Raw genomic sequence first — 57671 nt, 5'->3', positions numbered from 1 at the left:
TTGACCACCATCGCCCCGAGGAACTCGCCGTTGTCGCCGAGCACCGCGCTGGACAGGAAGTAGCCGGGAATCCCGCTGGTCACGCCGACTGCGTAGAAACGCCCGGTGCCCTGGGTGCGGGTCTGACTGAAATAGGGGCGAAAGCCATAGTTGTGGCCGACGTAACTGCTGGGCAGACGCCAGTTGCTGGCCGCCACCGCCAGGCCGGTGTGATCGAGCAGTTCAAGCGTCGAGGACTGCGCGGCGCCGTTGATCTTTTCCAGCTTCAGATTCAGCGCAGCCTGCTGTTCGGCATCCACGGGACCTGCCAGCGCCGCACGCAATTGCGGGTCCAGCGCCAGCACGGCGGGCAGGGCGCGGTAACGGTCGATCAGGGTGTGCAGCGAATTGGCGTACAGCGCCAGTTGCTGGTTGGCTCGGGCGGCATCTTCCACCAGTGCCTGGCGTTCGGCGTGACGGATCGCAAGCGTTGCGGCGAGGGCAGCGCCGGCGAGGATCAGCAGGGTGTACAACGACAGACGCAGGGTACGGGAAGTCGGCAGCATGCTGGGCGCATAGAGATAGGAAGTCGGGCCGGCACCATAGCATGGTGTCGGCCCGAACTGACAAGAGGGGCAGAAGTTCTGCCCGGATCGCCCGATCAGAGGTGCGTGTTGGATTTGCGCACAGGGATGCGAGTTATTTTGGCTCTATGAAATACACTCCGGGCAGAACTTTGCGAGGACCCTGAACTGCGACGTGACGATAGGTTGCTTTCACTCTGGTCTGACGGCCGCAGCCCCGTGATTTTTTCGAGCATTGTCATGCTTTGCCAGGAAATTCCGACCAACTCTTCGGCGTCCAGTACTTGCTGACGCAGCGCTTGCTGGGCTTTCACTGACACCTCTTCCTTAAGGCTCTGTTCGGCGATGAGCCTGTCAGCCGTGTCCAGCCATTTTGCCGCCTGAGCCTTCTTGTCCGCCTTGGCCTTGGTGCCTCTCAACTCGTCGACGTAGCCCCCTACGATCGGACCCAATATCATGCCCGCCACGGTTGCTGCCGTGGTAACACCCAGTGTGCTCATGGTGAAGAACCGGTTGGCATCTTGCGTGACATCGGCGGGTGGTACGGCGCCGTTCCCACCGGGGTTCCAGGTGTTGGGCGGTGACCAGCCCGGGGTGAACAGCGTTGCGTGCAAAACGAACTGGGCGGTGGCGGTGAGTAATGTGGAAACTACAGCTGCGTTGGCCGGAGACGAAGTCCCGACGGGCAGCAATGCCAATCCGACTTTCGAATTGACCGCCGCCAGCGCGGCTTGCGTGCCCCATTCGCCCCAGGATTGTTCGGGTTTGGGCGGCAGCTTGCCGGGAGGATTGTTTGCCGGGTCATCCACCAGCGCGGGTGTACCGGTGGATGGCTCGCTGCCGGCGATCGAGTTGGGACGTGACGACGACGTCGATCCGCCTATGTGGACGGAGGTCTGGTCAGGCGTGGCCGGCGTCGGTCTCGTCATCATCCCTTGCTCGTCAATGAAATTGATCGGGTTGTTCGCCGTCATCCGGTACAGATTCAATCCGTCCACGGTTCCTGCCTTGTCCGGCTGGGTCCAGCGTTGCAGCCATGGGGCGTAATAGCGTTGTCCGTAATAGATCAGGCCGCTTTCATCGGTTTCCTTGCCGCTGTAGCGGATGAACTTGTAGTTCACCTCAATCCGTGACCGGGCTCCCAGTGTCGAGGTACTGCCAAACGGGTAGTAGGTCTCCTCACTGATCAATCGCGCCAGTTGATCCACTTCTTTCAGGGACGACCCCAGGTGATCCTTGAGGATATAGCGCATTTGACTCTGATCGATGCCCGTGGGTTTTCCCTTCACCCAGTGGAGACATGTCACGTGGCCTGCGCCAGTGTCCAGCTTGATCACGTGCAGCTCTTCGCCGTTGTCTCTGGTGCGGATCTCTAGATCGGGCAAGTAGCGCACGTCCCGGAAATGGCTGACTGAGGGAGTGTGGGTCTCCAGTCTTTTGTGCACGCGCAGATCCTGACTGTAGCGATACTGCTCCGTATCGTGTGGTCCGGTGGGATGTCTGGCCAGGGTCACGGAGTCCAGTTGATTGCGACTGTTCCACTGCAGTGGGCCGAACGGAAGCGCCAGCTGGTTGCCCGCAGCATCGAACTCGATGGGAAAAACCGGTATCGGATCACCCGTTTTCCAGCGCACCCCCCGGTTGCTGTCCGGATCGATATACACCTGGAAAGTATGGTTGGCCCCATCGCGGACGCGGGTGGTTTTTACGAGGTTGTCGCCATTGTCGTACTCGTATGTTTCCGTGTAATTGCGCCGATCATTGGGGTCGGTCGGCTGTGGCAGACCCGGGTTATCCGTAGGTGGCATCTCGTCGTATCCGCTGGCGTAAATCAGGCGGTACGTTGAGTCATAGCTGAACGCACGGTGGCCATCGACGCGCTGGTTGTGAAAATACGTCGGTGCGTAGCCGCCATCGAGGATGCGAGTGATGTTGCCCATCCGGTCATATTCATACCCGAAATCCTGAATCGATTCCCCTGTCGCCTTTTGTGCGTATTGTCGAAGCAGGCGACCGTCAGCGGCCCGATAGTGCCAGTGACTGCTCACATGATTGCCTGTCCGTTGCAGGGTCGTCTGCCCGGTGGCGTTGTATTGTGCATCCCGCAACACCGGTTGCCAGGCGAGTAGGTCATTAACCTTGAGTTGCACCTGTGTGAGCTGCCCGGCTACGTCGTAAGCCAGACGCCGCTGGTGGCCGCCGGCATCGGTCTGCTTCAGTAGTGCGCCAAGGGGGCTGAGATTCTGCTGACTGGAAAAGGACAATCCATCGTGAAAAGTTCGGCTTTCCTGCAGCGCAGCGCCTGTAAGGGCAAAAGAGTGCAGTTTGACGCTGCCCGATGGATCATTGATTTCGACCCTTTGCCCGCGCCGGTTGTAGCCCGCGTCGGCCGAGGCATCGGCATAGACGTAGGCCTCTTTATCCAGTCCGGTGTCCTGCGCGACGGACACCAGGCGCAGTTGATTGTCGAATGTGTGCTGCCAATGGTGGTTGCGTGCGTCCCAGCGTTGCAAGGTTTCGCCTGTCACTCCAGGCAGGCGCCGGCTTTTTCCGGCGTCCACACTGTCTGTTTCAAGCAGCTCTGCGATCAGATTGAAAACGCTGGTGATGGTGGGGCTGGCCAGACGCGGGTCCCACTGTTTCACCACGTGCCCGAGCGCATCGCGTTGCTGGCGTGTGATCAGTGCCTCGGCGGTTGCGCCGGCAACCGAGCGCAGATAGGCCACCTGACGAACCATCAGGCCCCGGCTGTCATAAGCTGACAGCGAAGGTGTGCGCTCATGGAGAGAGGGGAGCATCGTCTTTGTCCTCTGCTGTGTTCATCAAATTCAAAGACCCGACATTACAAGCCTGCGCCGAGCGAGTTGAGGCTTGTTTACCATCGATTCAGGTGTTGGTTTTTCTTGTGGAGGGTCGCTGACCTCCGGCGTCTGCCGGGGCGAAGAGGACGGATCGTTGGCAGCCTTCAGCACTTGGCTCAATGCCTCGAAGTACGGGGCGCCTTCGCCTGGGACCAATTTGCCAATTTCCGCCTGCTGCAGAGGAGTGAGTGTCTTCATTTGCTCAAAGAACAATTCCTGCATCTTTGCCTCATAGGTAGCGGGAGCGGCCTCGGGCTTCATTTCCGTTTCCGGGCCTTCATCCGCTACTGGATTCAGTTGATCGGGTAGTCCAGCAACGGCGCCCAGGATTTCTTCAGCGAGGTCGATGGTGTCGTTCACGGCTTCGGCTTTGCGCAACATGTCCGCCCTGTTCAGGCCTTTCCTCAAGTGGCGGTAACCTAATATCGGTACGAGGGCCATGCCGATAGCCGGCGCGACACTCACGATGGCGGGGGCGGCGGCGGCGGCGGGGGGAAAAATGAGGGCAGCAACGCCGCCGACAACGCCGGCGATAGCCCCTCCCGCAGTACCGCCGACACCTAAGCCTTTTCGTATGGCAGCCCTGCCGTACCGGGACCTGATGTATTTTCCAAACGTGAGGTCTTGGCGAACCTGCTCGATATCGGCGTCTTCAGGAACCAGTTTCTCAAAATCGGATGCGATGTTTTTCATCTGTCCTGCGGCTGTTTGCGCTTTTTTAACGGCGCCAACCCATCTATTCAGCTTATAACCAATGGTTTTTTTGCCGTCACCGGTGTTGCCGGAGGCGCCGGCTTCGTCTTTCGTGTTGCCGGTGTCGTCCACATAGAAAATCGGATTGTTGCCGACAAACGCATACCGATTCATTCCATCCGCATCGCCGCTGGGGTCGGCGCTGATCCAGCGCCCCAGCCATGGCGCGTAATACCGCGCTCCGTAGTAATAAAGCCCGGTGACATCCATTTCCTTGCCCGAATAGCGGGTGAACTTGTAGTCCGCTTCGATCTGCGAGCGGGCCGCCATCGACGAGGTAGCGCCGAAGGCGTAGTAGCTTTCGCGGCTGATCACCTGCGCCCGTTGATCAATCTCCGTAACGCTCGATCCCAAATGGTCGGAATGGGAATAACACAACCGATCAGCATCGATACCAGGTGGTTTGCCGGTGATCCAGTGCAGGCACGTCACCTCGCCGATGCCGGTGGCGACAGTGACCCTGTGCAATTCTTCTCCGCTGCTTCGGGTGCGGATTTCCAGACTCCCCACGTAATGCACCTCAGCAACATGGTTGACTGTGCCTGTGTGGGTTTCGTGGCGCTTATAGACCCTTGCACCCTGGCTGTAGTGATACAACTCCTGATCGGGCGGGCCGCTGGCGTGCTCCAGGAGGATCAGCGATTTCAGCTGATGGCGGCTGTTCCAGTCCATCGGCTGCCCGGGTTGCAGGGCCAGTTGATTACCGGCGCGGTCGAACAGGGCGTTGAAGTCAGGTGCCGGGTCTCCCGCTTTCCAGCGCACACCGCGATTGCTGGACGGGTCGATGAACATCTCGCGGGTGTAGGTGTTGCCCTCGCGCACGTGGGTCAGTTTTTTCAGGTTGTTGCCGTCGTCGTATTCGAAAGACTCGACATAGTTGCGTCGGTCATCGGGATCGGTGGGTTGCGGCCGTCCGGGGTTGTCCGCAGGCGGGGCGTCGCTGTAACCGGTGGCGCGGATCAGGCGGTACACCGAGTCATAGCCAAATGTGCGTTCACCGTCGACCCGTTGGTTGCGGAAAAACGTCGGTGTGTAGGTGTGATCGATGATGCGAGTGATGATCCCTGCTGCGTCATATGCATACTCGAAATCCTGAACCGGCGGTTCCGAAGCCTTTTGCGCGGACTGTCGAAGCAGACGTCCGTCGGCCTCGCGGTAATGCCAGTGGCTGTTTACACCGTTGCCGTGCCGTTGTTCGGTGATCTGGCCGGCGGCGTTGTAATCCGCGCCATTCAAGATCGGCTGAACATTTTGTCCGCTGAGTTGCAGTTGCACTTGAGCAAGCTGCCCGGCGATGTCGAAGGTGGAAAGTTGAACATGCCCGCCGGCGTCGGTGGTTTGCAGCAGTGCACCCATGGCGCTGAAACGCTGGCGGCCGGTGCAGATCTTGCCGTCCTTGAAGGTGCGGATTTCTTCCGTTGACTGGCCACGCATGTTGAAGCTGTTGAATTGCACCGTACCCGATGGATCGCTCAGCGCTGTCATTTGTCCGCGCAGGTTGTGCGTGGGGTCGGCCGAAACGCTGCCGTAGCTGAAGCTTTCGAATCCGGTTATCCCGTTTTCTGTGACGCTGCTCAGACGAAGTTGCGGGTCGTAGCTCATCTCCCGGTGATTGCCGTTGGCATCCCAATGCTGCAAAAGCTCGTCGTCGAGTCCGGGCAGAAGCGTGTCCGCGCCACCGTCGACGTTCCGGGCCTTGACCGCTATGCCATCTAACTTGAACACGGTCGTTGTATTGGGCTTTGGTAAGCGCGGATCCTGCTGTTCAACCAGATGGCCAACAACGTCATATTGCAGTCGGTTGATGAGCGCTCGCACTTCCTCGCCGGCTACTTTGCGCAGGTAGTCGACTTGTCTGACAGCCTCGCCACGAGGGCCGGATACCGACATCGTTGGTGTGAGGTAGTGCACGCTGGCGTTCATGACTTGATCCGTTTTATGGGCTTTACAGGATGAAACGGCGTCAGACGAATGTTTCGGAATACTGGCGCTGAAGCCTGACGGTTCTCAGGTTTCCTGGTTTTGGCGTTGGCCTTTGCGCGCGGTGCGTATCGCTCACCTCTATCGTTCGAGGGGCGCCACCTCTTGAAATGGCCTGCACCAATGCCCGGTGATTCACCACTGCTGCAAACGCCACCTGTTGTTCTGTAGGGAGTTGCCCGACTTGCCCAAGCAGGCGGCCCATTTCGATGTCCGAAAAGAAATTGCCCGTATTACCTCTGGAGTCATCAGGTAGTTCGGAAGGCAGATCCTGCGGATCAGGGAGGTTTTCACTTATCACGTTGACGATGTCGATATGGTCGGCCAGATTATTCATGGACTCCAGAATGTCTTCCCTGGCTTTTCCCTCGTTTACGTTCTTCTTCATGTACCTGAGCATGATGACGGGCATCGCCACATAGCCGATCACCCCACCCAGGATTGCGAAAATCGCGCCTCCGAGCACGGCACCCAGGACGGCGCCCAGCGGGCCACCGATTATCAAGCCCGCAATTCCACCGATAAAAGTACCCAGCGCCGAGCCTGTTGTGGAGCCAATCTTCACACCGGCCTTCATGGCGGCCCGACCGGACGAAGAACGCAGATACTCGCCGAGCGTAAGATTTTCAATCTGTGCCTTGAAAGCAAGATATCGGCTAAAACCTTTTGGCACCGGCCTGTCGGGAGGGGCGTCATCTACATCCGCTCGACCACGTGGCTCCGGCTTTAGAGGTGGGCCACCGCCACCGCCACCACCTTCATCTTGCGGTGAAGGTTCAGGCACCATATCTCTGAAAGCTGCTGCCATTCCCTTGAGCTGTCCCGACGCTTTTTTCGATATGTTCACGAACGAAAAGAAGCCCGTGAGCACGTTAAACCACGTACTTTCGTGACCTGTGACATCGACATGGATCAGCGGGTTGTTGCCGACAAACGCGTAAAGATTCAGTCCGTCCACATCTCCCGCCGGATCGGCGGCGATCCAGCGGCCCAGCCAGGGGGCGTAGTAACGCGCACCGTAGTAGTACAGCCCGCCGATATCCATTTCCTTGCCCGAGTAGCGGATAAAGCGGTAGTCCACCTCGATCTGTGATCGCGCCACCATCCAGGCGGTGGTGCCGAAGGGCAAGTAACCTTCATGACTGATCACCTGCGCCTGTTGATCGAGTTCCATGGATACGGACTGCAGGTGATCATTGAGGGTGTAGCGCATTTGATCGGCCGGCATGTTCGGCGGTTTACCGCTGACCCAGTGCAGGCAAACCACGTTTTCGATGCCGCTGACGAGGGAGATCAGATGTAATTCTTCGCCATTGTCTCGGGTGCGAATCTCCAGCCCCGGCAGATAGCGCGCCTCATGGAAGTGATCGATGGCCGCTGTGTGGCTGTCGTGGCGTTTGTAGACTCGCTTGCCCTGACTGTAGCGGTAATGCTCTTCGTCATTCGGGCCACTGCCGTTGCGGTCTACCAGGATGACCGACGCCAGATGATTGCGATTGTTCCATTGCATCGGCTGGCCAGACTGCAGGGCCAGCAGGTTGCCGGCGCTGTCGAACCGAGTGCTGAAGTCTGGTGGCGGATCTCCGGGCCTCCAGCGCAAACCCCGGTTGTTGAGTGGATCTATGAACACCTCGCTGGTGTAACTGGCGCCGTCGCGTGCATGAGTGGTTTTGATGAGGTTGTTGCCCTTGTCGTACTCATAGGTTTGCGTGTAATTGCGCCGATCAGCAGGGTCGGACGGTTGGGGCCGGCCCGGGTTGTCTGTCAGGGGCCTGTCGCTGTATCCGGTCGCGCTGTGCAGTCGGTAGAGTGAGTCATAGGCGAACAGGCGACGACCGTCGAGCCGCTGGTTGGCGAAAAAACGCGGCGTGAAGGTGTTATCGATGAGGGTCGTGATATTGCCCATCGGATCGTATTCATATTCGAAATCCTGAAGCGCCGGCCCTGACCCCTTTTGTGCGTAGCGACGCAGCAGGAAACCGTCGGCGGCGCGATAGTGCGAATGGCTGATCACGCCGTTGCCGGCCTGGTGTTCGATGACCCGCCCGGCGGCATCGTACTGTGCACCTTGCAGTACCGTTTGCCAGTCGGGTTGGCCATGCAGCCCGAGCAGCACTTGTACCAGCTGACCTGCCACATCGAACTTCGACTGCTGCCGGTGCCCGGCGGCATCGGTATGTTCGACAAGCATGCCCAGCGGGCTGAACCACTTGTGGCTGGTCAGCGCCAGGCCATCGTGAAAGGTGCGGGTTTCCTGTCGAGCGGGGCCTGTGAGAGCGAAGCTGTGAAATTCGACACTGCCGGACGGGTCGGTCAGCTTGATCATCTGCCCGCGCAGGTTGTGACCAGGGTCGGCTGACAGGGTGGCATACAGCCGGGTTTCGACTTCCGGCACACCGTTCTCTTCGAGCGTCAAAAGGCGCAGTTGAAGGTCGTGATGCCTGCGTCGGTGGTTGCCGTTCGCGTCCCAGGATTGCAGGGTTTCACCGGCCAGCCCCGGCAACGTGACGTTCACGCCGGCATCGACGCTGGCAAGCTTCACGACCTGACCATCCAGCGTAAAAAGGCTGGTTGTATTCACCGTGGACAGGCGCGGATCCTGTTGCCCCACGGCCCGGCCAGCGACGTCATGGAGCCTGCGGGTGACGAGCGCCTGAACAGCCTCACCCGCCACATTGCGCAGATAGGCCACCTGCCGAATCCCGAGTGCGCGCGGATCATGAGCCTGCAGGGCGGGTGTGTTCCCGTGCACATTGGCACTTGTCATTTAGCCTTTTTCAACCTTCTGACAGGTTGTTTAAAAGGGACCTTCGCGGGTTTCGACGGCGGTGTGTCATCAGTGTCATTGAAGTCATAACTGAGCTTGAACCATGGATGCAGGATGTCGAACGCCAGATAATCAAGAGCGTTGATCGTCTGGATTGGCCGGCCCAGGGCGTCGTAGAACATCTGGTCGTGGTAGCCGTGCTTGCGCATCGCACTGTCATTGATGCAGCGATGGGTGTTGAGAAAGTAGGGGCGGTAAACCCGGATGGTCTCGCCCTTGTGGTTGTATTCCACACGCCCCTGGACCCGCCAGCGCTGAATGGCCGGCATTTCGACCGGCTTGCCGTCGGCGCCGGTCACCAGATCGTCTTCGGGCGTGGCGACAAGGGCATCGCCCGGCGGGACGAGCTGTTTGCTTTGCAGCTCGCGGCCAAAACCGTCGGTATAGCTGATCGTCATCTGAATCTGTTGCAGCGGGTCGGTGTGATAGCGGTCGGCAACCAGACTCAGGCTGTGCACCGGCTGCCTGGGAGCGGTGTGAATAATACCGAGCAGGGCCTGTTCGCTGGCCGTGCGTTTTTTGCGCTGGTTCAGCCAGCGCAATGCCGAGGCACGGATGTGGCCATCGGGCAGAATCAGGCCGTTGGAGACCCATTCCTTTCTTTTCTGCGACAGGGTCTGGCGCGAGAGAACGGGCATCCAGCTGAACAGCTCGGTGCGCACTGCACTGGCGGCGGATGCCACTACGGTTTTCGGATGGGCGAGGGCGTATTCGACACTCAGATCAGACTGCGGCGGGTAAGCGGCCAGCGGCTGAAAACCGGCCGGCAGCCCCTCTTCGGTGCCATGAAAACTATGGGCAACCGGTTGGCCGCCCGGTTCGTACAGCACTTCCTGAATGTTCTCGTTGGGATCCGTGATGCTCTGCGGCAACAGGGTGTGCATGTCGTATTTCACTGAAGTCGCACAGCCGTCCGGCAGGGTGATGGCAATGGTCAGCAGATGGTCTGCATCCCATGTTATGTGCGTCACACCATGGCTGGCGGTCTGTTGCACCTCGGTGACGTGGTAGAAACCGCTGGCGCTGGCGTAGGTGAAAAAGCCGCTTTGCGCTGACCACAGGTTTTGCAGCAGATCCTCTTCAGGGTCCTCCGGGAGGAACAGCTTCATGGGCGTGTAGCCGATCTTTGTCAGTTCGTCCCGGATGACTATCGGGACGCCGTCGTAGGCCACCAGGGCCTTTTTGTCGAACACGGCCTGCTCGGTCGGGCCGGCCAGCGGCGGGTAGAGCATCTTGCCCCCTGACTCCAGATACGTGTGTTGCAAGAGTGAGGTCAGTTCCCGCGCGGTTGTCCATTCGGCACTGTCTTTATACCGTTCGAAGTTTTCGAAACTGATGTCCGCCGCTTGCAGTCCGCCCGGGAGTGCGCCTTTGGGCAGCTTCATCGCGTTGCTGCGCTGGCGCCAGGGCAAGCCGAGCAGCCAGTGGCCGTCAGTGGTCAGTTGTAGGTACGCGGCGAGTGTTTCGCTCAGATAAAAAAACTGTTGCTGCTCGTCGTGGCTGTCCACCCAGGCTCGAAGCTGGTCCTCTCGATCGAAGGGCGGTTTGTCCAGTTCGGTGCGACGGCGAGCACAGGCGACCGTGACACTTCGAGTCAACTGACCGTACTCGTTCAGCTCCTGATTGATGGTGTGCTGACAATTGGGGTCGTCCATGAAGCGTTCGTATTGATGGGTACGGGTTTCCAGTTCGAGCACCAGCAGACTGGACGGGTTGTCGTTGACCACCCGCACCCGATAACGGAATTCGCTCAGTGAGAACAGCCGCGCCGGGGCGGGGTCGTCTGCCTGACAGACCTCGCTGCGCAGTGGACTACCGGCCAGGGCGTAGGCGATTTCGCGATGGTCGTCGGCTGTGTGCTGCGTCCGAACACGCTCCTTTCTGTTCTTGGCATCGAACGTTGAAATAACCGTGGACCCCAGTGGCGTGTTTTCGTCGTCGAGTTCGCAGATGCCGCTCAAGACCAGATCGATGCTTCTACCGGTATGAAACCAATGTGTCACCCGCATCGGCGCCGTGTGGCCACTTTCGGCCTTGCCCGGCTCCAGGTCACTGTCGGTCTGACAGACTTTGCCGAAACCGCGGAATTCACGTTCGTAGCCGTCGTAATAGCCCTCGAAATATTCGTGGAACTGCATCAGATAATTGCCGGTGATTTCATCGTCCTGGCGCAACCAGTGAAGCACCATTTGGGGAAAGGGCAGAAGGCAGACCGGACGTCGGCGCGCCATCAGTTCCAGACGTTTTTCATCCAGCCAGAATTGCGCACTGCTGCGATGTTTCAGGGTTGCGCCGTAGCCCATGTTGTTGTTGCAGCCGGTAAGCAGATAGGGCCGTTCACTGACGAAGTGATAAACCCAGTGCTGCGGCGTCATGTGCGGTTTGGTCAACAGCAGGCTGGCGCAGCCCAGGCCTCGCAGGTCGGCGAAGGTTACCTGGCAGAGGTTGTCGTAGCGAATGCCGGTGGGCCAGTCGACGATGAGCGGGACTTGCTCAAAGGCATTGCCCCCGTAATTCCAGTAGATCTCGAAATGATCGGAGCACAGACGGATCAGCGCCGGTGCACCGGAGCCGTCGAGGTCGGCGAAGCGAATGTGATCGGCGTTGAAATGCTGATACTCAAAAGGCAGCGCGCTGATCGCAATACCTTTGCCGAATCGGCCATGCCCCAGATTCGCCCAGGTTTCGATACTGTCGTGGCGGACTCTGCACAGTCCCGAGAGGTCACTGGCGTGCAGGTTGCCAAACATCACCAGTTCGGTGCGGGCGTTGCCGAACAGCGGCAAGCGATCCGGTGTATGCGGTATCTCCTTGCCGGGCATGAATCCTTTCTCCCGCACATTGGCATACACCCTTACGCTGTTCGGGCCGATCAGAGCGAGGTCGTCCAGACCGGCGCCGCTCCAGTCGCCCATCTGGGCCAGATGGTGGAAAAACTCCACGGGGAACTGGCTGAAAGGTTTGAACAACGACCAGGTGCCATCCGGATTGAGCGTGTAATACCCGCTGCCTCCGGGTTGCGCGACGACCCAGTCCAGACGCCCGTCACCGGTGAGGTCGGTGAGAATCTGCACCACCTGCTTGTTGCTGTCGGCGTTCGGAATCAGCGGTAGCAGTGTCCAGGAACCGTAGACGATTTCGTCCGTACCAGGCGCGCCCCGCAAGGGCTCGCGGTAGTACCAGGCGCCGTCGTACTGGCAGAGAAAACCGGGCACGCCTTCGCCGTAAAGATCGACGCAATGGTAGGGCTGGCCGTCGTTGAGGCCGGGCATGTGATCGAGTTGCAGGAAGGGTTTGGGGGTGGTGTCGAGTATCAGTGCTTCATAGAAATATTCGAGGGGCGGCATGTGCTTGACGCGACCTGTAGCGTCGAAACTCATGTAGTGCGCGGCTTTCAGATGGTTGTACAGCAGTGGTGTGGATTCGTGTTCCAGCAGCAGGCGATTGACCAGCACCGGAGCGGGACCTGTGTGGTTGAACAACAGAAACTGCCTGCACAGGCGCCGGGTGCCCACCTCGAACCCGAAGCGATGCATGCGAAAAGGGTCGCTGCGTGCTGGCCACACACGAACGGGTTCAAATGTCGGTAGCTCCTCCAGCCCGGTGGCACGTTCGCCGTAGCAGACGATTAATCTGAACAACCATTCCAGATCCTGCGGGTTCGGGTGTTCGAGACATAGCAGCCCGGTGCTGGGAGCCTTGTTGCAGTAGCAGACCTGACGCAGGTAGCGCTGGGCCCGATAGTCAAAGCGTGGGTCGGCCTCGGTGTCGTCGGATTTGTATTCGAAGCAGATGTTTTCCCCGACGGCGTTCCTGATTTCCACCAGCAGCCACACGGCAATGCGGGTTGGATCTTCAGGGTCGTAAATGCATGATTCCGGCGAGTTGCCGTAGCAATGTTGCGAGCCGTCGGAACGGGACACCACCCAGAATGGGTTGCCGTCGGCAGGTGTCCAGAGTTCGTAGCGGTTGAACGTGCTTTCCAGGCGAGGGATGTAGCGCACTACGGAGAATTTTCTGGTGTTCTTGCCTATTCCTCGAGTGCGCCGGGTTGCCTTGATCCTGCCACTGGCCGTCAGTTCGGGCCGCAGGTCGGTGCCGTCGGCCTGCATGACATCGGCGCCTGCGTACTTCGGCACGCCCTTGCTGGTCTTGCGCGAGATCGCGGGCAGCGGCAGATCCCAGCCGAGCCCGTACTTGCCGTTGCCCGCGTTCCCCTCGTAGACAAGCTGCAACTCGGGAGTGAGCGTGCGCGCCTTCAGGATCGGGAGGGGCAGGGTGTAAGAGCGCTGCCCGGTCGCACCCGTCTCACTCCAACTGCGTCCATTCGTTGCAATGGACGCAGTCTTGGAAATGGAGGGAGGAGTGACGAGCGCATCTGCATCCGGGGTCATGGCGTCGCAACCTGAAAATGTCGAGACATCACGCTAGCAAAGCGAAGTGCGCCAGACACCTGTCAGATCTGACAGGTGCCGACTGACGGCAGGCGAAAAAAAAACCGGGCGGTCATCGCTGGCCGCCCGGTTTTTTCACAAGCAGATGAAGTGCTTACTGCACTTCCACCGCCAGGCTTTCGCTGATCTTCTGTTGCCAGATCGCAGGACCGGTGATGTGCACCGACTCACCTTTGCTGTCCACCGCAACGGTGACCGGCATGTCCTTGACCTCGAACTCGTAGATCGCTTCCATGCCCAGCTCGGCGAACGCCAGAACCTTGGACTTCTTGATCGCTTGCGCCACCAGGTAAGCGGCACCGCCGACGGCCATCAGATACACAGCCTTGTTGTCCTTGATCGCGTCGATGGCGGTCGGGCCGCGCTCGGACTTGCCGATCATGCCCAAAAGGCCGGTCTGCTCAAGGATCTGACGGGTGAACTTGTCCATCCGTGTGGCGGTGGTCGGGCCAGCCGGGCCCACCACTTCGTCACCGACCGGATCAACCGGGCCGACGTAGTAGATGAAGCGGCCTTTCAGATCAACCGGCAGGGTTTCGCCCTTGTTCAGCATCTCGACCATGCGCTTGTGCGCAGCGTCGCGACCGGTGAGCATCTTGCCGTTGAGCAGGACGGTTTCGCCCGGCTTCCAGCTCTGCACCTCTTCCGGGGTCAGGGTGTCGAGGTTGACGCGACGGGCCGACGGGCCGGCTTCCCAGACGATTTCCGGGTAGGCGTCCAGCGGTGGCGCCTCCAGCGAGGCAGGGCCGGAACCGTCGAGCACGAAGTGCGCGTGACGGGTCGCGGCGCAGTTCGGGATCATGCACACCGGCAGGGAAGCTGCGTGGGTCGGATAATCCATGATTTTCACGTCGAGCACGGTGGTCAGGCCACCGAGGCCCTGGGCGCCGATGCCCAGCTGGTTAACCTTCTCGAACAGCTCCAGACGCATTTCTTCGATGCGGTTCTGCGGGCCACGGGCTTTGAGCTCGTGAATGTCGATGGACTCCATCAACACTTCCTTGGCCATCACAGCGGCTTTCTCGGCGGTGCCGCCGATGCCGATGCCCAGCATGCCCGGTGGGCACCAGCCGGCGCCCATGGTCGGAACGGTCTTGAGTACCCAGTCGACGATCGAGTCGGACGGGTTGAGCATGGCCATTTTCGACTTGTTCTCGGAACCGCCGCCCTTGGCCGCCACGTCCACTTCCACGGTGTTGCCCGGAACGATGGAGTAGTGGATGACCGCCGGGGTGTTGTCCTTGGTGTTTTTACGAGCGCCCGCCGGGTCGGCGAGAATCGAGGCACGCAGGACGTTTTCCGGCAGGTTGTAGGCGCGGCGCACGCCTTCGTTGATCATGTCGTCCAGGCTCATCGTCGCGCCATCCCAGCGCACGTCCATGCCCACACGCACGAACACGGTCACGATGCCGGTGTCCTGGCAGATCGGCCGGTGGCCGGTGGCGCACATGCGCGAGTTGATCAGGATCTGCGCCATCGAGTCACGGGCCGCTGGCGATTCTTCGCGCAGGTAGGCTTCGTGCATCGCCTGGATGAAGTCCACGGGGTGGTAGTAGGAAATGAACTGCAGGGCGTCGGCAACGCTCTGAATCAGGTCGTCTTGCTTGATCACGGTCATGAGTCGCGCTCCTCTAAAAGACGGGAACATTCAATAAGGTGCCTGCGGCTTGGGTGCATCGGTCGGTCGCAGACACCTTTCAAGGCACGCCGGGGCTGCTGGCGCGACGCTAAAAAGGCGCGGCAGTATACCGCGCCTCGGTGGCGGGCACATCTGCCGGGAGTCATTCGTTGGTCGCATGGCTGCAGGTTTTTGACGCCAAATACCCGGCCCGAAAATCAATGGTCATTTATCGACCGGGCCACTAAAGTGGCAGCCGGTCTGTAGAGTAGGACACTCGGTCAGCCTCTTATCGCACGGTGAGTCAACGATTGACCCATAACGCCATTCAACGTCTTTTGCTCAAACGCTTCGCCCTCGCTGCAGCCACCTATGGATTGGCTTTGCTGCTGCTGTGGCTGGCGTATTTCACTGGTCACTACAACGATTCGCTGGCCGGCGTCGCCGTCGGCAGTGCGCTGGTGGTGATCAGCCAGGCGACCCTGTTCGCGGTGTTTTTCTCGGGCGCCAACCTGCGCTTCTCCGATCCGAGCCTGACTGAAGCACAAGTAATGCTCGGCCTCGGCTGGCAGACGTGGCTGATCGCGCATCTGGAGGAAGCCCGGGGCGAGTTCCTGGTCTTTTATGTACTGATCCTGTTGTTCGGCCTGTTCCATCTGTCACGCCGGGCATTCGTGCGCTGCGCGATGCTGGTGTTCTTCAGTTTCTGCGCCATCACCTTGTGGGACGGCTATCACTTCCAGTTACCTGACCCGGCGCTGGCCGCGTTGCAGGTGTGCCTCCTGCTGATCGTGCTGGTGTGGCTGGTGATCTATGCCCGTTTCGTCCAGACCTCGCGGCAACGCATGCGCCAGCGCCGGTTCGCCTTGCAGGCGCATCAGGACACCCTGCGCGGGATGATGCGTCAGCTCGAAGACCTGGTGGCCACCGATGAACTGACCGGGCTGTTCAATCGCCGGCATTTTCTGCGCCTGGCCACCCGCGAGCTGAACGCGATGGAGGCCGACGTGGTACATGGTCTGGCGCTGATCGACCTCGACCACTTCAAGCGCATCAACGACCTGCACGGCCATGCCGCCGGCGATCAGGTGCTGCAAGCGTTCGCCGGGGTGGCCGGTGCCTGCCTGCGCGACGGCGACGTGCTGGCGCGTTATGGTGGTGAAGAATTCGTGGTGCTGCTGCCCGATTGCAACGCCGAGCGCCTGACCGCCTGTTGCGAACGCCTGCGCATCGCCTTCACCGACGTTGAACTGGTGGGCCTGAATGTGAAAAACCTGAGTCTTTCGGCCGGCATGACCTTGCTGGAACTGGGCGATGATCTGGACGAAGCCTTGCAGCGCGCCGATCAGGCGCTGTATCGGGCCAAGCGTGACGGGCGCAACCGTTGCGCAGCGGCGTGGGAGAACGTCGATGCCTGAACTGCGGGTCGGTGAGCGACAGTGGTCGGTGGCGGCGGGCAGCAATCTGCTCGATGCTCTCAATCAGAACGGTGTAGCGGTGCCTTATAGCTGCCGCGCCGGCAGTTGCCACGCGTGTCTGGTGCAATGCGTGCGGGGTTTGCCTGCTGACAGTCGTCCGGATGCCCTCAGCGCGGAGCAACGTGATCAGGGCTGGCGCCTGGCCTGTCAGTGTCAGGTGATCGAGGATTTGCAGGTGCACACCTTCGATCCCGTCACCGATGGTCGCCCGGCCACGGTCGAAGCGCTGGACTGGCTCGGCGACAGCGTGTTGCGATTGCGCCTGACACCCCAGCGGCCGTTGCGCTACAGCGCCGGCCAGCATCTGGTGCTGTGGGCCGGTCACATCGCGCGGCCGTATTCGCTGGCGAGCCTGCCGGAGGAAGACCGCTTTCTTGAGTTTCACCTTGATTGCCGCGAGCCCGGCGAATTCAGCGATGCCGCGCGCCGCTTGCAGATCGGCGACCCCATCCGCCTCGGCGAACTGCGCGGCGGTGCGCTGCATTACGACCCTGACTGGCATGACCGGCCGCTGTGGCTATTGGCCGCCGGTACCGGGCTCGGCCCGTTGTTCGGGGTGTTGCGCGAAGCCTTGCGTCACGATCATCGGGGCGCCATTCGTGTCATTCACCTGGCCCATGATGCCGACGGGCATTACCTGGTCAAACCCCTTGAGGCACTGGCCGCGCAGCGGGAAAACCTCAGCGTCGAATGCTGGACGGCGGCCGAGTTGCCGGGCGCTTTGGCGCAACTGCGCCTTGTCTCCCGACAAACCCTGGCTTTAGTCTGCGGCTCGACTGCCAGCGTTGACGCGTTTGCCAAGCGTCTGTTCCTGGCCGGACTGCCGCGCAATCAACTGCTGGCCGATGTCTTCCTCAGCCGTGATTGAGCGCTGAATTCCCAGACGCGAGACCTGCCATGCCCGAAGCCATCCTGCTGCACCGCGAACGCAGTTTGCTGACCCTGCGCCTCAACCGCCCGGACAAGAAAAACGCCCTGACCCGCGCCATGTACAGCCAGTTGGCCGAGGCGCTGAAACAGGCCGGCAGCGACCCGGAAATCAACGCCGTGCTGATCACCGGCAGCACCGAGTGCTTCACCGCCGGCAACGACATCGCCGACTTCATCCAGCAACCGCCGAGCGACCTCGACAGCCCGGTGTTCCACTTCATGCTTGAACTGCTCGAATGCCGCAAACCGGTGATCGCTGCCGTGGCCGGGGCGGCGGTGGGGATCGGCACCACGCTGTTGCTGCATTGCGATCTGGTTTATGTGGCGCGGGATGCGCGGTTGCGCATGCCGTTCGTCAATCTCGGGTTGTGCCCGGAGTTCGGTTCCAGCCTGATCCTGCCGCGATTGCTCGGGCAGGCCAAAGCGTCGGAACTGTTGCTGCTCGGTGAAGGTTTTACCGGTGAGCAAGCGGCGGCCTGGGGGATTGCGACTGAGGCACTGGGCAGTGGCGAAGCCGCATTGGCCAGGGCGCGGGAGATGGCGCTGCGGTTTGACGAGCTGCCGGCGGAGGCGGTACGCATCAGCAAACAATTGATGCGCGCGCCGGATCGGGAATTGATTCGCAAGGTGATCGAAGAGGAGGGGGCGTTGTTCACCCAGCGGTTGCGCTCGCCAGAGGCGTTGGCGGCGCTGACCGGGTTCATCAAACGGCATTGAAATATTTGCCGACTGCCGACTGCCGACTGCCGACTGCCGACGCGCACCTGGCGCTCGCACTCCGAACGCTGATCGTTCCCACGCTCTGCGTGGGAATGCAGCCCGGGACGCTCCGCGTCCCATGCCGAAGCGGACGCGGAGCGTCCATTGAGGCATTCCCACGCAGAGCGTGGGAACGATCAACAAAATCCAACCCAGAAATGAAAAAGCCCCGCCATTCACATGGCAGGGCTTTTCGTTTTCAGCAACCGGTCACTCAGACCTGCGGGTCGCCCACGTGCAGGATCTTCATGCCGTTGGTGCCGCCGGTGGTGTGGTAGCTGTCGCCCTTGGTCAGGATCACCCAGTCGCCTTTCTCCACCACGCCGCGCTTGACCAGCTCGTCGATGGCTTTCTGACTGACTTCGTTCGGGGCCAGCGACGCCGGGTCGAACGGCACGGTGTACACGCCACGGAACATTGCCGCGCGGGCCTGGGCTTCGCGGTGCGGGGTGAAGCAGTAGATCGGCACCGACGAACGGATACGCGACATGATCAGCGGGGTGTAGCCGCTTTCGGTCAGTGCGATGATCGCCTTGACGCCCGGGAAGTGGTTGGCGGTGTACATGGTCGCCAGCGCGATGCTCTCGTCGCAACGCTCGAATTCCTTGCCGATGCGGTGGCTGGACGTCTTGCTGGTCGGGTGCTTTTCAGCGCCGACGCAGATACGCGCCATCGCCTGAACGGCTTCCAGCGGGTAAGCGCCGGCAGCGGATTCGGCCGACAGCATCACGGCGTCGGTATAGTCGAGCACGGCGTTGGCCACGTCGGACACTTCGGCGCGGGTCGGCATCGGGTTCTGGATCATCGACTCCATCATCTGGGTCGCCACGATCACCGCCTTGTTGTGGCGGCGTGCGTGCAGAATGATTTTCTTCTGGATGCCCACCAGCTCGGCGTCGCCGATTTCCACGCCCAGGTCACCACGGGCAACCATCACAGCGTCGGAAGCCTTGATCAGGCCGTCGAGGGTTTCGTCGTCGGCCACGGCTTCGGCGCGTTCGATCTTCGCCACCAGCCAGGCAGTGCCGCCGGCTTCGTCGCGCAGTTGACGGGCGTAGTTCATGTCGGCGGCGTCACGCGGGAAGGACACGGCGAGGTAGTCGACTTCCATTTCAGCGGCGAGCTTGATGTCGGCCTTGTCTTTTTCAGTCAGGGCCGGTGCGGTCAGGCCGCCACCGCGACGGTTGATGCCTTTATGGTCGGACAGCGGGCCGCCGATGGTCACGACGCAGTTCAGCTCGGTGGCGGTGGCGGTTTCAACGCGCATGACCACGCGGCCGTCGTCGAGCAGCAGCTCGTCGCCCACGCCGCAGTCCTTGACCAGGTCCGGGTAGTCGATGCCGACAACCTGCTGGTTGCCTTCGGTCAGCGGATGGCTGGTGGAGAAAGTGAACTTGTCACCGATCTTCAGCTCGATGCGCTTGTTGGCGAATTTGGCGATGCGGATTTTCGGGCCTTGCAGGTCACCCAGCAGGGCGACGAAGCGGCCGTGCTTGGCAGCGAGGTCACGCACCAGCTTCGCGCGAGCCTTGTGCTCGTCGGGGGTGCCGTGGGAGAAGTTCAGACGGGCGACGTCCAGGCCAGCCAGAATCAGCTGTTCGAGAACTTCCGGCGAGTTACTGGCCGGGCCAAGGGTAGCGACGATTTTGGTACGACGGACGGACATGCAAAGACTCCTCAAGTTCAAGCGCCAGCGAAGGCTACTATGCTCTTGGGGTGTAGTCATTGTTCGTTTGCACTACTTAATACTTTCTTTATTGAACACGGCAACTTTGGGACAAACGCGCCTGAAGATTTCCGACCAGGGGTCGATACAGAGCACAAGACAGGAGAACCCCCATGCGATTCGTGCCCATTGCCGCCCTTGCCCTCAGCGTCCTCGCCGTCACGGGCTGCACCCGTTGGTCGATGAACCATCATTTGAACAACGCTTACAGCGCCTATGACCGGGGCAACTGCGAGCAGGTGATGCTCGAGCTGTCCAAGGTCGAACGCGCCAGCCGGGCCCGCCCTTACGTGTGGCCGGAAGTCTCGATGATGCGCGGCCAGTGCCTTGAGCGGCAGAAAATGTTCGTCGATGCGGCGCAGACCTACCAGTTCATCATCGCCTCGTACCCCAACAGCGAATACGCCTACCGCGCCCGTGCGCGTCTGGAAACCCTGCAGAGCCTGGGTCACTACCCGACTCGCAGCGCAGCCGCCGTGGTGCGTCCAACCCGATTCTGATGGCGGTTGTCATACAAAAGCTGGCTGCCTGTATAGGGTGAGCTATAGTCCAATGACACCGGTTTAGAGCCTGGACTCCAGACCGGCGCAACACCTGCGACTGGCATGAGCAATACGTGGCGAGCGCCACACCGGGAGCGGGGAGAGCGGGCCTGTCGGACAGGTTCGTTCCGAAGCACAGTGCGGCCCGTTTGCCGGGCCTTGCATGGCGATACGCTCATGTTTACCGACCGTCGAATCGAACGGCACCAGTTGCCGTATTTTCTGCGAGTGTTCAACAGCGTCACCGACAAACCCATCGGCTTTCTGGGCAACGTCTCCGAAGACGGGCTGATGCTGATCAGCCAGTTGCCGATGATGATCGGTGCCGAATTCAAACTGCGTCTGAAAATCCCCTTGGGCGATGGCTGCCAGCAGGTGATCGACCTCAGCGCCTGCTGCCTGTGGTGCCATGAAGAGGCCACGCCCCGGTATTACGATGCCGGCTTCAGCCTGTTCCGCACCCCGCCGGAATACGGGCAACTGGTCGAGGCGTTGAAGCAATACTTCAGTTTTCAGCCGTTGCCGGCTTCGGCCTGATTCAAATCCCCCCCAAAGCATCGCGGGCAAATCCGCCCCACCTCGACGCCACTGATCCCGGTGTGAGTGGGCTTGCCGGGTGCGATCCGACGAATGCAATAACCAAACGCCAGGCCGTCGCATTGATCGATGAGGCAGGCTGCCGTCTGTCGGGACTGTCAGATATTACAGGTGTGCCCGCCATGAACTCTGGCGCTGAATGGGATCAGGCTTGGTCACGATGACCGAGCAAGTTCAACCCATCACCGTTGAGGAGTGGACCATGTCAGGCAATCAAAGGAACGTACAAGCCAATCTCGCTGCCAACGAGCATGTGCTATTGGGATGTGAGCAGGAATTATGCGCAGAGCTTTATGTGACGGCGGAATTTGGGCCCGACGGTAAAAACTTCAGTTTTGAAGTCAGCAGGTATTGGGCGACCCAACTTCCGGAAGGAGTTGGAACCATTCGGTTGAAGGTGGGTGATGACTTTGATGAACAACTGACCGACGTTGCAATTACGGATGGCCGGGAGCATGCGGTTCAAGGGACGGGCATTGTACCGACACCGTTTGGCAAGGCTGAGATGACGTTCACATTTATCTTCAATGCTCCGGACAAGACCGTAACCATGGAAGCGAAGAAGACCCTGACTCATCCTTTGTCGTGAATCTGCGTCGTGCAAAAGGGTCGCCATCTGCCGGATGTGGCGACCCTGTAGTTTTTACGCGCCTATCGCAATCGCCCGCTCGTTATCCAGCGTCCTCTCCGCCAGCAGCAATCCCATCTCGCTCAACTGATAGATCGCCATCGCCAGATGCCGCGGCTTGTCGTCCAGGCTGTCGGCCAGGTCGAGCAGCAGAATGCTCACTGAAGAAAAGGTCTCGTAGGTCTGGATGGCGATTGCCTCGGGGTTGATCTCGGGATCGACCTTGAACATCTGCATGCCGCGATCCACGGAATTGCGCGGTTTTTCGGCCTTGGGATTGAGGTAGAAATCGAGGGCCTTGTGGGCCGCGTCGTGGAGTTTCTTTGAATCGATGGAAGCGTAGGGGGAGACCGTATCGGGTTGATCGGTCGGGTCCTTTGGATCGGTGTCCGAAGGGGGATTTGGAACTGGCTTTTTCATGTATTTCGTACTCGTCGTTAGGGCCACCATCTGGCTCGCGACTAAACGAGAAGGGGGTGGCGGCTGTAAGCAGGTTAGTCGACCGGGAGTACGTACCGGTGCGCCCGAGGGCGCCCTGCGAACAGCCACCATCGAGTGCGGGGATAGGGAATACCCGACTGGATGACGCTTATGCGCAACGTACTAAGACCCCGGGCGACTAAACCCGGCCGCTGATTGGCAGCGACGGGGATCAAGTTACGGGGCAACGCCAAGGCGCACAAGCCGGCGGATTCTGAGGGATTTGTAGGCAATGGCACAAGGCATCGTAGCCCGCTGTTACGACTTGCAGGACGCTGCCGGACCGGGCTGTGGGAAGAGTTACCGCTTGTCGGGACTGTCAGATTTTACAGGTGGATAATTTAGAGCAAAGGTTTTTAATCAACTCAACGCGTTCACTCATCGTTTCAGAGAAAAGTCCGAGTTGGAGAGTTCTATAGGTGATGTAAGGGCGTTTTTATTTAATCGGAGATTGATCATGACTACCATTCAAGAAGGTAATGAGCTTACTCTGGAGCAAATTGATGCATTCGAGCGTTTAAGGAAGTTTGCGGAGAGTGCATCACTACAAACAATTGATTTAAAGAGTAGTTCGCAGTTTTGCGAGTTGAGGAGTATTGAAGCGAATCAGTCTCTTGATGATGAACAGTGGTTGGAGTGGTTGCGCTCTTTGCGCAGTGATGTCAAGACGATGGCTGCTGAAGCCAGCTATTTTAAAGGGGAACTCTCACTTAATTTTTGGTGGGGGAATAGTGGTGGTATATTTTACTGTTATTCGGTTCAATATCGGATATGTAAGGATGGAGATGGTGGGAATAAGGCTAATATTAATTGGAGTATTTATGGGAGTCCGACGCAATGGCGAAATCACAGATCGCCAGACGCTATGTGGCAGACCTGTGAATGGATAAGTTGGTCAACAGGCGGGTATATTGGAGCTAAGTCCGACAAGACAGTGTTCTGTGAGGTTGAGTTTGTTTTTGATAAAAGTGGCAGTGATCCAAAAGCCACAGCTACTCATACTTTTAAATATGAGTAGCGGTGGCTCGTTAAACGGTGCTTTCAGCGTTGCTTGCGTTGTGGGAAAAGGGCGGCGAGCTGTTCAGGCTCAGTCCGATGGCGCTGTAATTTGCAGTCATCCTGTTTCTAGGCGTGATTATGGTCATGTGAGGGGGGGCTGACGTTCTGTAATAAGAAATATTTGGTAGTGAGTGTTTTTATTGCTTTGATGTTGGTAGGGGTTTGCATTTGTCGGAAGCTGCTTTTGTTGCGCACCTAATGTGAATGAATATTAGAGGGTAGTGTCATGGCTCAAGGAAGTGAAATGCCCACAGGCAGCGCAGTTATTACGAAGCCAGTCAATAATGGTTATTCCAGGAACGCTCAAGTACTAGTGGCGGGAACAGTGCCTGTGAACAATTTGCCCGTTGTAGTTCGCATATATTACGGTGCAAATGCAAAGCCCGAGGAGGAGCAGGTTGCGGTTTTTAGTGGAAACGACTGGTCTGCCCTCCTGGCCGGGACATTTGCTCCCGGGGCCTACCGAATTATTGCAACCCAGTCGGGAGACACCTCGATCAGTGTCACCCTGCGCGTCACGCCGGTAACAATTACTTCCCCCGTTTCAGGTGCGCACGTGCCGGCAAAACAGTTCAATGTCACAGGCTCGGGTGGCGAGTACGGTGTAGGTACAGTCTCGCTGTTTGACGCCAGTAATAATGCATCTTTGGGAGATGCCGTCATTGAGCCCTCAGGTATCTGGACCAAGACGCTCACAATGACAGGCAACAGCCTGGGTTTTTATGCCAGGCAAACAATTGGCACCTATCACTCGGGCAACTCCAGTACGGTTAATGTCTCGTTAATAGCCTCGATCGTCATCAAGTCACCGTTAAACAATGCCGTCGTAACGACGTTTCAACCTACTGTTTCCGGAGAGGGGCAAACCAATGCAAGCGTAACGGTTCATCGAGCCGGTAACCCCGCCGATGTGTATGGCAGTGGAACTGTTGCGGGTGGAATATGGAATATATCGCTCACCAAACCGCTGCCCCTCGGTCCCATTACGTTGCAAGCCACGCAGACCTATGAGGGGAATACAACGGCGTCAAATCAGGTATCCATTACGGTACAGGTAAAGCTGACAACACCTGTTATCTCCAGTCCGGCAGCCGGCTCAGTACAGAACTCTGCGTTTACGGTGGGTGGCACAGGCGGAGTCGCCGGCTCCATCATGCGGATAGTCTATGACCTGGACCATAGCAAGCAGGTCGGCCAGGCATCGGTCACGGGTAACAACTGGACAGTGCCCGTGACAGTCGACCCCGGACGACGTTCACTGGTCGCCGGGCAGACAGGAACCGGCATCAACCCTTCCGACTTCAGCCAGCCCCGGGCATTCGATATCCGCCCTCCCGCATTGACCAAAGTCAACGTCACGGTCCCGGTTGCAACCACCGTGAAGTTTGACGGTGACGGTCATGAAGGTGCCACGGTCGTGATCACTGTGATCAGCGGCCCGGGTGGATCAGCACCGGGAGAGGCAAAAGTAGTCGGCGGCAAGTGGGAAACCAGCGCAACGAACTGGCCAGATGGCCTCTACAAGATGAGTGCGATCCAGAAGGTTTCCAACAACGCTGGGGGCTGGATCGAATCTGTGCCATTTCCGTTCGAATACCTGTTCAAGTTTCCGCCTCCCTCCGATGTGGTCTCCACTCCGGTTTACAGTACGACGCTCTCTGGCAAAGGAGTTTCAGGCGCGACGGTGTCGCTTTATGACCCTGACGGGACCACTAAAATCGCCCCGGATGCCCAGGTCGGTTCCGATGGCCAGTGGTCCAGTAAGGCCTATGTCGAATGGGGGCCTACATATGATCGAATCGTTCGCATCCGACAATCCCTGAATGCCCAGCAATCCGACTTTGTCGAGCACAAAGTCCGCATCCCTCCGATTGCGCCCGGCATTGACAGGGTTCCACCTGAGGGACTGTCGCCCACCTTCACCGGCACCTGCGAATTGAACGCCCAGGTCAATCTCGTGTTCAGCGGTAGCGGCACCTCGTACTCCGCCACGGTGACCGGCAGAACCTGGAACTATCGGCGTGCGCAACCTTTTGCCCCGGAGATCGACCATACCGTTACGGCGACCCAGATTGCCGCCCAGCAGCCTTCGCCTGCGGCCACCGAAACGTTCCGGCTCTTCAAGCCTATGATCGCGCCGCTCATCACCGTACCTGTAAAGGATTCCGAGGTCGGTCGTGACGTGATTTTTCAAGGGACGGACGGTATGAACGGTGCCACGATTTCTTTGTGGGACTACGTGAGCGGCGCTCCTTTGGGCTCTAAAAAGCTGACTGCCGACGGGGCATGGCAAATCCCTGTTGAGAAACTGAAATTTGGCCGTTGGGTGGTTCGGGCAAAACAGGAGATCGATGGGCGGGAGTCAGCGGACAGTGAGTCGCATCCCTTCGATGTCGTGTTGCTGGCTCCAGGTTTCACATCACCGCAAGAGGGCGGCAGGCTGACGCGAACATCGATGATCGAAGGTAAGGGGGAACCGCTGGGGACGGTCGATGTTTTCCTGGAAGGTGCTGCCGAGCCGTTGCTCAAACAGTTGCCAATAGGCCTCGACGGCACTTGGAAAGGCGAAGTGACATTGCCTGTGGGGAATAAAATCATTCGGGCCAGGCAATATTTCGAAGACCAGACCTCCAAAGACAGCGTGACGGTGAGCTACAGCGTGGTTCCAGCCCCTCCGGTGTTGGAAACTCCTGTGCCGGGAGCGCATGTGGGCCAAGGCTCGGTCGCGTCAGGTTTCGGCGTGCCTGGGGACAGGATCATCGTCTGGATGATCCGTGTCGGCGCCGTGAAGGCAGGAGAAACCACGGTGCAGGCCGATCGTACCTGGTCAGTCGCCATGAACGTCACGCAGCCCTCTCGAGAAAACCACTTGGTGGTGACAGCCACTTGGGACGACTTCCAGTCCGACGGCTCCGCTGCGCGGGCAGTGAATCTGGGCACCTACCGACCCGTCCTCGAGAAACCCGCCGAGGGGCAATCGGTCAGTGATCCGGTTCGTTTTGCAGGTTTGGGCCGGGCGGGCGTCATGCAGGTCCGAAGCTGGTACAACCCTGAGCAAGAGTGGGCGCAAGCCCCGGTTTCCGACGGAAACTGGCAAGGCGATGCGACGGGACCGTTACCTTCTGGCGGCCAATGGTGCGAGATCCAGCAAACCATCACCGATGATGCAGGCGGCGCGACGATTTCTGATCATGTATTGAGCTCGCGCTTCGAGGTCCAGCCGACGGCGCCAGGCAAGAATCCATCTGATCGTCCCGACAAACGGCGTGCATGACTGTCATTTCTGACAGTTGTCATGAGCCGCCGACTGGCGCCAAATCGAGTCAACCGAACAGATGACCCGACAACAAGTGCGGGTCGTCGGGATGGCTTTTGCCGCAAGGAAATTCACCATGGCCAAGACCCGCAAACGTCCCGCCGAGCAAATGTATGAACAATTGTTCCCTACCCGTGCGCGCCGCAAAAAGTATCCTGGCCTGCAAGCCTATCTGAGCCAGGGTGGTTCGATTTTTCCCTTGGTGGAAAAGGGTATTCAGGGGCTGGTGAAGGATTACCGGATGAGTCGCGAAGATGCGCAAGCGTTCCTGCGCCAGGCCAGCAGTATGGCCATCTACATCAGGCGTCGGTTCATCGAGCACACCTTGACGGGAGGCCATCAGGAAACAATCGGAAAAGCGCAAAAAAAAGCTCCATCAAGCGGGCTGCTTTCAATGGTTCCGGGACCCACTTTCGAGACATTGCTCAACCCGAATTTTGACGGTTCCTGCCCACCGAGTGCGCTGGAAAGCCGATGGTCACCTGTGGCTTATCTGGTCGAGCTGTTGCAGTGGGTCAGCGAGCGTATCGAGAAGGTGGGGAACACTGAGGTCGATTACCTTTTGCACAACCGTCGCACCGACCTTAAACGGTTGGTTGTCGATTTCAACGCGGTTTATCAGTCGATCTCTGCGGTCGACATCATCAACCAGGTGCTGGAAACGTACATCAAGACACACGGGGCTGTAACCGATCTGGTAGACGCCTTGATCGAGGCGCGCTACCCCAATGAACTGCCTTACTTCCAGCATTGGGTCACCGTCGACTCGATTACCCGGCAACTGGGCATGTCGGTGGGTAATTTTGCGCACATGGTTGACCTGCAGTTTCCTTACTTTCTGCAAGCGCACGGCTGGGGCGACGAGGCCCGCCGTGCGCTGGCCCATGCATCGCGTCTGGGGCCTTACCAGCGAACGTTGTTGACTGAGGCGCGAGTAGCCTTCGCAGACCGGGAAGACTTCTTCAACGGCAACTATGGATCGGATAATTACGATAAGTATCAGAATCTCAATCAGTTGAAATTTTTCGGCGAGCGGACTTCACTCGATGTCCCCGGCATTGAATCCCTTCTGTCGTTCCGCGCGTATTCACCGGTGCGTTCCGCGAATGTGACATTCGCGGATGAGCCGCCACCTGGCCCGCAAAGCGCACGTTTCGGCTCAGTCTACGTAAACGCCGCAACCGAACCACCTATCGTTGTTGCAGATGACGCAAGCTTGCGTCAAACACTGACGATTGATCCGGACAGGCAAGCCGATTTCGAATTCTACGATCGACTGAACCGCAAGGTACGTCTGGATAAATGGCTGAACGTGCGCAGTTTTGAGGTGGATGCAATGCTGGCGGCCGCCATGCGCGCGGAAGTCCGCGGTGGTGCGACGGCCGGTGAGTGGTGGATAACCGGTAACGTGGTGCATGCACTGGGACTGTTCCAGCTGCTGCGTGAAAGGTATGGATGTAAAGCGCTGGACTTTGCCGTCTTCCTGGATGAGATGCCGGTATACGGAATCGGCGAAGAACGCTCGCTGTTCGATCAGGTGTTCAACGGGCAGGATGACTATCGCCAGCCCTTCATGCTCGATGGCCAGGATTTTCCGGCGATACCTGCAGCAGGTAGTAGCGACCCGACGGTCATTCAATTGTGCAGCGGTCTGCAGATCGATCTGTTGACCTACGGTTACCTGGCACTGGCGATAGCCGATGCTCTGGGACTTGGTAAAGACCTGGAACGTACGCCAGTGGTCGTTTCAGCCTTTTACCGGTTGGTGAAGCTGGCGCGGTTGCTGGGCGTCACACCGGTGGAAATTGTGCTGATGCTGACCTTGATGGGAGAGGGGAAAAGTTGGCTCAAAGGGCTGGCGGGTTTGCCAAGAATCAATACCAGACCGGGCGAAACGCCGGATGTCTTGAATCTCATCTATGCCCTGCATTCGTGCGTAGTCTGGTGCAAGGATCGCAACCTGCCGGTACTCGGGATGTTGCAGATGGTGGCAGAACCCCAAGCCAGTGGCACGGCTTCCGCAGCTCAGCTGCAATTCTTTGACAATGTCGCAAGTCTTCTGCCAGCGGCCCTGTTGACCAATGCCGGAATCCTGATGGCCGACGTGCCGCCTGTGCCTGCGGGGAACTGGCTCAATTTCCTGGCTTCGCTGGCCGATGCCGATGGCCTGGTGCTTGATTTCGCCGGGAGCGAGTCTCAATACCTGATCGAAGCTCGCCTGCGACTGGACCGTGCAGTGCAGGATGGTCTCCCGGTCATGGCTCCCGAGCTGCGGGCCGCCATCGTCGAAAAAATGCTGGGTGTTCTGTTGCAAGCCAGAGAGGCGCAAGTCTCGTTGGCCAAGGAAGCTTTGGCCGTCCTGACCAGCCTTGATTCCGAGCTGGTAATAGGAGTTCTCACCTGGGCCGACACCACGGTTTATCGACTGTTGCGCGAGGTCTCCGAGCGCGTCGCACAGAACCCGCAAAATGTCCGAAGCGAGCGCTTGGTTGAACTGGATCCGCTGCTCAAGGCTTTGGCCAATGTTCAACGCTTGAGTGCGGTCGTGACAGCATTGGGGCTGAGTGCCGCCGTGCTACAGGAATATCTGGATTATGGTCATCGGGCCTGGCTCGGCCAATCGAGCAAACACGAGTTCTCGATGAGCACGCTCTATTACCTGACGGCGCTCACCCGTGCGTTCGAGATGAGCGAGCAGCCTGCGCAGGAACTGCTGGACTATCTGCGGGCCGTCGGCAATCTGCCAGACAACATCGCCGGAGATTCGCTGAGGCTTACCCAGGAAGCCGGCTACATCAAGTTGGCGAGGTTCTTTCGCTGGAGCGTCGAGGAGGTGCGCGATTGCGTCGTTCACATCGATCCATCCCTCAGGATTCTGAAAACCCTGCGTCAACTGGATCTGTTGATGCGCATCCGCACGCTGGCGGAGCACAGCGGTATGGATGCCCGGACGATTTTCAAGCTTGGCAACCTGCCGGAGTCCATTGACAAGGCGGCCTACGCTGACGCGGCAGAGCACGCCCTGCTGAGCCAGTCGGAAACGCGAGCGCCTGATCCGCAGTTCCCGCTTGATGTGGAGCAACTGGTCGTCAGGACATGTGTGGTGGACAACACCGACGTCGTGGCCAACAAACCGGGAGCGAAAATCACCTACACCGTGACACTGAAGGATGCCGAAGGAGCGCCACTGAAGGGCATCAGGGTGTTGTGGCAAGCCAGTCTCGGCACCATTGAGACAAAGACCACCGATGAAAACGGAGAACTCAGGGCCGAGTTCATCCCAGGCTCGGTGTTGGGCAGCGATGCGCCAAGCTTCTGGATGGATCTGTTCAAGCCGGTCAGCGCGCCCGAAATCCGGGTTGTTCCTGACGCCCAAACACTGTTCTTCCCTGGCCCTTTGATGTCCCTCATTCCGCTGACCAGCGTGCAGGCGGGCGAGGAAGTGCAGTTGTACGCCGAGTTGCGTGACGACTTCAAAAACATTGGGGCAAACCAGCTCGTAGAGTGGTTCGCCGAACCTGTCGAAGGGGATGAAGACAAGTCAGTCATCATCCGCCCATCGGGACAAGCCTTTACCGATCGGCAAGGGCTGACAAAGGTGTTCATCCACGCACCTGAAGGCGGAATGTTCAGGTTTTCCGTGCGCAGCCAGAGCAGTGACATCAGCGCTGTTTTCGAACCGATTCATTTCCTGCCACCGGCTTGAGAAGGATCGTTCGCGGGACGCGCAGTTTCGATGATTGCTTCAGGAGCAACGACCATGGCAACGATTGGCAACATTGGCGGGATGCAGGAAAAGCGTCGTCAGGCGTTGCTTGCATACGCCATCGGGCAAATCCGCAAAGACAACGTTAAAAAATACCCCTTTGTGAGAACGCCGGAAGATCTGCTGGAACTGCTTCGGCTGGATCCTCTGGATAGCCATTTGGTGCAAAGCGCCTGGGTCGCCGAAGCGGTGAGTTGTGTGCAGCAGTACATCCGCGCGGTGTATCACAAGCTCGAGCCCGGCTTTGAGAAAGTCGAATTCGAGAAGAAGGATCTGGAGGCGTGGAAGTATTCCGGCGACTACTCGACCTGGGCGGCGGTGAGGATGATCCAGACCTATCCGGAAAACGTCGTTCACCCGTCTGTGCGTATTGGCAAGACCAGCCTGTTCAAAACGTTTGAAAACGACTTGAACCAGGCACGCCTCACGACCGACAGCGTTCAGGCAGCGATGCAGGCGTATCTCGAAGAGTTTGTGAAAGTTTGCGATCTGGACATCGTCAGTGCCTTTTTGAACGGTAAGTCTCCGGAGCTGGCGGATTACTATTTCATCAGTCGTACACGCAGTGATCCGCGCCAATACTATTGGCGAAAGGCCGAGGTTGAACTCGGATCCGCAGAAAAAGCGTTGAACCCGGCAGCCTGGAGTGAGCCGCTGCCCGTGGATATCCCTGTGGACATACAGGTGCTGGACATGCGGCCTGTGGTCTGGAACGGGCGGCTGTGTATCGTGTGGGCCACCTGGCGCGACAGGGTCGAGCAACAGGATCAGTTTTTACCCGACAAACTGGACGTTTACGTGGCTTTCAAGCGCCAGAACGATCAGTGGTCGCCGCCGACGACGTTGCTCTCTCGGGAATATCAGGAAAAAACCTCTCCAGTGGGTGCCCGACTGATCGCCACTGTCTGGGCTGATTATCAAATTCCCAAGGGCAAGCTCGGGGTGTTGCTGACCAACGAAAAAACGGGCATTGACGCCATCAAAGAGAGTTCCGTGCGTGATGTGTTCTTGCGCGCAGTCCCTCATGACAATGGCGCGTGGCTCGAGCATGTGGCGAGCAAGCGCTTCACTGGCGTTGAGATGATTCAACATCCGCTGATGAATCAGCCGGAGGTGGTGGCCAGTGAATCACAGGCAGGCGCTCTGACGGGGTTTCTGGGACTGCACGCCACGGCTCATCGCGTCGGCGCGGATGATGTGCTGGTGGTTCAGGGTTACTGCTGGGTGACAGGGCTTTCCGGAGCCGACGTTTCCCTGACATTGACCTTGACAGACAAGCTTCCTACCGACCCCGAACCATTGACCGCAAACTATTCACGGGCAGGTGGCTGGAACACCATTTCGCAGGTTTTTACTCGCCCCAAGGGTTCCTGGACACAACCGGTTGTCTTCACATTCGGCAGTGCCGCCCAAGGGATCAAGCGCTTTGAGGTGCGGGTCAAGGATCTGACGGATTTCGCCGTTCCGACCCTGCTCAAGAACACCCAGAACGCGGCGCAGTTTCTATCGTTCAACCAAGCGCATCTTGCGCTCAAGTTCACCCGGCTCAATACGCTGTTCGGCCCCGAACTGGTGTCGCGTGCCAGCATTTCCGTCGATGCCGTGCTGGACTGGTTCACTCAGTTCCTGCAGGAGCCAGGGCCTTCGAGTGCGCCCTTCGAAGAGCCAAACGGTGCGTTCGACAGTGCCAACGGCCGTCATTTCTGGGAGCTGTTCTTTCATATGGCGCATCTGGTCGCCACGCGTCTGCGCGATGAGGAGCGTTTTCAGGAGGCGCTCGACTGGCTCAATTACCTGTTCGATCCCCAGGCACCGGCCGATCCGGAGGATCCGCCCGTGGACAACCCGAGACCGCAGTATTGGCGATGCCGGCCGTTGAACAGCGACGGCAACCCGGGACATGAAGCCTGGAACCCGATGGACCCCGATGCCATTTCCTATGGGGCGCCCAGGCACTACCGGATTCTGGTGTTCTGCGAGTACGTTCAGACATTGATTGCAAAGGGGGATTGGTACTATCGCCAACTGACCCGAGACAGTTTGGCAGCGGCCAGACTGTGTTACGTCCATGCCCAGTTTCTGATGGGCAAGGCACCATCGGTTCGCGCAGTGAACCGCTGGCAATCGACCACGCTCGGCGCCCTTTTGTCCGCCAGCGAGTCGCGACCCAGGCTTGAGGCCTTTGAAAAGACACTGGCGTTCAGCCTTGGGGATTTCCCGCTGGCCACCGATGCCGACGCTCGTTCAGGGTTGCTCGGCTCGGACATTTTCATCAACCCACTCAATGAGCAACTGCTTCGACTTTACGCGTTGCCTGGCGAACGCCTGGATAACTTGCGCAGCAATCGCAGCATCGACGGTACGCCACTGCTCATTGATTTGTTCTCTGCGCCCGCAGATCCGGGACAACTGATGCTCGATCTGGCTGCCGGGAGCAGTGGTGCGCCCAGAGCGATGGGCGGTCGATTGAAAGTCATCGCTTTCCGCTGGCGTGTCTCGTTCGAGGTCGGGCTGCGCGCAGCGCAGATGTTGTCGGAGTTTGGTGCGCTGGTCCTGAGTCTGATGGAGCGGGCGGACCAGGCTGAGCTGCAGGAAACCCAGCAACAGCAATTGGTGGAGCTGGGCGACTTTGCTCACAAAATGCAGGAGCAGACCCTCGAACAGTTACGCCTGCAGGTCACTGCGCTGGAGCAGAGCAAAGCCGTGGCACAGGAGCGTGCCGACGCTTATGACCGACTCTATGTCGAAGACATTTCGGCGGTCGAATACGAGGTGATGGACAAGATTCAGTCATCGAAAGAGCTTTCACTCATTGCTTCCAGCCTCAAGCCGGGTGTGGCAGTCATTGCCTCGGTACCCAACATTTTTGGATTGGCGAACGGCGGACACAGGCTTGAACAAACCCTCGATGCCGTGGTGTACGGGCTGAACATTGCCGCCTCAGTCATGCAAATAGAGGCCGACAAACAAGCGACGACCGAAGCCTACCGTCGCCGGCGCAATGATTGGGGCCTGCAGCGCAATCAGGCACTTGCGGAAGTCCGCGCGCTGGATGCACAGATCAGCGCGCAGAGACAATCAGTGCTGGCGGCTCAGACCAATCTGGAGCAGACCCGGCGAGCCAATGCCCACGCATTGACGATCTTCAACTTCCTCAAAAAACGCGCGACCCGGGCCGAGCTGTTCAGATGGATGCTGGGGCAGCTCAAAGCGTTGCACTATCAGGCTCACGATGCCGTTGTCAGCCTGTGCCGCAGTGCGCAGGCATCGATGAGCGCCGAGACCGGCGATTACGATTCGCCGCGCCCGTTACCACAGGTCTGGCTGGACGCTCGCCACGGCCTGACGTCAGGTGAGCATCTGCGAATGTGGCTGCTGGGCATGGAGCATGACTACATGCAGCGTTATCAGCGACGGCTGGAGCTGCGCAAGACGGTATCCCTGCGCCAATTGTTCGATGACACCATTGATCCTCAGTTCGCTCTTTACAGCTGGTCGGACGCACTGGCGCAACTGAAGTCAAAGGGGACGCTGGATTTCTGCCTGACCCAATTGCTGTTCGATCGCGATCATCCGGGGCATTACTGCCGGCAGATCAGTTCGGTCGCGGTCCATCTGCCCGTCGTGAAAGGCGCTTTTCAGGATGTGCATGCAACGCTGGTGCAGATCAGCAGCAAGATCGCAACCAAGGCAACAGCGCAATCGGTCGCGCATCTACATGACCCAGCGGGTTCCGTGGCGCCTTCCGATGTGTTGATCAACCTGCTTGCCGGCCAGTCGATTGTCGTATCGACGGGACTGGCCGACAACGGCCTGACCGGTCAGAAACCTGACGAAGGCTTGCTCAATCCGTTCGAAAACACCGGAGCGGTCTCCTGCTGGCAGTTGAAGTTCCCCTGGCCGCAAAAAGAACCACAGGCTGCCATCCTGGACTCCCTGACGGACATCATTCTGGAGATCTGTTTTACCGCCAGGGCGGGCGAGCCGACTTTCATGCGTCAGGTCGAGGACATGGTGACCCTGGCCGAGTCACCCGACAAAAACAAAAAACGCAAAGGAGCGGGCAGACATGCGTAAACAGAACGTGCTCGCCAACCAGAGCCTGGTGAAAAACGGGTCATTCCGTCAGACCTTGACCGATTGGACGGTGTCCCCGAGAGGCAGTACCTGGGTTCGGGTTGTGGGACAGGAATACAACGGCCTGCCAGTCAATACATTGTCCGTCGGCTATGCGGCCTCAGCCAGCCAGCCAATCGTTGCCCCCATGGATCCTGGCGTTGACGCGATCTATGTCCTGAAATTTCTGTGTGAATCACGTCATACCGGCACAGGTTTTGTACGCATCAGCAGCGAGGGGATGCCGCCACTGGAGATTCAGATTCCTCCTGGTCGTCAACGCAACGCAGGACAGCCGCTGGCGTTTGAGCCGGTTCTGTACGAGGTTGCGCTGGATTCGACGTTCCGCAAGGGTGCGACTCTGACATTCAGTGTGACCAGCCCGCCGAGTGAGCCTGATGACTATCATTTGTTGCTGTACATCACTGACATCACCATCGGAATACATCTGCAGCCGTTGGTGTTGCAGGCCTTCATCCTCGACGAGGAGTCACACCCGCCGACCGCGCTGGTGCCTCTGTGCCCGGGGGCGCAGGACCTTGGGGTCCATCAGCTGGGATTCGAAGTCGCAGACGGGAATACCTGGCAGGGTACCGATTATTCCCTGGAGGTTGACGACAATCCGCTTGGGGCGATTATCGCCGAGCCTGACTGGCCGGTTGATCATCCGCTGGACGGGCGTCGTTCGCTGCGTTGTCCGCCGCTCGACCTGACTGCGCCACACCCGATGACACTCACACTGTTCAATCAGTACACCGCCGAACCCTATCGGTTGGCGGCTTCGCTGTGGCATCACCGATTGAAGTTTCTGCAAGTGCAGGAGGCGGCTTATTTTCCAGTACTTGAGTACAACGAAAGCGTCACGTTGGGTGTGCAGGTGGGATCGTTTTACACGGGCGAAACACTTGAAGGGCTGACCGTTACCTGGACTGTGCTCGGGACATCCATTCAGGTTGCTGCGGTCACCGATGCTGGAGGCTGGGCGTACTTCGACTTTACGCCGGACCTCGCGGGTACCTTCACCGTCGTTGCCTCGGTCGCGAGCCTTTATTACGCCTCGGGTGTTGTGACGCAGAGCATGGAAGTGCGGGGGCTGGAGACGGATCCCTGGCGGGAGGTCATGGCCGTTGTCGCTGACGAGGCAACCCCTTGGGCGTTGAAGACCGGATGGCCAAATCGGGGTTCGACTTATCGCCTGTTGGCAAGGGTGCCAGAGGTTCTTGTCGGTACGACCCTGTCACTTGAATGGGAGGGCGACTCCCAAGAGCAACTGAAGGTCGTAGTCAGCCCGGCGATCAAGGAACATGTGCCGGTAACGTCCACGCGTGAAATGCTTTGGACGTTGACAAGCGCGGATGAGCTGGACGGCAGGTTCGAGTTGCAGTTGATCTGCTCAAAATTGCTCAAGCCATCGCCCTATAAAAGCATGCGCCTGGCACGCAACGAGATCGAGATTGGCAGAGTGCGCGAGGCGGACAAGACCTGCGTCGTGGATGAGAATGAAAGTGCTACCGTTCAGGTCGAGGTATTGCACTTGGTGGCGGCTGGCGGCGGTGAGCCGGTTCAGGGAGCGTTGGTCAAGTGGCTGCCGCCGGACGGGAGCGCTGTCGATTCGACCACGGGCGCGGGCGGCTGGACCAGCTTCACCTGGCAGCCGACCAGCGCCGGAAACCATTCGGTTGTTGTACAGATCCGGGCGCACCCGGACGCCATACCGGTCGAACGGACTTTTGCTATCTCTGCGGTTGCAACCAGCCCCTGGAAAAGCAACGTCGGGTTTTTTCTTGATGGCGTTGAAGTCGAGCGCAATACGCTTGGGTTGCTCTGCCGTCGTGGACAGACCCATACCCTGAAAGTCCTGCCGAACACGGCCAGCCCGTGGATCGGGAAAAATATCAGCCTGCACTGGCGCCGTGCGGATCCTGTGATCGGATTGACCATCAGTGAGCCGGGGTCACCCAGAACGCTGCTCCCCGAAGGTGTGGAATGGACGCTTTCCTCTCAGGCAGGCACCAGTCAAAGCCGGCCGTTCGAAGTCGAGTTGCATATTGAAGGCGAGTCCAGTGTTCGCGAATTGTCCGGGCGTTTGATGCACCCGGATCTCAAGGAAGAGCTGAGCCAGCTGCTCGATCAGGTTTGCGCACAGCTGACCGGTCAACCGTTCCACCCCTGCCTGGGTGCGCTTCATCAGTTCAATGCGTTACCCAATGCGCTCAGCCCATTGCTGGGGCTGGACCTGTTTCTGGAGTGGACGGGAGCGTCTGCCGCCGACTTGGGTGCCACGGTAACCCCTGCGCTGGACCGGCCGCAGCGTCTGGACGCCAGCGGGGCGATATGGGCGCTGGACTTTATCAGTGCGGTAGCCGGTCAATTCATGCTGACTTTGTCTTTGCCTCAGCTTGGTTTTGCCTTTACTGCCACACCTATGGTGCTGGATCACAACAAGCTCAGGCTGACGGTGCTGCGCGGTCCTGCGATAGACCCTGTCGTCGGGATGGACAAGGCGTGGATTTGGGCCAGGGTGGTTTCTCATTTTTCCGGTGAACCGGTTGCAGGTGCGCCGGTGACATGGGAGGCCGAAGGCACAACGGTTGAAGTCAGGACCGATGACGAGGGTAAAAGCGGTTATGCGTATGAACCGAAATCCCCCGGAGTGCATCCGGTCACGGGTTCGATCACCAGCCGTTTTGACAACTTTCAAGAGTCGCGCTCGACAGCGGTTAACGCTTTGGGCGTCGATCCCTGGGAGCAGATGTTGTCCGCTTTCGACGGATTGCCCCAACATCGGCTCGGTACAAAAACCTACTTCCCGCGCCGCAACGCGGAGCATGCGCTTGAGGTTTCGGCACCCGTCGGCAATGCCTTGATCGGACGCACGCTGACACTGGGGATGAGCGGCGAGGGGCCTGCCGGGCTGGGGTTCGCTTTCATCCCGGCCAACACGCTTGGATTGGCACGAGTATTCAACGGTACTTTGCAGTTTCCGTTCTCTGTAAAGGATCTGAAGGACGGCAGCTGCGCACTACGCCTCGCCGCCGAGCGGCTGGCGCGACTGTCCCCACCGATGCATATGTCGGTGGGGAAGGGCGATCAGGTGCTGACGATCAGTGCAGCCAATCGTGCAGACCCGATCCTTTATTGGGGAGAGGCGTTTGTTGGAGTCGTGAGCGTTTTCTCGTCGATAAGCCGGAAGGCGATGGTCGGTGTGGAGGTCAATTGCTCAGGAGAAAACGGAGAGATTTTTACCAGGGTCACTGACTATTACGGGAATGCGAAAGTGCGGTTCGTTCCGAAGATTCCCGGTCCGTCAGCTGTGATTTGCTCCGTGGGGACGGGGGCGTCTTCGCAGTCGGTTACGCTCCCCTATGAGTTGTTGGAACCGCGGGAAATAGCGTCGCTCACCAGTCCGAATAATTCAGGTCCAGTTGGAACAAGAGTTTCAGCAGAGATCCTGGTGGTGTCGGCCCGCAATGGCCATCCACTGCAGAACGTCGAAGTCAAATGGGCATTTTTGGACCTCATCCTTCCGCCGTCGACGACGGACGGTGCGGGAAAGGCGAAGGTGGAATTCAGATTGCCCAACATGAACCGTGCGCTTCTCGAAGCGACCGTGGTGGGCGGGCTTGCTGGTTGGGCAGGAAAATATCTCGAATTCAGGGTGATACCAAGTGAATAGTTCATCTGTTACTTCTCAGACCTGGTTACAGAACTTCAGGCCATACGTGAATGGCGTGAAAGTAAGGTGGCCTGAATTGAATTTGATTCTGATGGCGGGAGAGTGCGTCGACCTGACGCTGGAGTTTGAATACAGCTATTTGATTGGCGATCCGGAGTCCCCTCTGAAATTGTGTTGTGAGCCGGGCGGAGATTCGTTGGGGCTGGTGTGTGATCCACCGTTTGGACAACTGGTCGAGATGGCAGAGGGGCTTATCGAACTGACTTGGCATATTTGTGCCCGCAAGACATCCGGTGCACCGTTTGAACTGCATTTTGAGATGCCTTTCTATCCAGGGATGCCGCCTTCACCGTCGGTACCGGGAAAAATAGAGGACGTGCTTATCGACTCGCTTAGGTGCGATCGACCTGTGACTTATGTTGGATATGCAGTCAATGCACAGGCTTTGGTGCTGGCTTCCCCCAGCGGTCGACCTCAGCCAGGGGCCACGCTCAATTGGAGTTATGCGGAGAAGTCTTTACCAGACTCCATTTCGGGAACCGATGGCAATGCGTTAAACACCTTAAATGCCGAGTTGGGCGAGCATACTTTGGCAGTGGGTCAGCCTTCCGGAAATCTCGATTCAAAGACGCTGGAAATCACGGGGCTGCCTATGCCGGATGCAACGTTCTATGGAGCGTCATTCGAACCCAAAAGGCTGAATCTTGGAGAAACCATTCGTATAAGACTGGTAGCTCAGGAGCGGTTTTCATTGTCCCGATTAGAGGGGGTAAAAGTTGTTTTGGCATTAGACGGAAAAAATATCGATATGAGCTATTCGAATGATCGGGGAGAAGTCTCCATGATATTCACACCTGTTCGCAGCGGGTCAGGGAGGCTGTCGGTACATATGTATGCCCAGGCAGAAAGCAGCGCGTCATCGTCGTTTTTAGTTTTAGATGGTGAATGATGGAGAAGTTTTAAGGCGGGCATGATTAGCAGGCCCGATATCTCAACGGATATTTATTAAATAGGCGAATTGCGAATGTCAAAGTATTCAATGTATTCGACCTGGCGCGCCAATTTCAGACCTCATCTCAATAGTGCTCGAAAGAGATGGGATGATTTGGTATTGAGGGTTGTAGCGGGCGAAGGCTGTAAGCTGACTTTGGAGTTTGATGGTAGCCATTTTACGGGCGATCCCGAATCGCCCATTGCTTTGCATTGCGTATCGCACTTCGTTCGCGACGGTATCGAGTTTTCGCCTTCTGAGACGCAGCTGGTGGAATTAGTCAGAGATCCGCACGACTTCAGCAGCGTGACATGGAGTATTTCAACCAGGCAGGCGCAACACGGTCAGTTCGATATTTATTTTTCAATGCCTTTTAACTTGGGAATGCCAGAATCGCCGCGAAATCCGGGAATGATCTTTAATGATTTCTTCATTCAGTCGCTGACCACTCCAGACTCAACGATATTTTTCGGCGAACCAACAAGCGCCCATATCAAAATCGTTGATAGAGAGAGCGGGTTGGCAATGGGTCAAGTCAAAATTGAATGGGAGTTCGCAGGAAAACAGTTGGCAAAGACCCAGACCTTGGACGACGGAACGTCATCGATTCAGTTCATACCGACTGAAATCGGGGAGCAGCTTTTTGAAGGCGAACAAAGACCACTTTGTTCGAATTACCGATACAGGAACGACGTCTCAGGAGTATGCAATTTTTCTGAATGACGGTATTTCATCCGTCCCTCCGGATGGTGTATTCCAGTCTGCGAATGACAATGGATGGGTAAATTGGATGGTCAACATCTCAGCTCTTGCAGGAGAGCGGCTTGCATTGGTCGTAGCTTCCAAAAACGGTGGGCTAGTGGGACGAATGCTGATTGAAGTGATTGCATAGGATGGGAGCTTGTACAAAGTATGGTCATCAAGCTGGGACATTAAAATTCTCCGGCTCTTTTCCAGCTAAAGTACCTTGTCACCATCTCTGTGCCGAGCTTGTCGGGCTCGACATCAAGTACTTGTATTCCATGGGCGCTCAACTGCTCATGAAGGTTTGCCCGGTTATTCAAGTAGTCCACCGTTGCGCAGTATTCAAGTGCCTGCCCGATCGTTTGCACCTGCGCCTGCCGTGCATCTTCAAGCATGCTCTCAAACAGGCTGGCCACGAGTACTCGATGCTGCTGGCTTAGTTGTCTGACGGCGTTCAGCAATTCCTCATCATCCTCATCATCCTCATCCCGCACATTCGTCACCAGCACCACCAGCGCCCGACGCTTCTGCCTCGCCAGCAATTGACTTACCGCCGCCGAATAGTCCGCCGAATGTCTCGTGCTATCCAGATCGTAAACACCGTTGAGCAACACCTTGAGCTGCCCTGCTCCTTTGACCGGTGCAATAAACCGTGGCTGATCACTGGCAAATGTCATCAACCCCACCGCATCCCCCTGCCTTAACGCCACATAACTCAACAGCAGACACGCATTCAGCGCATGATCGAAATGCGACAGCTCACCATCCTGACTGCGCATGTTCCGCCCGCAGTCGAGCATGAAGATGATCTGCTGATCCCGTTCGTCTTCGTATTCACGAGCAATCGGTGTGCGATGGCGAGCGGTGGCTTTCCAGTCAATCTGGCGCAGGCTGTCGCCTTCGCGAAATTCCCGCAGTTGATGGAACTCCATCCCCTGGCCACGGCGTTGGCGCTGGCGTACGCCCAGCTGGCTGAGCCAGTTGTCGACAGCCAGCAACTGGCCGCCGTAGAGGCGGGCGAAGTCGGGGTAGACGCGGCTGTGGTCGGTGATGTTCAGCAGGCGTTTGCCGGACCACAGGCCGAAGGGGCTCGGCAGGTTGAGTTCGAAGGTGTCGAAGGTGAAGTGGCCGCGTTTGAGCGGACGCAGGCGATAGCCGATCAGGCTGCGCTGGCCGGGTTGCAGCTCGGTGTCGAGTGGCAGGTTTTCGAAACTCAGGCCATCGGGTACGTGATCGAAGATCTGAATGGTCAGTGGCTGGTCGAAATCATGTTCGACTTCCAGCCGGATTTCGCTCCAGCGACCCAGGGCCAGACTGCCGGGCATCTGTCGTTGTACGTAGGGCGAGGGCAGGCGTTTGAGGCGCAGCGCGTCCAGCAGGCTCAGCGCCAACAGAGCCAGCAACAATCCCCAGTTGATCGACAACAGGCTCGATGGCACCTCGACGTCCAGCGCTTGTAACGCGCCCAGCACAATGCCGATGGCCAGCAGAATCGCCAGCCAGATCAACAACAGACGCGAGGGTTTCACAGGCGCGGCGCCGGGATCTGGTCAAGCAGTTGCTGGAGCACCTGATCGACCTGCAGGCCTTCGATATCCAGCTCCGGAGCAAGGCGAACGCGGTGGCGCAACACCGCCAGTGCGCAACCCTTGATGTCGTCGGGAATCACGAATTCGCCGCCACGCAACAGGGCCCTGGCGCGGGCGCAGCGCACCAGTGCAATGGAGGCACGTGGTCCGGCGCCGAGGCTCAGTCCCGGCCAGGTGCGGGTGCTGCGAGCGAGGCGCACGGCGTAGTCGAGGACCTGATCGTCCAGCGGCAGATCGCTGGCGATGCGTTGCAGGGCCTGCACGTCCTTGGCCTGCAACACGGTGCGCATCGGTTGCACGTCGAGCATGTCGGCGCGGGTCGAGCGGCTGACCTGCCGCACCATGTCCAGCTCCTGATCGGCGTCGGGGTAATCCATGCGCACCTTGAGCATGAAACGGTCGAGCTCGGCCTCGGGCAGCGGGTAAGTGCCTTCCTGTTCGATCGGGTTTTGCGTGGCGAGCACCATGAACGGCTGGGCTATCGGCAGGGCGCGACCTTCGAGGGTGACCTGACGTTCCTGCATCGCTTCGAGCAGGGCGGCTTGCGTCTTGGCCGGGGCGCGGTTGATCTCGTCGGCCAGCAGCAGGTGGGTGAACAACGGGCCTTTGCGCAGTTTGAACTGCTCGGTCTGCAGGTCGTAGACCGCGTGGCCGGTGACGTCGCTGGGCATCAGGTCCGGGGTGAACTGGATGCGCGCAAACTCGCCGCCAAAGCACTTTGCCAAGGCGCGTACCAACAAGGTTTTGCCGAGACCGGGAACGCCTTCGAGCAGCACGTGGCCACCGGCGATCAGTGCGGTCAGCACGTCGTCGATCACCGGGTTCTGGCCGATCAGCGCTTTCTGCAATTCGCCGCGCACTGCTTGGGCCAACTGACTGGCTCGCTGGCGTTGCTGGGCCGCGTGGCCGGGCGAGCCGGGTTCTATGTGTTCGGTCATAGCGTGTTCCTCAAGGCTTGCAGGTGGGCGACCTGACGGCAGAATTCGGCGTCGGACATGCGCCGCTTCGGTGCCGGGCTCAGGGCCTGGCTGATGGCACGGGTCGGCTGGCGGGTCAGACGCGACAGCACCAGCCATTGTTCGGCGACATTCAGTTGATCGAAACCGGGATGACGGTGACGGGCGCGGCGCAGGACGTCCTGCTGCAACGCTTGCAGCAAGGTCTGTTGTCCGTTGTGACGCAGGATGAAACCGGCACTGGCGCGCAGGTGTTCCATCAACTGCCGACGACTGCGCGGGGCGGGCGCCTGCACCGGGCCGTGACGCACGCCGACATGCCACAGCCACAGACCGATCAGCGCGAGCAGGGCGACGATGGCTTGTGGGAAATAGCGCCAGAGCAGGGTCGGCAGACTGTCGTGTTCAGTGTTGTACAACAAGGTCACGACGGTGTCGGCGCTGAGGTACCAGAGCAGCCAGGCATTGTCGTGTTGCGCAATCGCCGGGGTTTTCCACAGGTCGGCATCGGTGACCACGGTGATCGTGCCGAGGCCGAAAGCCAGTTGCATCATGTGCGTGGCTTTCGCGCTGTTGGCCCAGGCCTGGGCGAGGTTTTTCGGGTCGTCGAGATGGAACGCGGTGTCGAATCCGGCATAGGCCGGGGCGTCTTCGTCTTCCAGGTAGAGCTTGGTCAGATTGGGGTATGGATCTTCGGCGGCATCCGGTGGCGTTCCCTCGAGATCCTTGGTGAAGGATTGATGCAGTTGCACGCGGTCGAGCAGCAGGTCGTTGCTCTGGCCGGTCTTCTCATCCCAGATCGATTCGGCGACGAACACCAGCCTTCCGCCGGCCCGGGCCCAGTTCAGAGCCTGATCGACCTGACGCGGAGTCATTTTCGAGCGGTCATTGAACATCAGCAGTGTGTGCTGGCGCGGATCGATGTCGGGCAACACGGCGAGGCTTTCGGCGTGAGTGACCTCGATTCCGCGTTCGCGCAGAAACATCTCCGCCGCCAGATAAGGATTGGCTTGCGCGGCGGGGGACGGGCCATGATCGACTTCGGCCTGGTAAGGCGTGGCCATGAGGTACAGATAAATGCCCAGCGCACCGAGCAGGACGACGATAAGCGTGCCACCCGAAAGCCAGAGCGCACGCCGGTTCAACGGGCGACTCCCTGGCCAAACAGGGACCGCCAGCCATCACACAATTGCTGTTGCAGATGCGCCGCCGGTACGCGGTGCCCGTAGGCCATGTTCTGCCAGTGGCCTGTGAGGTGACGGCTGTAGGCGAGCAAGTCGGGACGCTGCAACTGTTCGATCCGGGCCAGCACTTCGTTTTCGGTGTCCGCAGATTTCAGGGTCAGGTTGAAGTCGTGCAACAGATGACTGAGCAGTGCCCGGTACAGCAGGCCCAGTGCTGCGCGCGGCTCGGTTTGCCAGAGCTGTTCCGCGTGGCTGGCGATGTCATCGGGCAGGCTTTCCTTTTGCAGATCCAGCCCGAAGGCCTGTTGCGGCAAAGGCCTTTTGATCTGTTTGGGCAAGCGTGGACGGCGGCCGACGAACCCTTGCAGAAAATCCCGATAGCGCCAGACCAGCCAGCCAATTCCGGCGATCAGCGCGCCCCACAGCACGACTTCGATCGCCTTGGCGAGGCCCTCGAGGTGTCGGCCGTCCAGCCAGTCGAGCAGGGTTTTCAACCATTGCGGTGCTTCGCCTTCCTTGTTTTTTTCGGCAGCAGCGGGATCGTCGCCGAAGCGATAACGGGTGACGGTTTCCTTGTTCTTGAACGGCGGTTGTTCGAGCAAGGCCTTGATGCTGTCACGGGATGTCTGACTGGTCAGTGGCTGATTCAGGAGCCGGGGCGCATCCGGCGCGGTGTCAGGTTCGGCGGCCCATGCCGAGGGCACTCCCGGCAGCAGCAGGCACACCACCAGCAGCAAGCCGATCACGCTGCTGTTCAAACGCTGGCGCAAACGGCGGAACACCAGTTCGATGTCCCAGGCTTCGAGGACGGTGCGGCGGTTCAGGTAAAGACTGAAACCGCAGGCGACGTAGATCGGTTCCCAGATCACCAGGATCAGCGCATAGAACGCATTGGTCAGATGCTCCAGCCAGCGCCATTCGTAGTCGGGCGCGAAGATCAGGCTTTGCCAGTCCCAATCGGTTTCGACCTGTTGCGGCAGTAGCAGGTAGAACAACACCATCAGGCCGATCCACAGCGCCGTTTCCAGATGCACACCGATGATTGTCAGCCACTGCGCGGCGCCGGCGTTGCGTTGCAACAGCACCTGCAAACGCTGCTGGCGGGCGTTACCGTCGAGGCCTTCGAGTTGCAGCACGGGCAGCAGGAAGCTGCGACTGAGGCTGAAGCGGCGCCAGGTCAGACTGGCGAGCAATTGTGGTTTGAGCAGACGCGGCCATTGGCGCAAGGCCTGTTTAAAGGTGGGTGTTTCGCCGAACAGCGCCTTGGAGAGGATGTACAACGGCAAGCGTTCGTACGCCGGTTTCAGCCACCAGAAGATGAACACGGCCAGCGACGGTGAATCCCACAACAGCAGGCTGAGCACCGCGAACAGCGGCAGGGTGACGATGGCCCAGCTGGTCATCAGCAGGCGCCGATGTTGCTGGCTCATGAGCACGCCCAGATCCATGGCTTCCCAGGTAGTGCGCGGACGGATTGCCACAGTTGCGTCACTCAGGCGCATGGCGGGTCCTTCCGGCGAACAGCAGATAGATCGCCACGCCGAGCCAGAGCCCGGCGCCGACCAGGTATTTGGTCTGCGGCGAAAGCCCGATGCGTGACGACCAATACGCCTCGATAAACGCGGCGATCAACAGAAACAGCATGACCCCACAGATCAGCAGTACGCTCTGGCGCGCCGAATGTCTCAAGGCCTCGCCGCGCGTCAGGCGTCCCGGTGCTATCAGCGCCCAACCCAGTTTCAACCCCGCTGCACCGGCCAGGACAATCGCGCTGAGTTCAAATGCGCCGTGGCCGATCACGAACGGCCAGAAAGTCTGGCCAAAGCCGATCTCGGTGAGATGCCCGGCCACCGCGCCGATAGTCAGACCGTTGTAGAACAGGAAGAACGCGCTGCCCAGGCCCAGCAGCAAACCGCTGGCAAAGGTCTGAAAGGCGATGCCGATGTTGTGCATGATGTAGTAGCCGAACATCACCCAGTTTTCACTGGCGGCGCGCTCGGCCGAGCGCCCGAGGTGGCCGGCGACCGGATCGTACATGCCTTGCATCTCGCGCACCTGCTCGGCGGGGATAAGGTTGTAGATCAATTCGGGATTCAGATACACCAGTACCCCGAAACCGGCCAGGCTGCCGAGGAACAGCAGCCCGGCCACCAACACGAAAGGCCATTGCGCGCGAACCAGCCGGGGGAACCCGGCGAAGATGAAGCTCAGCAGGCTGGAACCAGTTTGCCGACGATGACGGTAAAGCTGTTGATGGCCGCGCAGCACTTGCTGTTGCAATGAGTCGACGAGAAAACTGCTGTAACCACGTTCCTGCGCCAGCGCCAGATGCTGGCAGATTCGGCGATAGGCCTTGGGAAATTCTGCGACCTGCGACGTGTCCTTGCCTCGTTCGAGACGTTCGAGGGCGAGGGTGAAACGCTCCCATTCGGCCTTGTGGCGGGTTTCGAAAAGGCTTTGCTTCATGTCGGACCCAACAGGCCGCGAGCGATGCCGTTAAGTTCGCCAACGGCTTTCGGCGCGCTGATGTGCAGCGGTTGAGCGAGCAATGCAGCGAGTTCATTGACCCGCGCCGTCGACAGTTCCCCCTGGCGTTCGGCGAAAGCGAGCAGGGCGCGTTGTTCAGTCAGGGTCAGCGGGATCGGCGAGCGGCGGGGTTCGGCATCGGGCAACTGCGGGCGCTGGAGCGGGCGTTCGCTGTAGATCACCAGCGTGCCGGCAGCGATGTCGCCCAGGCGTTTGAAAGTCGGGTGTTGCAGGCAACTGATCGCCCCGAGGAAATAGCCGAACGGCATCAGGTCGACAAAACGCAGCAGGTTGCGCAACAGGGAGGCTGACCAGCCGATCGGCGTGCCATCGTCGTGCACTACCCGCAGGCCCATCCATTGCTTGCCCGGCGAGCGGCCCTGACGCAGCACTTCGAACAGCACCATGTACCACCAGCTCACCCCGAACAGCAGCAGTGATCCGAGGCCTATGCCGAGTTTGCCGAGCAGCGCCAGTAACATGAAAAGCAGCCCCAGGATCAGCCCGCGCAACCCCAGATCGATGGTGAACGCCACGGCGCGCACCATCAGGCCGGCGGGGCGCAGCGGCAGGTCGATGCCTTCCGGCGTTTCGACCTTGTGCCGCGTGTCCAGTGGCGGGGCCAGCGATGCTTTCCTTCGCGGTGCTGTGGTCTCGAGCATGGGCTACCTGATGTTGCCGGATCGGGATGCAAGTGCGTCCGATGCTAGCAGCCTCTCGGGGGGAAACGACATAACTATGTCATACACATTCTTCAACCAAAGGTGACTGAATGATGCGGTGCTGGCCGCGACGACGCTTGAACGCCTAGACTTTGCCGATCTTCAGTTCAGGAACCGCCCGTGACTTCCATTTTCTGGTACGACTACGAAACCACCGGCATCAATCCCCGATGCGATCGCCCCTTGCAGGTGGCCGGGATCCGCACCGATCACGAACTCAACGAAATCGACGCGCCGGTCAATCTCTACTGTCAGCCCAGCGAAGACATCCTGCCGCATCCGGCGGCATGCGCGATCACCGGCATCACTCCGAGCCGCCTCGCCGAGCAAGGCTTGAGCGAAGCCGACTTCATGACCCGGGTCCATGCCCAGCTCGCAGCTCCTGGCACTTGCGGTGCGGGATACAACACCTTGCGCTTCGACGACGAGATGACCCGCTACAGCCTGTACCGCAACTTTTTCGATCCCTATGCCCGTGAATGGCAGGGCGGCAACAGCCGTTGGGATCTGATCGATGTGGTGCGCGCCGCCTACGCATTGCGCCCGGACGGGCTGGTGTGGCCGACCGACGACGAAGGCAAGGTGACGCTCAAGCTGGAACGCCTCACCGCCGCCAATGGCATCGATCACGGCAATGCCCACGAAGCCTTGTCGGACGTGCGCGCCACGATTGCCCTCGCCCGGTTGATTCGCGAGAAGCAGCCGAAGTTGTATGACTGGCTGTTCCAGTTGCGCAGCAAACAGAAGGTCATGGACCAGATTCGTCTGTTGCAACCGATGGTGCACATCTCCGGTCGTTTCTCCGCTGCGCGCAGTTATGTCGGCGTGGTGCTGCCGCTGGCCTGGCATCCGCGCAACAAGAACGCGTTGATCGTTTGTGATCTGCACCTGGATCCGCAGGGTCTGCTCGACCTGGATGCCGAAACATTACGTCAGCGCCTGTACACCCGGCGTGACGACCTGGCCGAAGGCGAGTTGCCGGTACCGCTCAAACTCATCCACATCAACAAGTGCCCGGTGGTGGCGCCATTGTCGGTGTTGCGTGCGAACGATCAACAGCGTCTGGGTCTGGACATGGCGTTGTATCAGGCGCGTGCGTTGCGACTAAGTGACGCACAACAAGTTTGGAAAGATAAAGTCTCGGCGATTTATGCCAGCGAAGATTTCACCTCGAGTGACGATCCCGAACAGCAGTTGTACGACGGATTTATCGGTGACCGTGATCGTCGTTTATGTGAGCAAGTGAGAGCGACCGATCCTGCTCAATTGGCGCGAGAGCAATGGCCGTTCGATGACGAACGTTTGCCTGAATTGTTGTTTCGATATCGAGCACGTAACTTTCCCGATACGTTGAATTTCGAAGAGCAAGAACGCTGGAAAATCTTTTGCCGGCAACGCTTGTCCGAGCCGGAGTGGGGTGCCCCTAATACCTTGCAATCTTTTGCCGAGGCGATGCAGCAATGGTTGCTTAGTGCTGCGCCGATGCAGGCCGAGGTGTTGGTTGAATGGCAGAACTATGTCCAGGCACTGCGCAAACGTTTGGATCTTTGAAATCGAACATGTTCGGCGCTTGAATGCCGGGCATAAAAAAACGCCAGCATTCGCTGGCGTTTTTTTGTGTCACAGAAGCGCTCTGCGACGAGGGTTGCGGCTTAGCCCAGCAGGGTAGCCCAGCCTTCAACCACGTCACCGCCCCACTTGGCTTTCCACTCTTTCAGAGTTTTGTGGTTGCCACCTTTGGTTTCGATGACTTCGCCGTTGTGCGGGTTTTTGTATTGTTTAACTTTGCGAGCACGCTTGGTGCCGGTAGTTTTGGCTGCGCCGCCACGTGGTGCCTTGGTTTTGGACTCTGGATCCAGCAGCGCGATGATGTCGCGCAGGGATTTGGAATATTCGCCCATCAGTGTGCGCAGTTTGCCTTCGAATTCCAGCTCGGCTTGCAGTTTGTCGTCTTGCGACAGGTTTTTCAAACGGGCTTGCAGCTCTTTGATAGCTTCTTCGGTGGCACGATATTCGTTGATCAAGGACATGATTACTACCTTATGTGGGAGTGCGCGATGGCAGGGGACAGTGCGGCAATAATAGTCAGGCTGTTTCATCAAGTAAACATTTAACCGGGGTTTTTATTTGAATTAGTTACGTTGAAAAGCCCGGAATTGAATGTTCAGTTAAATATTGTGATGGAGTCTTCGCAGATATTCACACAGGTCTGCAGATGCAGGGCTATTGCTACGCCATCATTCTGGCGTTTGCAGGCGTCAAAAAAATTGCGGCGGGCTGTCGTGAGGCTCCGAGGGTCATCAATACTGCAGTTTTCCCGCGCAGTCGCTAGAATGGCCGCCTTTGCGAAGTTCTGGAGTTTCCCCCTCATGCGCACTTTTCGGTTGGTGATTTCTTGCCCGGACCGCGTTGGCATCGTTGCCAAAGTCAGTAACTTTCTGGCGGCCCACAATGGCTGGATCACCGAAGCGAGCCACCACTCGGATAACCAGGTCGGCTGGTTCTTCATGCGTCACGAAATACGTGCCGATTCCCTGCCTTTCGGTATCGAGGTGTTGCGCGAGAAGTTTGCACCGATCGCCGAAGAGTTCTCGATGGACTGGCGCATCACCGACACCGAGCAGAAAAAACGCGTGGTGCTGATGGCCAGCCGCGAATCCCATTGCCTGGCTGACCTGCTGCACCGCTGGCACAGCGACGAGCTGGATTGCGAGATCTCCTGCGTGATCTCCAACCACGACGACCTGCGCAGCATGGTCGAGTGGCACGGCATTCCTTATTACCACGTGCCGGTCAATCCGCAGGACAAGCAACCGGCCTTCGACGAGGTGTCGCGTCTGGTCAAGCAGCACGATGCCGAAGTGGTGGTGCTGGCGCGCTACATGCAGATCCTGCCGCCGGACATGTGCCGCGAATACGCGCACAAGGTCATCAACATTCACCACAGCTTCCTGCCGTCGTTCGTCGGTGCCAAGCCGTACCACCAGGCCTCCCTGCGCGGTGTGAAACTGATTGGTGCGACCTGCCACTACGTGACCGAAGAGCTGGACGCCGGCCCGATCATCGAACAGGACGTGGTGCGCGTGAGCCACAGCGACAGCATCGAAGACATGGTGCGTTTCGGTCGTGACGTCGAGAAGATGGTGCTGGCCCGTGGCCTGCGTTATCACCTGGAAGACCGCGTGCTGGTGCACGGCAACAAGACCGTGGTGTTCTGATTCAGGTTCGCTCCCGCGCAGAGCGCGGGAGCGATCCATGGACCGTGAGGAATGACCGATGAGCGATCCACTGGACAAAGCCACTTCCAAGGCCCCCGCCACCCTGGGTGAGGGCTGCCTGAGCCGCTATGACCCGGATGACCTGAGCCCGGAGGACGGCACGGAGTTTCCCGGCGCTGCCGAACTGTGGGAACAACTCAAGGACGAAGAGGATGACCTCAAGAAGCCTGTCTGACGCTCAGCAGCTTTTTCAGCAACGGCCGTCCCAGCATCAATAGAAACACCGGGCCACCGACCAGCAGATAGAAGTAATACGTCACCACCCGCCAGATCAGGATCGCCGCCGCGGCGGTCGATTTGCCGACCATCGGCGCCAGCAGTGCCGCCGAGGTCAACTCCGCCGCACCGGCACCGCCCGGCAACAGGCTGAATTGCCCCGCACCCAGCGAAAGCATCTGGATCAGAAAGGTCCAGGCCCATTGCACATCCGCCCCCAGACCGCGCAACGCCAGATAAAGCACGCTGTATCGCAACGACCAATGCACGCAGGTCAGGACGAACACCTTGATCAATGTCTGCCAGGGCAATTTCAGCGCATCGGTGAAAGCCGCCAGAAAGTGCAGCAACTGCCGCGCCCAGCGCCGTCGGGTACGTGGTTCGACGTTCATCCCCGCCAGCAGGCGCCCGCTCAGGCGGATCAATCGACGGTGATAGCGCGCGACCAGCACGCAACTGAACAGGCCGCCGGTCAACGACAGGGCACTGACGATCAACAGCCACTCCATGCGGTCGCTGAGATGCTGGAACAGCGCGTAGATCAGAATCCCGCTCAGGGCGCAGAGAAAGAACAGCAGATCGCTCAATTGATCCATCGCAAACACGGCGCTGCCCCGGGCCGGACGAACGCCGCTGCGCGCCAGCAGCGCCATGATTGTCAACGGCCCCCCGCTGCCGCCGGGCGTGGCGCACCAGGCGAATTCGGCAGCCATCACCACCCCGAGACTTTTGACGGGCGTGACCCGGTCACGCTGATCGCCGAGCAGCAGCCGCAGGCGAAAGGTGTTGATGCCCCAGCACAACAGAACCATGGCGAACATGATCAACAGCCAACGCAGTGGAAATGCCTGCAGGCGCTCCCAGGTTTCGCCGCCCCCGAGCAGGACGGGAACCGCCACGGCCACCAGCAGGCCGATCAGCAAAAGAATGCCGCGGCTCAAGCGGCACGCTCGGCTTGAGTGCGCTGGCGCGTCAGCCAGTCGATTTTGGTCATGGGCACGCGTCCCTCCGCCAGCAGTCGTTCAAGGGTGCGCCACCAGTAATCCCGGGAAAACCGGTGGCGCATGTCCACCGGGTGCAAGCCTAGACGAATCACCGGCGCCTGACGCCAGCGCTGCTCACGCTGTTCGCTGATGATCTTCGACACCCCGCGACGCCAGGCACTGCGCGCGCTCCACACCAGTCCGGGGGCCTCGACCGCGGAGAAATCCGGCAAGTGATAAAGATGCTGCGGATCGCTGGTGTAGCGCAGCGGCAATTCGCGCAGTGCCTGGCGGGTGCCGGTGCTCATCAACCAGGCCGGGGCCACGAAACCGTGCAGTGGCCAGCCGTGGCGTCGAAACAGATCGATGCCCGGGAGCAGGCGGGCGAGGGCGGCTTCACGGGACAACTGATAGAACTCGCCTTCATGAGTGTAGATCCGGCGCATGAACCAGTCGCGCGCCGTGTGCGGGCCAGGCTCGGTGTCTTCATGAAAGTGGCCGTGCAGGGCCAGTTCATCGCCGCGAGCGACCCGCTCGTCGAGCATCCGACAAAACGCCGGATCGGCTTCAAGTGCATCGTGTCGATGGAAGTCCGGGACCACCAGCCACGTGATCGGAACATTGCCCAGCCGGTCAACGGCTTCGACGAACCCCCGATAATCAGCCCACGTGGAGGGCGCCACGTCATGCAGCACCAGCATCAGCGCCGGGCGCTCGCGAGATTCAGCCATTGGCCACCCACGGAGCCGAATCGCCGAGCACGGCGTGGTAATGGCCCAACAGGCTATCGACCACCGTGTCCCAGGCGTAATGTCGTTCGACGTGTTGGCGCGCCTGTTGACCGAGTACGCCAGTCCCGCGACTGAACAGTTCGCGCACGGCATTGGCCATGGCTTGCGCATTGTTCGGCGCGCAGAGCAGGCCGCAGGATTCGCTGACGATTTCCTCGAATGCCCCGGCCGCCACCGCCACCACCGGAATGCCGCAGGCCATGGCTTCCAGAATCACCAGGCCGAAGGTTTCCTGATCGCCGGCGTGGAGCAAAGCGTCGGCACTGGCCATCAGTCGCGCGACCTGTGCGGCCGGGCAGAACCGGTCGATCACGCTGACGTTGTCCGGGACGGACGCCGGCATCGACGAGCCGACCAGCAACAGGTGATAGCGCGGGCCCAGGCGTTTCATGCAATCGAGCAGCACCGGCAGATTTTTTTCCTTGGAACCGCGACCGGCAAAGATCAACAGGCGCGTGTCCTCGGCTATCCCCAGTTCGCTGCGCAACCCGGTATCGCGGGCATCAGGGTGGAAGGTGTGCAGGTCAACGCCCAGCGGTTGCACGTAGACGTTGCGCACACCCAGCCCGCTGAGCTTGTCGGCCATCACCTGGCTGGGCGCCAGCACCCGGTCGAAATTGCCGTACAACTTGCGCACATAGGCGTCGACATTCGGCGTGACCCAATGGCCCATGCGGTTTCCCACCAACAGCGGCAGGTCGGAATGGTAGAAACCGATCACCGGCACATCGAGTTGTCGACGTGCATCGAGCGCGGCCCAGGCGGTGAGGTACGGATCGCCGACTTCGATCAGATCCGGCTGCAGATCCTGCAGCACCTTGCGCCAGGGGGCCAGGCGCACGGGGAAGCGATAGCCCTTGCCGAAAGGCAGGGCGGGGGCAGGCACCGTGTAGACGCCGTCACGTTCGCCGAAATGCGCGCCGGGAATCAGCAGGCTGTGGCGGATGCCGGGTTTGACCGCCAACCGACGGTGCTTGGCATCCAGATAGGTGCGCACGCCGCCGCTGGCCGGGGCGTAGAACATGGTGATGTCGGCGATATGCACGGTGAACGGCCCTCCGCGTTGATCTCCCTTGGTTGACCCTTATCAAGAATAGATGTTCGGTCGGGGTTTCGCGGTGAGGCGCAAGGCCGGTTGCGGAGGGTTGTTGGTCGTCTTCGTCAGATGGCAACGAACCGATGAAGACGACCGACAGAACGGCTTTAAATACGGAAACTACCCACCAACTGCTTCAGTCGCGAAGCCTGCTGCTCCAGATCCGAGCAAGCACGCAACGTCGCCTGCAGGTTCTCGACACCTTCCTGGTTCAGCGTATTGATCTCGGTGATATCCACGTTGATCGATTCAACCACGGCAGTCTGTTCCTCGGTCGCGGTCGCCACCGACTGGTTCATCCCGTCGATTTCACCGATGCGCTGGGTCACGCTGTTCAAGCGCTCGCCGGCAAGGTTGGCGATGTCCACGCTGTCCTGGCTGTGGCGCTGGCTGTCGCTCATGGTGCTGACGGATTCGCGGGCGCCGACTTGCAACTCCTCGATCATGGTCTGCACCTGTTGCGCCGATTCCTGGGTGCGGTGGGCGAGGTTGCGCACCTCGTCCGCCACCACCGCAAAACCGCGCCCGGCTTCACCGGCCCGCGCTGCCTCGATGGCGGCGTTGAGCGCCAACAGGTTGGTCTGCTGGGAGATGCTGGTGATCACTTCCAGGATCTGGCCGATGTTCACGGTCTTGCTGTTCAGCGATTCGATATTGCTGCTCGATGCGCTGAGCATGCTCGACAGCTGATTCATCGCCTTGATGCTGCGATCCACCACTTGCTGACCGTCTTCGGCCAGGTTGCGGGCGTCGCTGGCCTGGGTCGAGGCCTGGGCTGCGTTGCGGGCGATTTCCTGGGCGGCGGCGCCGAGCTGGTTGATTGCCGCGGCCACGCTGTTGGTGCGCGAGGCTTGCTGGTCGGAGTTGTACATCGACGAGTTCGAGGCCGCGACCACGCGCAGGGCGACTTCGTTGACCTGGCCGGTGGCCGACGACACTTCGCGGATGGAGCCGTGGATACGCTCGACGAAACGGTTGAACGCGGTGCCGAGTACGCCGAATTCATCCTGGTTCTGGATGGTCAGGCGCTTGGTCAGGTCGCCTTCGCCGTCGGCGATGTCCTCCATGGCGCGGGTCATCACGTGCAGCGGCTGGATCAGGAAACGGATCAGCATGCCGAGCAGGGCGATGATAATCGCCACTGCAATTACGGTGGCAATCACGGCCGAGGTGCGGAATTCGCTGAGCATCGAGAAGGCTTTGTCTTTGTCCACCGACAGGCCGATGTACCAGTTCACCGATGGCAGGCCCTTGATCGGGGTGAAGTTGACGATGCGGGTCTTGCCGTCGACGGTGATTTCAGTGAAGTCGCTGCTGATGCGCGGGGTGTCCTGCGGATAGGCTTCCTTCAGTGACTTCATCACCAGGGCCTTGTCCGGGTGCACCAGAATCTTGCCGTCGGCGCTGACCAGGAACGCGTAACCCATGCCGGAGAAGTCCCGGGCGCTGAGGGTGTTGATCAGGGTCTGCAGGCTCAGGTCGCCGCCCACCACGCCCACGCTTTGGCCGGCCTTTTTCGCGGCGGTGGCGATGGAAATGATGGTCTGGCCGGTGGCCGCGTCGATGTACGGTTCGGTCAGGGTCGACGTGCTGCTGCTTTCCGCGCCTTTATACCAGGGGCGAACGCGTGGATCGAAACCGTCCGGCATCTTCGCATCCGGGCGGATGGTGAAGTGCCCGGTGGCATCGCCGAGGTAGGAGGCCATGAAGGTCGACGTCAGGGCTTTCTGTTCCAGCAGGCTGGCGACGGCGGACGGCTCGGGGTTGATGGCAATGTTCTGGGCAGCGTTCTCGATCAGCAGGATGCGGCCGCTCAGCCAGGTCTGGATGTTGTCGGCTGTAACCTCGCCCATCTCGTTGAGGTAATTGTCCAGGTCTTCGCGGATCGCATTGCGCTGCAACCAGTCGTTGTACAGCGTGAACGAAGCGAAGGCGGCAATGACAATGAGGGCCGCGGCAAGCAAGATTTTATGGCTGAAACGCAGATTTTTGTTCATGGCTTGGGGTTCCGCTAAGGTCTTAATGTCCAAGGCGTGCTTTTATAAACGCGCGCAGAATGGGCAGGGGTGAAAGCGCACTGATATTTCCTTCTCTCCTTAGGGAAATCTCAGACCGGACTTTTGATCGGGTCTCTCACTCTCTCTATCGGCCATGCTCGACAAAGATTAATCATTGGGTGACCAAATGCCTGACTCCTTGCAACTCGTAATCGGCGCCGATCTCGCCGGGCAACCGATCGCTCAGGCGATGCGCCTGGCCAACCGTCATGGACTGGTAGCCGGGGCCACCGGTACCGGCAAGACCGTTACTTTGCAGCGTCTGGCCGAGGCGTTCAGCGACGCTGGGGTCGCGGTTTTCGCCGCCGACGTCAAGGGCGACCTGTGTGGTCTCGGTGCCGCCGGCAATCCCCAGGGCAAGATCGCCGAGCGCATCGCCGGCATGCCGTGGCTCAAGCACACGCCTCAGGCGTATCCCGTGACCTTGTGGGACATCCACGGTCAGTCCGGTCATCCGTTACGCACCACGCTGAGTGAAATGGGCCCTCTATTGATCGGGGCCTTGCTGGAACTGACCGACAGCCAGCAATCGGCGTTGTACGCGGCGTTCAAAGTGGCCGATCGCGAAGGGTTATTGCTGCTCGATCTCAAAGACCTGAAAGCGCTGCTCAACCACCTCAAGGAAAATCCGCAGCTGCTGGGCGATGACGCCGCGCTGTTCACCACCGGCTCCAGTCAGGCGCTGTTGCGGCGTCTGGCGACGCTGGAACAGCAGGGCGCCGAAGCGTTGTTCGGCGAGCCGGCGCTGCAACTGGAAGACATTCTGCACCCGGCCGCCGATGGTCGCGGGCGGATTCATTTGCTGGATGCCAGTCGTCTGGTGCATGAGGCGCCGAAGGTCTACGCGACCTTCCTGCTGTGGCTGCTGGCCGAGCTGTTCGAGCAACTGCCGGAACGGGGCGATGCCGACAAGCCGCTCCTGGCGCTGTTTTTCGATGAGGCGCATTTGTTGTTCGGCGATACGCCGAAGGCTTTGCAGGAACGGCTGGAGCAAGTGGTGCGTTTGATCCGCTCCAAGGGCGTCGGCGTGTATTTCGTCACCCAGTCGCCGGGTGACCTGCCGGATGATGTGCTGGCGCAGCTGGGGCTGCGGATCCAGCACGGCCTGCGCGCGTTCACCGCCAAGGAACAGAAATCCCTGCGGGCGGTGGCGGACGGTTTCCGGCCGAATCCGGCGTTCGACACGTTGTCGGTGCTCACCGAGCTCGGGATTGGCGAAGCGTTGGTTGGCACATTGCAGGAAAAGGGCACGCCGGAAATGGTTCAGCGCGTGCTGGTAGCACCGCCGCAATCGCGGATCGGGCCGTTGACCGAGACGGAACGCACGGTGCTGATCGCCGGTTCGCCGTTCAAGGGGCGGTACGACAAACCGATCGACCGCGAGTCGGCCTATGAAATTCTGATGGGCCGCAAGGGGCTGGCACCGGAGGCTGAAGCGGCGCCGGGTAAACCGGCGGTTGAGGAGCCAAGTCTGGCAGACAGGGCCGGAGAGTTCCTCGGCACGGCGGCGGGGCAGGCGCTCAAATCGGCGATGCGTCAGGCGGCGAATTCGCTGGGCAAACAGTTGGTGCGCGGTCTGATGGGGTCATTGCTGGGTGGCAGCAAGCGCCGCTGATCAATAAGGCTCAGGTTTTGGGTTTGGCGTGGGCGGCCAGTCGTTCCAGGGCCGCTCGCAGATTTGGATCGCTGATCCCTTCGGCGGTGGCCTGGATGGTCGCCGCCGCATCCGTCGACAGATCGATCGTGGATCCGCTCGTCTCGCGCTGGAGGGTCGGTGGCCGCACGGCGAACTTGATCCGCGTCAGATTGGCGAACTCGTCGAACATCTGCAGTTGTCGTTGCAGACGTTTCTGCTGATAGCGCAGACGCGTGGCCCAATGGCCGTCGGTGACAATCAGCAACAGCTCGCCTTCGCGCCACTTGGCCACGTGGCAGTGTTCACGGGCGGCGGGTTGCAGCTGGCTTTCGAGCAGGCGTTGCAGATGGGCCAGACGTTGGGCATGACCGAGGATGGCTTTCAACGGCCTGGCTTCGCGTAGCAGAACGGCGGGCGCTCTGGCTGTGAGAGGGCGAAATGCCATGATCTAGGACCTGAAGTTGCAGAGGCGCCATGGTAGCAGATGGCACCCATTTCACTCGCCCATTGCTTTTGTCACTGCTTTGCCCATTAAATCAACGACTAACTTCTTCGCTGTACGGCTTGAAGTTGAGCAAAACGCCCCTATTTTAAGTGAGCCCCGTCAAAGCGCAGTGCCAGCATCGTGGAATATCCCCACTTTCCTCACCACCGTTTCCGGGTAGAATGCTCGTTCGCATGCGGCCATGAGGGCTGCACGGGCGACTCACGGGGCCGCCCTCCATCCCTTTAGTGTGGAAGATCCTGCCGATATGTTTGCGCCTTTGTTAAAG

At 59.3% G+C, this 57671-nt stretch carries 38 protein-coding genes and 1 pseudogene (2 of these 39 cut by a window edge); 18 read left to right on the top strand and 21 right to left on the bottom strand.

The window, feature by feature from the left end; genetic code table 11:
• From CAF79_RS07035 to CAF79_RS07010, 6 genes are all read right to left on the bottom strand, one after another.
• Positions 1-545, bottom strand: partial view of an ATP-binding protein gene (locus CAF79_RS07035; RefSeq protein ID WP_085697215.1) — the 5' portion only. It extends 1216 nt beyond the left edge of the window; the window shows 545 of its 1761 coding nt (coding positions 1-545); it begins with the start codon at positions 543-545; the stop codon falls past the left edge of the window.
• Positions 546-640: 95 nt separating this feature from the next.
• Positions 641-3361 (bottom strand): RHS repeat-associated core domain-containing protein, encoded by a 2721-nt coding sequence (locus CAF79_RS07030; protein ID WP_085697214.1) that lies wholly within the window; start codon positions 3359-3361, stop codon positions 641-643.
• Between the two features lie 30 nt (positions 3362-3391).
• A complete protein-coding gene (locus tag CAF79_RS07025) occupies positions 3392-6100 on the bottom strand; it encodes an RHS repeat-associated core domain-containing protein (protein ID WP_085697213.1) in 2709 nt (902 codons plus the stop codon).
• A 40-nt stretch (positions 6101-6140) separates the two neighbouring features.
• Positions 6141-8849: an RHS repeat-associated core domain-containing protein gene (locus tag CAF79_RS07020; RefSeq protein ID WP_256579242.1), complete on the bottom strand. Its 2709-nt coding sequence runs from the start codon at positions 8847-8849 to the stop codon at positions 6141-6143.
• A 71-nt stretch (positions 8850-8920) separates the two neighbouring features.
• Entirely contained in the window at positions 8921-13378 is a 4458-nt protein-coding gene (locus CAF79_RS07015) for a SpvB/TcaC N-terminal domain-containing protein (RefSeq protein WP_085697211.1), read from the bottom strand.
• A 154-nt stretch (positions 13379-13532) separates the two neighbouring features.
• Positions 13533-15056, bottom strand: a complete 1524-nt coding sequence (locus tag CAF79_RS07010; protein ID WP_085697210.1) for a fumarate hydratase — start codon at positions 15054-15056, stop codon at positions 13533-13535.
• A gap of 311 nt (positions 15057-15367) precedes the next feature.
• Between CAF79_RS07010 and CAF79_RS07005 the strand changes: the two genes are divergently transcribed.
• The 3 genes from CAF79_RS07005 to CAF79_RS06995 are packed head-to-tail and all read left to right on the top strand — an operon-like array spanning position 15368 to position 18181.
• Positions 15368-16474 carry a diguanylate cyclase gene (locus CAF79_RS07005; protein WP_085697209.1) on the top strand — a complete coding sequence of 369 codons (1107 nt, stop codon included), beginning with the start codon at positions 15368-15370 and terminating at the stop codon, positions 16472-16474.
• Positions 16467-17402 carry an iron-sulfur-binding ferredoxin reductase gene (locus CAF79_RS07000; protein ID WP_085697208.1) on the top strand — a complete coding sequence of 312 codons (936 nt, stop codon included), beginning with the start codon at positions 16467-16469 and terminating at the stop codon, positions 17400-17402. Before CAF79_RS07005 ends, CAF79_RS07000 begins: the two co-directional genes overlap by 8 nt.
• A 29-nt stretch (positions 17403-17431) precedes the next feature.
• On the top strand, positions 17432-18181 hold the full coding sequence (locus CAF79_RS06995; protein WP_085697207.1) for an enoyl-CoA hydratase-related protein: 750 nt from the start codon (positions 17432-17434) through the stop codon (positions 18179-18181).
• Positions 18182-18437: 256 nt separating this feature from the next.
• Here the strand turns inward: CAF79_RS06995 and pyk are convergent, their stop codons facing one another.
• Positions 18438-19889, bottom strand: a complete 1452-nt coding sequence (gene pyk / locus CAF79_RS06990; RefSeq protein ID WP_085697206.1) for a pyruvate kinase — start codon at positions 19887-19889, stop codon at positions 18438-18440.
• A 173-nt stretch (positions 19890-20062) separates the two neighbouring features.
• Here pyk and CAF79_RS06985 point away from each other — a divergent pair, with 173 nt between their 5' ends.
• The 3 genes from CAF79_RS06985 (at position 20063) to CAF79_RS06975 (ending at position 21677) form a co-directional block, all read left to right on the top strand.
• A complete protein-coding gene (locus tag CAF79_RS06985; protein WP_007951249.1) occupies positions 20063-20449 on the top strand; it encodes a tol-pal system YbgF family protein in 387 nt (128 codons plus the stop codon).
• Between the two features lie 219 nt (positions 20450-20668).
• Positions 20669-21028, top strand: coding sequence for a PilZ domain-containing protein (locus CAF79_RS06980; RefSeq protein WP_085697205.1), 360 nt, complete (start codon positions 20669-20671; stop codon positions 21026-21028).
• A gap of 220 nt (positions 21029-21248) precedes the next feature.
• Positions 21249-21677, top strand: a complete 429-nt coding sequence (locus CAF79_RS06975; RefSeq protein ID WP_139832562.1) for a hypothetical protein — start codon at positions 21249-21251, stop codon at positions 21675-21677.
• A gap of 54 nt (positions 21678-21731) precedes the next feature.
• On the opposite strand, the gene CAF79_RS06970 is transcribed toward CAF79_RS06975, so the two are convergent.
• The gene (locus tag CAF79_RS06970) at positions 21732-22136 is read right to left on the bottom strand and encodes a DUF6124 family protein (RefSeq protein WP_085697203.1); all 405 of its coding nucleotides are present in this window, start codon (positions 22134-22136) and stop codon (positions 21732-21734) included.
• Positions 22137-22653: 517 nt separating this feature from the next.
• On the opposite strand from CAF79_RS06970, the gene CAF79_RS28700 reads away from it, so the two are divergent.
• The 7 genes from CAF79_RS28700 (at position 22654) to CAF79_RS06940 (ending at position 39843) form a co-directional block, all read left to right on the top strand.
• Positions 22654-23214, top strand: a complete 561-nt coding sequence (locus CAF79_RS28700) for a hypothetical protein (RefSeq protein WP_139832561.1) — start codon at positions 22654-22656, stop codon at positions 23212-23214.
• Between the two features lie 372 nt (positions 23215-23586).
• Positions 23587-26529, top strand: coding sequence for a hypothetical protein (locus CAF79_RS06965; RefSeq protein WP_139832560.1), 2943 nt, complete (start codon positions 23587-23589; stop codon positions 26527-26529).
• Positions 26530-26647: 118 nt separating this feature from the next.
• Positions 26648-30277: a Tc toxin subunit A gene (locus tag CAF79_RS06960; protein ID WP_085697201.1), complete on the top strand. Its 3630-nt coding sequence runs from the start codon at positions 26648-26650 to the stop codon at positions 30275-30277.
• Between the two features lie 54 nt (positions 30278-30331).
• A complete protein-coding gene (locus CAF79_RS06955) occupies positions 30332-34414 on the top strand; it encodes a neuraminidase-like domain-containing protein (RefSeq protein ID WP_085697200.1) in 4083 nt (1360 codons plus the stop codon).
• A complete protein-coding gene (locus tag CAF79_RS06950; RefSeq protein WP_085697199.1) occupies positions 34407-38129 on the top strand; it encodes a hypothetical protein in 3723 nt (1240 codons plus the stop codon). Before CAF79_RS06955 ends, CAF79_RS06950 begins: the two co-directional genes overlap by 8 nt.
• A gap of 76 nt (positions 38130-38205) precedes the next feature.
• Positions 38206-39078 carry a hypothetical protein gene (locus CAF79_RS06945; protein ID WP_139832559.1) on the top strand — a complete coding sequence of 291 codons (873 nt, stop codon included), beginning with the start codon at positions 38206-38208 and terminating at the stop codon, positions 39076-39078.
• A 75-nt stretch (positions 39079-39153) separates the two neighbouring features.
• Positions 39154-39843 carry a hypothetical protein gene (locus CAF79_RS06940; protein ID WP_139832558.1) on the top strand — a complete coding sequence of 230 codons (690 nt, stop codon included), beginning with the start codon at positions 39154-39156 and terminating at the stop codon, positions 39841-39843.
• Positions 39844-40052: 209 nt separating this feature from the next.
• On the opposite strand, the gene CAF79_RS06935 is transcribed toward CAF79_RS06940, so the two are convergent.
• From CAF79_RS06935 to CAF79_RS06910, 6 genes are read right to left on the bottom strand one after another with little or no spacing between them, the layout of a single operon-like run.
• On the bottom strand, positions 40053-41393 hold the full coding sequence (locus tag CAF79_RS06935) for a DUF58 domain-containing protein (RefSeq protein ID WP_085697196.1): 1341 nt from the start codon (positions 41391-41393) through the stop codon (positions 40053-40055).
• Positions 41390-42391: a MoxR family ATPase gene (locus tag CAF79_RS06930; protein WP_085697195.1), complete on the bottom strand. Its 1002-nt coding sequence runs from the start codon at positions 42389-42391 to the stop codon at positions 41390-41392. Before CAF79_RS06930 ends, CAF79_RS06935 begins: the two co-directional genes overlap by 4 nt.
• Positions 42388-43554 (bottom strand): DUF4350 domain-containing protein, encoded by a 1167-nt coding sequence (locus CAF79_RS06925; RefSeq protein ID WP_085697194.1) that lies wholly within the window; start codon positions 43552-43554, stop codon positions 42388-42390. The genes CAF79_RS06930 and CAF79_RS06925 overlap by 4 nt, the downstream gene beginning before the upstream one ends.
• Entirely contained in the window at positions 43551-45095 is a 1545-nt protein-coding gene (locus tag CAF79_RS06920) for a DUF4129 domain-containing protein (RefSeq protein WP_085697193.1), read from the bottom strand. Before CAF79_RS06920 ends, CAF79_RS06925 begins: the two co-directional genes overlap by 4 nt.
• Positions 45082-46059: a stage II sporulation protein M gene (locus CAF79_RS06915; RefSeq protein WP_085697238.1), complete on the bottom strand. Its 978-nt coding sequence runs from the start codon at positions 46057-46059 to the stop codon at positions 45082-45084. The genes CAF79_RS06920 and CAF79_RS06915 overlap by 14 nt, the downstream gene beginning before the upstream one ends.
• On the bottom strand, positions 46056-46781 hold the full coding sequence (locus tag CAF79_RS06910) for an RDD family protein (protein WP_085697192.1): 726 nt from the start codon (positions 46779-46781) through the stop codon (positions 46056-46058). The genes CAF79_RS06915 and CAF79_RS06910 overlap by 4 nt, the downstream gene beginning before the upstream one ends.
• A 180-nt stretch (positions 46782-46961) precedes the next feature.
• On the opposite strand from CAF79_RS06910, the gene sbcB reads away from it, so the two are divergent.
• Complete coding sequence (gene sbcB / locus CAF79_RS06905) at positions 46962-48392, top strand: exodeoxyribonuclease I (RefSeq protein WP_085697191.1); 1431 nt, start codon at positions 46962-46964, stop codon at positions 48390-48392.
• A gap of 101 nt (positions 48393-48493) precedes the next feature.
• Here sbcB and mvaT read toward each other — a convergent pair whose 3' ends face one another.
• Positions 48494-48871 (bottom strand): histone-like nucleoid-structuring protein MvaT, encoded by a 378-nt coding sequence (gene mvaT / locus CAF79_RS06900; RefSeq protein WP_007951234.1) that lies wholly within the window; start codon positions 48869-48871, stop codon positions 48494-48496.
• Between the two features lie 339 nt (positions 48872-49210).
• Between mvaT and purU the strand changes: the two genes are divergently transcribed.
• The gene (gene purU / locus CAF79_RS06890) at positions 49211-50059 is read left to right on the top strand and encodes a formyltetrahydrofolate deformylase (protein WP_007912774.1); all 849 of its coding nucleotides are present in this window, start codon (positions 49211-49213) and stop codon (positions 50057-50059) included.
• 58 nt (positions 50060-50117) lie between these two features.
• Positions 50118-50294 carry a hypothetical protein gene (locus CAF79_RS29105; protein WP_007951232.1) on the top strand — a complete coding sequence of 59 codons (177 nt, stop codon included), beginning with the start codon at positions 50118-50120 and terminating at the stop codon, positions 50292-50294.
• Here the strand turns inward: CAF79_RS29105 and CAF79_RS06885 are convergent.
• The 5 genes and pseudogenes from CAF79_RS06885 to CAF79_RS29690 all read right to left on the bottom strand — a co-directional run.
• On the bottom strand, positions 50278-51276 hold the full coding sequence (locus tag CAF79_RS06885; protein WP_085697189.1) for a lysylphosphatidylglycerol synthase transmembrane domain-containing protein: 999 nt from the start codon (positions 51274-51276) through the stop codon (positions 50278-50280). The genes CAF79_RS29105 and CAF79_RS06885 overlap by 17 nt on opposite strands.
• Positions 51273-52049, bottom strand: a complete 777-nt coding sequence (locus CAF79_RS06880; protein ID WP_085697188.1) for a DUF2334 domain-containing protein — start codon at positions 52047-52049, stop codon at positions 51273-51275. The genes CAF79_RS06885 and CAF79_RS06880 overlap by 4 nt, the downstream gene beginning before the upstream one ends.
• Entirely contained in the window at positions 52042-53154 is a 1113-nt protein-coding gene (locus CAF79_RS06875) for a glycosyltransferase family 1 protein (RefSeq protein ID WP_085697187.1), read from the bottom strand. The genes CAF79_RS06880 and CAF79_RS06875 overlap by 8 nt, the downstream gene beginning before the upstream one ends.
• Positions 53155-53312: 158 nt before the next feature.
• On the bottom strand, positions 53313-54077 hold the full coding sequence (locus CAF79_RS29695; protein ID WP_371917915.1) for a methyl-accepting chemotaxis protein: 765 nt from the start codon (positions 54075-54077) through the stop codon (positions 53313-53315).
• A 93-nt stretch (positions 54078-54170) separates the two neighbouring features.
• Positions 54171-55202, bottom strand: a pseudogene (locus CAF79_RS29690) (cache domain-containing protein); the annotation flags it as partial.
• A 187-nt stretch (positions 55203-55389) separates the two neighbouring features.
• Between CAF79_RS29690 and CAF79_RS06865 the strand changes: the two are divergent.
• Positions 55390-56877: a helicase HerA-like domain-containing protein gene (locus CAF79_RS06865; RefSeq protein WP_085697237.1), complete on the top strand. Its 1488-nt coding sequence runs from the start codon at positions 55390-55392 to the stop codon at positions 56875-56877.
• Between the two features lie 10 nt (positions 56878-56887).
• Here CAF79_RS06865 and CAF79_RS06860 read toward each other — a convergent pair whose 3' ends face one another.
• Positions 56888-57343: a DUF721 domain-containing protein gene (locus CAF79_RS06860; protein WP_085697185.1), complete on the bottom strand. Its 456-nt coding sequence runs from the start codon at positions 57341-57343 to the stop codon at positions 56888-56890.
• A 307-nt stretch (positions 57344-57650) separates the two neighbouring features.
• Here CAF79_RS06860 and secA point away from each other — a divergent pair, with 307 nt between their 5' ends.
• Positions 57651-57671, top strand: partial view of a preprotein translocase subunit SecA gene (gene secA, locus CAF79_RS06855; RefSeq protein WP_085697184.1) — the 5' portion only. Its footprint extends 2718 nt past the window's final position; the window shows 21 of its 2739 coding nt (coding positions 1-21); its start codon is at positions 57651-57653; its stop codon lies beyond the right edge, outside the window.

The sequence above is a fragment of the Pseudomonas sp. B26(2017) genome, from assembly GCF_002113045.1.
In the GTDB taxonomy this organism is placed as follows: domain Bacteria; phylum Pseudomonadota; class Gammaproteobacteria; order Pseudomonadales; family Pseudomonadaceae; genus Aquipseudomonas.
The sequence above is the reverse complement of the archived record's forward strand: the minus strand, read 5'-3'. Positions and strand labels throughout refer to the sequence as shown.

Excerpts from the sequence above, each read along its gene's own strand:
- CAF79_RS07030 (WP_085697214.1), bottom strand. The coding sequence starts at position 3,361 with ATGCTCCCCTCTCTCCATGAGCGCACACCTTCGCTGTCAGCTTATGAC.
- CAF79_RS07025 (WP_085697213.1), bottom strand. The coding sequence starts at position 6,100 with ATGAACGCCAGCGTGCACTACCTCACACCAACGATGTCGGTATCCGGC.
- CAF79_RS07015 (WP_085697211.1), bottom strand. The coding sequence starts at position 13,378 with ATGACCCCGGATGCAGATGCGCTCGTCACTCCTCCCTCCATTTCCAAG.
- CAF79_RS07010 (WP_085697210.1), bottom strand. The coding sequence starts at position 15,056 with ATGACCGTGATCAAGCAAGACGACCTGATTCAGAGCGTTGCCGACGCC.
- CAF79_RS07000 (WP_085697208.1), top strand. The coding sequence starts at position 16,467 with ATGCCTGAACTGCGGGTCGGTGAGCGACAGTGGTCGGTGGCGGCGGGC.
- CAF79_RS06995 (WP_085697207.1), top strand. The coding sequence starts at position 17,432 with ATGCCCGAAGCCATCCTGCTGCACCGCGAACGCAGTTTGCTGACCCTG.
- pyk (WP_085697206.1), bottom strand. The coding sequence starts at position 19,889 with ATGTCCGTCCGTCGTACCAAAATCGTCGCTACCCTTGGCCCGGCCAGT.
- CAF79_RS06985 (WP_007951249.1), top strand. The coding sequence starts at position 20,063 with ATGCGATTCGTGCCCATTGCCGCCCTTGCCCTCAGCGTCCTCGCCGTC.
- CAF79_RS06980 (WP_085697205.1), top strand. The coding sequence starts at position 20,669 with ATGTTTACCGACCGTCGAATCGAACGGCACCAGTTGCCGTATTTTCTG.
- CAF79_RS06975 (WP_139832562.1), top strand. The coding sequence starts at position 21,249 with ATGACCGAGCAAGTTCAACCCATCACCGTTGAGGAGTGGACCATGTCA.
- CAF79_RS06970 (WP_085697203.1), bottom strand. The coding sequence starts at position 22,136 with ATGAAAAAGCCAGTTCCAAATCCCCCTTCGGACACCGATCCAAAGGAC.
- CAF79_RS28700 (WP_139832561.1), top strand. The coding sequence starts at position 22,654 with ATGACTACCATTCAAGAAGGTAATGAGCTTACTCTGGAGCAAATTGAT.
- CAF79_RS06960 (WP_085697201.1), top strand. The coding sequence starts at position 26,648 with ATGGCCAAGACCCGCAAACGTCCCGCCGAGCAAATGTATGAACAATTG.
- CAF79_RS06955 (WP_085697200.1), top strand. The coding sequence starts at position 30,332 with ATGGCAACGATTGGCAACATTGGCGGGATGCAGGAAAAGCGTCGTCAG.
- CAF79_RS06950 (WP_085697199.1), top strand. The coding sequence starts at position 34,407 with ATGCGTAAACAGAACGTGCTCGCCAACCAGAGCCTGGTGAAAAACGGG.
- CAF79_RS06940 (WP_139832558.1), top strand. The coding sequence starts at position 39,154 with ATGTCAAAGTATTCAATGTATTCGACCTGGCGCGCCAATTTCAGACCT.
- CAF79_RS06930 (WP_085697195.1), bottom strand. The coding sequence starts at position 42,391 with ATGACCGAACACATAGAACCCGGCTCGCCCGGCCACGCGGCCCAGCAA.
- CAF79_RS06920 (WP_085697193.1), bottom strand. The coding sequence starts at position 45,095 with ATGCGCCTGAGTGACGCAACTGTGGCAATCCGTCCGCGCACTACCTGG.
- CAF79_RS06915 (WP_085697238.1), bottom strand. The coding sequence starts at position 46,059 with ATGAAGCAAAGCCTTTTCGAAACCCGCCACAAGGCCGAATGGGAGCGT.
- CAF79_RS06910 (WP_085697192.1), bottom strand. The coding sequence starts at position 46,781 with ATGCTCGAGACCACAGCACCGCGAAGGAAAGCATCGCTGGCCCCGCCA.
- mvaT (WP_007951234.1), bottom strand. The coding sequence starts at position 48,871 with ATGTCCTTGATCAACGAATATCGTGCCACCGAAGAAGCTATCAAAGAG.
- purU (WP_007912774.1), top strand. The coding sequence starts at position 49,211 with ATGCGCACTTTTCGGTTGGTGATTTCTTGCCCGGACCGCGTTGGCATC.
- CAF79_RS29105 (WP_007951232.1), top strand. The coding sequence starts at position 50,118 with ATGAGCGATCCACTGGACAAAGCCACTTCCAAGGCCCCCGCCACCCTG.
- CAF79_RS06880 (WP_085697188.1), bottom strand. The coding sequence starts at position 52,049 with ATGGCTGAATCTCGCGAGCGCCCGGCGCTGATGCTGGTGCTGCATGAC.
- CAF79_RS29695 (WP_371917915.1), bottom strand. The coding sequence starts at position 54,077 with ATGTACAACTCCGACCAGCAAGCCTCGCGCACCAACAGCGTGGCCGCG.
- CAF79_RS06865 (WP_085697237.1), top strand. The coding sequence starts at position 55,390 with ATGCCTGACTCCTTGCAACTCGTAATCGGCGCCGATCTCGCCGGGCAA.
- CAF79_RS06860 (WP_085697185.1), bottom strand. The coding sequence starts at position 57,343 with ATGGCATTTCGCCCTCTCACAGCCAGAGCGCCCGCCGTTCTGCTACGC.